58 protein-coding genes, 1 tRNA gene and 1 pseudogene (1 of these 60 running past the window's edge) are annotated in these 56,249 nt (G+C 53.1%); 53 read left to right on the forward strand and 7 right to left on the reverse strand.

Annotation, left to right across the window (positions count from 1 at the left end):
• Together ACN0IC_RS09910 and ACN0IC_RS09915 are read right to left on the reverse strand one after the other, a co-directional pair.
• Window positions 1-558: pseudogene (locus tag ACN0IC_RS09910) on the reverse strand (hypothetical protein); the annotation flags it as partial.
• Between the two features lie 14 nt (window positions 559-572).
• Window positions 573-1,241, reverse strand: coding sequence for a hypothetical protein (locus ACN0IC_RS09915; protein WP_416878622.1), 669 nt, complete (start codon window positions 1,239-1,241; stop codon window positions 573-575).
• A 309-nt stretch (window positions 1,242-1,550) separates the two neighbouring features.
• On the opposite strand from ACN0IC_RS09915, the gene ACN0IC_RS09920 reads away from it, so the two are divergent.
• Entirely contained in the window at window positions 1,551-4,757 is a 3,207-nt protein-coding gene (locus ACN0IC_RS09920) for a TonB-dependent receptor domain-containing protein (protein WP_416878623.1), read from the forward strand.
• Between the two features lie 643 nt (window positions 4,758-5,400).
• Here ACN0IC_RS09920 and sppA read toward each other — a convergent pair.
• Window positions 5,401-7,158, reverse strand: coding sequence for a signal peptide peptidase SppA (sppA, locus tag ACN0IC_RS09925; RefSeq protein ID WP_416878624.1), 1,758 nt, complete (start codon window positions 7,156-7,158; stop codon window positions 5,401-5,403).
• A gap of 216 nt (window positions 7,159-7,374) precedes the next feature.
• On the opposite strand from sppA, the gene ACN0IC_RS09930 reads away from it, so the two are divergent.
• The 9 genes from ACN0IC_RS09930 (at window position 7,375) to ACN0IC_RS09970 (ending at window position 14,665) form a co-directional block, all read left to right on the forward strand.
• Window positions 7,375-7,448: transfer RNA gene (locus ACN0IC_RS09930), tRNA-Gln, on the forward strand.
• A 284-nt stretch (window positions 7,449-7,732) separates the two neighbouring features.
• Window positions 7,733-8,572, forward strand: coding sequence for a DUF3450 family protein (locus tag ACN0IC_RS09935; protein ID WP_416878625.1), 840 nt, complete (start codon window positions 7,733-7,735; stop codon window positions 8,570-8,572).
• A 71-nt stretch (window positions 8,573-8,643) separates the two neighbouring features.
• Complete coding sequence (locus ACN0IC_RS09940; protein ID WP_416878626.1) at window positions 8,644-9,405, forward strand: DUF3450 domain-containing protein; 762 nt, start codon at window positions 8,644-8,646, stop codon at window positions 9,403-9,405.
• Window positions 9,406-9,435: 30 nt separating this feature from the next.
• On the forward strand, window positions 9,436-10,830 hold the full coding sequence (locus tag ACN0IC_RS09945) for a MotA/TolQ/ExbB proton channel family protein (protein ID WP_416878627.1): 1,395 nt from the start codon (window positions 9,436-9,438) through the stop codon (window positions 10,828-10,830).
• A gap of 78 nt (window positions 10,831-10,908) precedes the next feature.
• Window positions 10,909-11,427 carry a MotA/TolQ/ExbB proton channel family protein gene (locus ACN0IC_RS09950; protein WP_416878628.1) on the forward strand — a complete coding sequence of 173 codons (519 nt, stop codon included), beginning with the start codon at window positions 10,909-10,911 and terminating at the stop codon, window positions 11,425-11,427.
• A gap of 21 nt (window positions 11,428-11,448) precedes the next feature.
• Entirely contained in the window at window positions 11,449-11,871 is a 423-nt protein-coding gene (locus ACN0IC_RS09955) for an ExbD/TolR family protein (protein WP_416878629.1), read from the forward strand.
• Window positions 11,872-11,969: 98 nt separating this feature from the next.
• On the forward strand, window positions 11,970-12,365 hold the full coding sequence (locus ACN0IC_RS09960; RefSeq protein WP_416878630.1) for an ExbD/TolR family protein: 396 nt from the start codon (window positions 11,970-11,972) through the stop codon (window positions 12,363-12,365).
• 14 nt (window positions 12,366-12,379) lie between these two features.
• A complete protein-coding gene (locus tag ACN0IC_RS09965; protein ID WP_416878631.1) occupies window positions 12,380-13,009 on the forward strand; it encodes an energy transducer TonB in 630 nt (209 codons plus the stop codon).
• A 156-nt stretch (window positions 13,010-13,165) separates the two neighbouring features.
• Window positions 13,166-14,665 (forward strand): tetratricopeptide repeat protein, encoded by a 1,500-nt coding sequence (locus tag ACN0IC_RS09970; protein WP_416878632.1) that lies wholly within the window; start codon window positions 13,166-13,168, stop codon window positions 14,663-14,665.
• 69 nt (window positions 14,666-14,734) lie between these two features.
• Here ACN0IC_RS09970 and ACN0IC_RS09975 read toward each other — a convergent pair whose 3' ends face one another.
• The gene (locus ACN0IC_RS09975; RefSeq protein ID WP_416878633.1) at window positions 14,735-16,891 is read right to left on the reverse strand and encodes a S9 family peptidase; all 2,157 of its coding nucleotides are present in this window, start codon (window positions 16,889-16,891) and stop codon (window positions 14,735-14,737) included.
• A gap of 199 nt (window positions 16,892-17,090) precedes the next feature.
• On the opposite strand from ACN0IC_RS09975, the gene ACN0IC_RS09980 reads away from it, so the two are divergent.
• The 43 genes from ACN0IC_RS09980 (at window position 17,091) to ACN0IC_RS10190 (ending at window position 51,952) form a co-directional block, all read left to right on the forward strand.
• Entirely contained in the window at window positions 17,091-18,377 is a 1,287-nt protein-coding gene (locus ACN0IC_RS09980) for a DUF2336 domain-containing protein (protein ID WP_416878634.1), read from the forward strand.
• Between the two features lie 156 nt (window positions 18,378-18,533).
• Window positions 18,534-19,040 (forward strand): Na+/H+ antiporter subunit E, encoded by a 507-nt coding sequence (locus ACN0IC_RS09985; protein ID WP_416878635.1) that lies wholly within the window; start codon window positions 18,534-18,536, stop codon window positions 19,038-19,040.
• Window positions 19,037-19,348, forward strand: coding sequence for a monovalent cation/H+ antiporter complex subunit F (locus ACN0IC_RS09990; protein WP_416878636.1), 312 nt, complete (start codon window positions 19,037-19,039; stop codon window positions 19,346-19,348). The genes ACN0IC_RS09985 and ACN0IC_RS09990 overlap by 4 nt, the downstream gene beginning before the upstream one ends.
• A complete protein-coding gene (gene mnhG / locus ACN0IC_RS09995) occupies window positions 19,348-19,764 on the forward strand; it encodes a monovalent cation/H(+) antiporter subunit G (RefSeq protein WP_416878637.1) in 417 nt (138 codons plus the stop codon). Before ACN0IC_RS09990 ends, mnhG begins: the two co-directional genes overlap by 1 nt.
• Window positions 19,765-20,544: a DUF4040 domain-containing protein gene (locus ACN0IC_RS10000; RefSeq protein WP_416878638.1), complete on the forward strand. Its 780-nt coding sequence runs from the start codon at window positions 19,765-19,767 to the stop codon at window positions 20,542-20,544.
• Complete coding sequence (locus ACN0IC_RS10005; RefSeq protein ID WP_416878639.1) at window positions 20,545-21,027, forward strand: Na(+)/H(+) antiporter subunit B; 483 nt, start codon at window positions 20,545-20,547, stop codon at window positions 21,025-21,027.
• Window positions 21,027-21,467 carry a cation:proton antiporter subunit C gene (locus tag ACN0IC_RS10010; RefSeq protein WP_416878640.1) on the forward strand — a complete coding sequence of 147 codons (441 nt, stop codon included), beginning with the start codon at window positions 21,027-21,029 and terminating at the stop codon, window positions 21,465-21,467. Before ACN0IC_RS10005 ends, ACN0IC_RS10010 begins: the two co-directional genes overlap by 1 nt.
• Window positions 21,467-23,020: a monovalent cation/H+ antiporter subunit D family protein gene (locus ACN0IC_RS10015; protein ID WP_416878641.1), complete on the forward strand. Its 1,554-nt coding sequence runs from the start codon at window positions 21,467-21,469 to the stop codon at window positions 23,018-23,020. The genes ACN0IC_RS10010 and ACN0IC_RS10015 overlap by 1 nt, the downstream gene beginning before the upstream one ends.
• Before the next feature lie 4 nt (window positions 23,021-23,024).
• Window positions 23,025-24,509: a proton-conducting transporter membrane subunit gene (locus ACN0IC_RS10020; protein WP_416878642.1), complete on the forward strand. Its 1,485-nt coding sequence runs from the start codon at window positions 23,025-23,027 to the stop codon at window positions 24,507-24,509.
• Complete coding sequence (locus ACN0IC_RS10025) at window positions 24,506-24,895, forward strand: hypothetical protein (RefSeq protein ID WP_416878643.1); 390 nt, start codon at window positions 24,506-24,508, stop codon at window positions 24,893-24,895. Before ACN0IC_RS10020 ends, ACN0IC_RS10025 begins: the two co-directional genes overlap by 4 nt.
• A complete protein-coding gene (locus tag ACN0IC_RS10030; RefSeq protein WP_416878644.1) occupies window positions 24,892-26,640 on the forward strand; it encodes a Na(+)/H(+) antiporter subunit D in 1,749 nt (582 codons plus the stop codon). The genes ACN0IC_RS10025 and ACN0IC_RS10030 overlap by 4 nt, the downstream gene beginning before the upstream one ends.
• Entirely contained in the window at window positions 26,624-27,073 is a 450-nt protein-coding gene (locus tag ACN0IC_RS10035; RefSeq protein ID WP_416878645.1) for a MucR family transcriptional regulator, read from the forward strand. Before ACN0IC_RS10030 ends, ACN0IC_RS10035 begins: the two co-directional genes overlap by 17 nt.
• A 193-nt stretch (window positions 27,074-27,266) precedes the next feature.
• Complete coding sequence (locus ACN0IC_RS10040; RefSeq protein ID WP_416878646.1) at window positions 27,267-27,770, forward strand: PAS domain-containing protein; 504 nt, start codon at window positions 27,267-27,269, stop codon at window positions 27,768-27,770.
• Between the two features lie 133 nt (window positions 27,771-27,903).
• Window positions 27,904-28,257, forward strand: a complete 354-nt coding sequence (locus ACN0IC_RS10045; RefSeq protein WP_416878647.1) for a helix-turn-helix domain-containing protein — start codon at window positions 27,904-27,906, stop codon at window positions 28,255-28,257.
• Window positions 28,258-29,094, forward strand: a complete 837-nt coding sequence (locus ACN0IC_RS10050; RefSeq protein WP_416878648.1) for a DUF6456 domain-containing protein — start codon at window positions 28,258-28,260, stop codon at window positions 29,092-29,094. It abuts the gene before it with no gap.
• The gene (locus ACN0IC_RS10055; RefSeq protein ID WP_416878649.1) at window positions 29,060-29,464 is read left to right on the forward strand and encodes a hypothetical protein; all 405 of its coding nucleotides are present in this window, start codon (window positions 29,060-29,062) and stop codon (window positions 29,462-29,464) included. The genes ACN0IC_RS10050 and ACN0IC_RS10055 overlap by 35 nt, the downstream gene beginning before the upstream one ends.
• Entirely contained in the window at window positions 29,430-30,686 is a 1,257-nt protein-coding gene (locus tag ACN0IC_RS10060; RefSeq protein ID WP_416878702.1) for a DNA-packaging protein, read from the forward strand. The genes ACN0IC_RS10055 and ACN0IC_RS10060 overlap by 35 nt, the downstream gene beginning before the upstream one ends.
• A gap of 120 nt (window positions 30,687-30,806) precedes the next feature.
• Window positions 30,807-31,244, forward strand: a complete 438-nt coding sequence (locus ACN0IC_RS10065) for a hypothetical protein (RefSeq protein ID WP_416878650.1) — start codon at window positions 30,807-30,809, stop codon at window positions 31,242-31,244.
• A gap of 130 nt (window positions 31,245-31,374) precedes the next feature.
• The gene (locus tag ACN0IC_RS10070) at window positions 31,375-32,550 is read left to right on the forward strand and encodes a phage portal protein (protein WP_416878651.1); all 1,176 of its coding nucleotides are present in this window, start codon (window positions 31,375-31,377) and stop codon (window positions 32,548-32,550) included.
• On the forward strand, window positions 32,547-32,813 hold the full coding sequence (locus ACN0IC_RS10075; RefSeq protein WP_416878652.1) for a hypothetical protein: 267 nt from the start codon (window positions 32,547-32,549) through the stop codon (window positions 32,811-32,813). Before ACN0IC_RS10070 ends, ACN0IC_RS10075 begins: the two co-directional genes overlap by 4 nt.
• Complete coding sequence (locus ACN0IC_RS10080; RefSeq protein ID WP_416878653.1) at window positions 32,810-33,262, forward strand: HK97 family phage prohead protease; 453 nt, start codon at window positions 32,810-32,812, stop codon at window positions 33,260-33,262. The genes ACN0IC_RS10075 and ACN0IC_RS10080 overlap by 4 nt, the downstream gene beginning before the upstream one ends.
• Window positions 33,255-34,445, forward strand: a complete 1,191-nt coding sequence (locus ACN0IC_RS10085) for a phage major capsid protein (protein ID WP_416878654.1) — start codon at window positions 33,255-33,257, stop codon at window positions 34,443-34,445. The genes ACN0IC_RS10080 and ACN0IC_RS10085 overlap by 8 nt, the downstream gene beginning before the upstream one ends.
• Window positions 34,446-34,643: 198 nt before the next feature.
• Entirely contained in the window at window positions 34,644-35,207 is a 564-nt protein-coding gene (locus ACN0IC_RS10090) for a head-tail connector protein (protein ID WP_416878655.1), read from the forward strand.
• Window positions 35,204-35,521 carry a phage head closure protein gene (locus tag ACN0IC_RS10095; protein ID WP_416878656.1) on the forward strand — a complete coding sequence of 106 codons (318 nt, stop codon included), beginning with the start codon at window positions 35,204-35,206 and terminating at the stop codon, window positions 35,519-35,521. The genes ACN0IC_RS10090 and ACN0IC_RS10095 overlap by 4 nt, the downstream gene beginning before the upstream one ends.
• The gene (locus tag ACN0IC_RS10100; protein ID WP_416878657.1) at window positions 35,518-35,931 is read left to right on the forward strand and encodes a DUF3168 domain-containing protein; all 414 of its coding nucleotides are present in this window, start codon (window positions 35,518-35,520) and stop codon (window positions 35,929-35,931) included. The genes ACN0IC_RS10095 and ACN0IC_RS10100 overlap by 4 nt, the downstream gene beginning before the upstream one ends.
• A 21-nt stretch (window positions 35,932-35,952) precedes the next feature.
• Window positions 35,953-36,363, forward strand: coding sequence for a phage major tail protein, TP901-1 family (locus tag ACN0IC_RS10105; protein ID WP_416878658.1), 411 nt, complete (start codon window positions 35,953-35,955; stop codon window positions 36,361-36,363).
• Window positions 36,360-36,671, forward strand: a complete 312-nt coding sequence (locus ACN0IC_RS10110; RefSeq protein ID WP_416878659.1) for a hypothetical protein — start codon at window positions 36,360-36,362, stop codon at window positions 36,669-36,671. Before ACN0IC_RS10105 ends, ACN0IC_RS10110 begins: the two co-directional genes overlap by 4 nt.
• A complete protein-coding gene (locus ACN0IC_RS10115) occupies window positions 36,664-36,876 on the forward strand; it encodes a phage tail assembly chaperone (protein WP_416878660.1) in 213 nt (70 codons plus the stop codon). The genes ACN0IC_RS10110 and ACN0IC_RS10115 overlap by 8 nt, the downstream gene beginning before the upstream one ends.
• Window positions 36,860-37,270, forward strand: a complete 411-nt coding sequence (locus tag ACN0IC_RS10120) for a phage tail tape measure C-terminal domain-containing protein (RefSeq protein WP_416878661.1) — start codon at window positions 36,860-36,862, stop codon at window positions 37,268-37,270. The genes ACN0IC_RS10115 and ACN0IC_RS10120 overlap by 17 nt, the downstream gene beginning before the upstream one ends.
• 24 nt (window positions 37,271-37,294) lie before the next feature.
• Window positions 37,295-37,918 (forward strand): DUF2460 domain-containing protein, encoded by a 624-nt coding sequence (locus ACN0IC_RS10125; RefSeq protein WP_416878662.1) that lies wholly within the window; start codon window positions 37,295-37,297, stop codon window positions 37,916-37,918.
• Window positions 37,911-38,570 (forward strand): DUF2163 domain-containing protein, encoded by a 660-nt coding sequence (locus ACN0IC_RS10130; RefSeq protein WP_416878663.1) that lies wholly within the window; start codon window positions 37,911-37,913, stop codon window positions 38,568-38,570. Before ACN0IC_RS10125 ends, ACN0IC_RS10130 begins: the two co-directional genes overlap by 8 nt.
• Window positions 38,567-39,010, forward strand: coding sequence for an NlpC/P60 family protein (locus tag ACN0IC_RS10135; RefSeq protein ID WP_416878664.1), 444 nt, complete (start codon window positions 38,567-38,569; stop codon window positions 39,008-39,010). The genes ACN0IC_RS10130 and ACN0IC_RS10135 overlap by 4 nt, the downstream gene beginning before the upstream one ends.
• A gap of 126 nt (window positions 39,011-39,136) precedes the next feature.
• Window positions 39,137-39,400 (forward strand): DUF4258 domain-containing protein, encoded by a 264-nt coding sequence (locus ACN0IC_RS10140; RefSeq protein WP_416878665.1) that lies wholly within the window; start codon window positions 39,137-39,139, stop codon window positions 39,398-39,400.
• Window positions 39,397-39,891 (forward strand): helix-turn-helix domain-containing protein, encoded by a 495-nt coding sequence (locus tag ACN0IC_RS10145; protein WP_416878666.1) that lies wholly within the window; start codon window positions 39,397-39,399, stop codon window positions 39,889-39,891. The genes ACN0IC_RS10140 and ACN0IC_RS10145 overlap by 4 nt, the downstream gene beginning before the upstream one ends.
• A 71-nt stretch (window positions 39,892-39,962) precedes the next feature.
• Entirely contained in the window at window positions 39,963-43,628 is a 3,666-nt protein-coding gene (locus tag ACN0IC_RS10150) for a baseplate multidomain protein megatron (RefSeq protein WP_416878667.1), read from the forward strand.
• Window positions 43,629-43,666: 38 nt separating this feature from the next.
• Window positions 43,667-44,596, forward strand: a complete 930-nt coding sequence (locus tag ACN0IC_RS10155) for a DnaJ C-terminal domain-containing protein (RefSeq protein WP_416878668.1) — start codon at window positions 43,667-43,669, stop codon at window positions 44,594-44,596.
• 69 nt (window positions 44,597-44,665) lie between these two features.
• Window positions 44,666-44,995: a PepSY domain-containing protein gene (locus ACN0IC_RS10160; RefSeq protein ID WP_416878669.1), complete on the forward strand. Its 330-nt coding sequence runs from the start codon at window positions 44,666-44,668 to the stop codon at window positions 44,993-44,995.
• A gap of 50 nt (window positions 44,996-45,045) precedes the next feature.
• Entirely contained in the window at window positions 45,046-45,723 is a 678-nt protein-coding gene (locus ACN0IC_RS10165) for a response regulator transcription factor (RefSeq protein WP_416878670.1), read from the forward strand.
• Between the two features lie 104 nt (window positions 45,724-45,827).
• Window positions 45,828-47,234, forward strand: coding sequence for a sensor histidine kinase (locus tag ACN0IC_RS10170; RefSeq protein ID WP_416878671.1), 1,407 nt, complete (start codon window positions 45,828-45,830; stop codon window positions 47,232-47,234).
• Window positions 47,231-47,869, forward strand: coding sequence for a DUF938 domain-containing protein (locus tag ACN0IC_RS10175; protein WP_416878672.1), 639 nt, complete (start codon window positions 47,231-47,233; stop codon window positions 47,867-47,869). Before ACN0IC_RS10170 ends, ACN0IC_RS10175 begins: the two co-directional genes overlap by 4 nt.
• Window positions 47,870-47,978: 109 nt before the next feature.
• Complete coding sequence (locus ACN0IC_RS10180; protein WP_416878673.1) at window positions 47,979-49,577, forward strand: trypsin-like peptidase domain-containing protein; 1,599 nt, start codon at window positions 47,979-47,981, stop codon at window positions 49,575-49,577.
• A 69-nt stretch (window positions 49,578-49,646) separates the two neighbouring features.
• A complete protein-coding gene (locus ACN0IC_RS10185; RefSeq protein WP_416878674.1) occupies window positions 49,647-50,318 on the forward strand; it encodes a response regulator transcription factor in 672 nt (223 codons plus the stop codon).
• A gap of 41 nt (window positions 50,319-50,359) precedes the next feature.
• A complete protein-coding gene (locus ACN0IC_RS10190) occupies window positions 50,360-51,952 on the forward strand; it encodes an ATP-binding protein (protein WP_416878675.1) in 1,593 nt (530 codons plus the stop codon).
• On the opposite strand, the gene ACN0IC_RS10195 is transcribed toward ACN0IC_RS10190, so the two are convergent.
• The 3 genes from ACN0IC_RS10195 to pepN form a co-directional block, all read right to left on the reverse strand.
• Window positions 51,949-55,005, reverse strand: a complete 3,057-nt coding sequence (locus tag ACN0IC_RS10195) for an ATP-binding protein (RefSeq protein ID WP_416878676.1) — start codon at window positions 55,003-55,005, stop codon at window positions 51,949-51,951. The two genes, ACN0IC_RS10190 and ACN0IC_RS10195, sit on opposite strands and share 4 nt — an antisense overlap.
• 122 nt (window positions 55,006-55,127) lie before the next feature.
• On the reverse strand, window positions 55,128-55,877 hold the full coding sequence (locus tag ACN0IC_RS10200) for an EAL domain-containing protein (protein ID WP_416878677.1): 750 nt from the start codon (window positions 55,875-55,877) through the stop codon (window positions 55,128-55,130).
• A gap of 59 nt (window positions 55,878-55,936) precedes the next feature.
• A protein-coding gene (pepN, locus tag ACN0IC_RS10205; RefSeq protein WP_416878678.1) for an aminopeptidase N crosses the window boundary here: on the reverse strand, window positions 55,937-56,249 show its 3' portion. Its footprint extends 2,315 nt past the window's final position; the window shows 313 of its 2,628 coding nt (coding positions 2,316-2,628); its start codon lies beyond the right edge, outside the window — the gene reads right to left on this strand; its stop codon occupies window positions 55,937-55,939.

The following is a 56,249-nucleotide window of genomic DNA, read 5'->3' on the forward strand; positions in this document are numbered from 1 at the left end:
GTCCAGAACCGTGTCGTCAGGCGTTTCGGATTGTATGAGTTTCTGATAGACCCAGCCGTCTTTCGGCTCACAATTTTCACGGCTGATAAACCCGTCATGGCGTCCATTAATTTCGGACTTACAGACAAAAGGGGGAGGCGATGTGCGGGGATTAACGTCCAGCGAATAACCGAAAACGTCTTCAAACACGGAAGCGACCCTGCTCTTGCTGATATCGTTGCAATCGCGGTTCAGTCCGGCAGGCGCGTCTTCCTTCTTGTTCAGATAGGTTTGGTCCTGGAAGTAGACGTGCAGGTCTGCCGCCACTTCCGGCCCCATAACTTTGAGCCCCGCCTGACGCATCGCGCCCCAGAGGAGGTAATGTGGCTGCACCTTGCGAGGGTGGCAGGCGACGAGACGAATCGGGTTCCGAGAGGCAATCGGAGTTTTCTTCTCCGCTCGATAATAGGCCCGCCAAACCCGTAAGTCATCAAATAACGCCCTGTTGAAAGGTATGTAGGCCCCGGTTTCGCGAACTGTCACGCCGCGAAAGGACCATTTCAAATCTGACGGTTTCATGGGCGGTAATGAATTTAACGGACCCTGATAACGCTGACCGCGGCTCCGCTGTCGTTTATTTGTAATAGGAAGCTACCGAGGGAGGCTTTTCTAATATTTGCCACATTCGGGTCTGATTTGGACGCGCGTGGAATTCTAATCCGTTTTGTGCTCGTCTGCTCCCAGACTTGACCGTTTTCCAGGAAGAAGCGATTTTTCTTATACCCGAATTCCTGAACCTTACGAATGTTAACCGCAATTTCTTCTACCTTTGCAGGTTTAATATCGGCTTTCACACTCTGTGAGGCGGGCGCATCGGCCTGAGCGGATTGAACAGCCCCCTCTGAGACGGGTTTAGTTAGCGCGCTTTCCGACTTCTTGCCCCCGCCGCCGAAGAGTTCTCCCAGTTTAGGGAGGGAAGGAATGCTGAAACCAAAAGAGTCCCGCTCTACTTCTTCAATCTGTGACTTGGAGACCGTAATAAGTTCCCCGCTTTGCTGGGCTTGTTCAAATTGGCCGACCGCGGCATCATAACACGCAAGACGCTCCATTGGATCTGTTTCACTTTTACAGGCGAAAACCGCTGATAATTCATTTGCTTCTTTCAGATTTGAGTCCTGGGCGGCTGCACTTTGGGCGAGGCCTGCTGCACAAATGCCAAAGCAGAGCAAGCCGGAAAAGAAGTGACGTGAGGGTTGGGTCATCAGGATTATCCTAGGGTTTGAACAAACAATTGGCTGTTTTTACAACAGATTCGTCGGAGGTCATAGTCATCGGGCAGATTTATTTGATTTATGTAGGCTCAATAAAGACGTCGTTAATCTTCATTTAATGTATATTGAACAAAACGCGGTCAATAGGTGACAATTTTGCAACACTTAGGGAAAAAGACGAATATTTCTGTAGTTTTGTCCATGTTCTCTATTGAGTGTTCCTGATTAATCATTTTTAACGTCAAGTCATGTGCGGAGCCTACCGCAATATAAACAAAACCAGTTCGAAGGGGTTCATTAATGAACATTTTAGACAAAACACGTCTGTTACAGACCTCCATTCTCAGTACGCTCATCATGGGCGCTGCTGTTCCTGCATTCGCGCAGGTCGCGCCTCCAGCCGAGGCAGATGATGAAGCGCCAACAACAGCGGAACAGATTGAAACTCAAGATGTTGCTGACGAAGAAGAATTTGAAAGTGAAGGTGACGAGGTTGTTGTTACGGGTTCACGCCTTCGCCGTAACGAATTTACGTCTGCTTCGCCTTTACAGGTTATTGACGGTGAATTGTCTCGTGACCTCGGTCTTGTGGATGCAGCTGATTTGCTGGGTCAGACAACGGTTGTTCAAGGTCAGCAAATTACGACAAGCGTTTCAACGTCTGGCGGCCTTCTTTCTGACAGTGGTCCAGGGTCTGCGACAGCGTCCTTGCGAGGTCTTAACCCTGGTCGTACTTTGGTATTGGTTGACGGCCGTCGTCTTGCGCCAGCGGGTGTTCGCGGCGTTCCAAGTGCGCCAGACCTTAACCTGATCCCAGGTACATTGATCGAGCGCGTTGACGTTCTTCTCGATGGCGCCTCTTCCGTTTATGGTTCAGACGCCGTTGCCGGTGTTGTGAACTATCAACTTCGCCGTAACTTTGAAGGCCTTCAGCTTGATGCTTATGCAACAATGCCTGAACTGCCTGGTAATGCGGGTCACCAAGAGGTTTTCTCTGCGACTGCTGGTATAGCTGGTGATCGCGGCTTTATGAGCCTGGCTGTCGAGCATAGCCGGACAGATGGTTTTAACGAGCGCGCCCTAGCGGACTTCTATTCCCCTTACGGTGGTGGATGTTTGAGCCGTGTAACGCGTGGTGCTAGTGGCACAATCTATAATCCTGATTTGTGTTCTGGCGCCTTTGGTGCGGGTTCTATCAGTAGTTCTGGTTTTGGCTTTTTGTCATTCCAGGATGGTGCGAACGTTGATGGACTTCCGCCGAACTTTGTCCCTGTTCCAATTACGGCTGGTCTAATTCAGCCTGATAACGTTGCCGGTCAGGGCCTTCTCCTTTTCCCAGAAGAACTTGATGCAGCATTTACACCAGATTTCCAGCGGACGTCCATCTTTGCCTATGGTGAATATGAAACTGGTTTTTATGGCGACATGACAGCCTATTTTGAGGCTTCACACGCTATGCGTGAAACCGAAACCAATACTGCTGGACAGGGCGCTATCGAAATGCCGGCGGATTATTTGTTCAACTCATTCGGAAACGCGTCTACAGTTTTCTTCCAGTCCCGTTTTATCAATGATACAAACGTGGCTCAAACCCGTCTGATTGGTGGTTTGAAAGGTGAGCTTCCATTCATGGAAAAAGCTGGTCTGGATAACTGGAATTACGACACATATGTCAGCTATTCAAAGTCTAGCGGTCAGGATAGTGTCTCTGGTATTCCTTTCTTCCCTCGTCTGGAGCAGACTATCAGCAATACGCGTTTTGATGCGGATACAGGTGAAGCTGTTTGTGATGCGCGCTCCATTCCTGGTGAAGGACAGGTCGCAGAATGTCGTCCTCTGAACTTCCTCAGCCCGACATTCCTGTTCAATGGTCGCTTTGATGATCCTCTGGACACGGAGTACCTTTTCCCGAACCGTTTGACCGATACTGTAGTAGAACAAACTGTCTATTCCGGTTATGTCAGCGGTGATTTGTTCGAAATCCCATTTGGTGGTACTGTTCAAGTTGGTTTTGGTGGTGAACACCGTACAGACCGGATTGAAACAAGAACCTCTCTTGCAGGTGACTTCCTTGGCTTCTTCAACGATCCAGGTTCAAACGGTGAGCGTAAACTAAGAGAAGTTTTCGGCGAAATCGAAATTCCTTTGGTTGTTGACCAGCCTTTAGTGGATTCTTTGTCTCTAAACCTTGCAGGTCGTTACACAGAAGAGTCTAACTTTGGCTCTGCGGAAACTTACAGCATTAAAGGTGTTTATGCTCCGACAGACTGGTTGAGCTTCCGCGCCACTTACGGCACATCTTTCCGCGCACCTAACCTAGGTGAGCAGTTCGGCGGACGTGTCACTGGCTTTGCTAACCCGAATGATCCTTGCCGGACACCAGGTATTGCGGTTCCGTTTGGTGATTATGATAATGATCCAAACACACCTGAAACCCGGGAATATGTCGCTGCTTTGGATACACGTGATCCAGCCGTTATTCAGAACTGTCTGAATGGTGGTGGCCCCTTTGGTCTTGAACCAACGGATCCCTTCTCACTAGGTATTCGTGGTCTTGGAACGCAGAACCCTGTCTTCTTGGGTGCACCAACACGTATTGCAAGTGGTTCCAACCCGGATCTATTGCCTGAGACGTCAGATGCGATCTCCATTGGTGGTACATTTGACCAACGTTGGACTGACCTCTTTGATTTCCGTCTGGCGGTTAGCTATTTCGAAATCAAAATTGATGATGAAGTCGACTCTTTAACAGCGAACACAATTGTTAACCGTTGCTACAACTCACCGGGTTTGACTGACCAAACTTGTCAATTTGTTACACGCGACCCTCGCGTCGCAGGTGATCCGGGTTCAGGTGAAGTCAGCTTCGTTTCTGCATTGAACCAAAACCTTGGTCAGCAGGTCGTCGAAGGTATCGACTATAATGCTGAGTTTGGATTTGATTATAAGCCATCCTTCCTCGACTCCGCTTTGGATTACAGACTTATTGCTCGCGCAACTCAGTCTTTGACCCAGACAGAAGAGCAGTTTGTGGTTGATGGTATTCTTCTTGATAGAAACTTGGGTGAATATGGTAACCCAGAATGGCGTGTCACAGCGACTAACACTCTTCGTTACAAGGATTTCTCTTTCTTGTGGCAGACTCGTTACATCGATAGCCAAGTTGAGAATTTCCTGAATGAAGATGAACCTGCAACTGGCGGTGTAGCTGGTGACGTAGACGTTGATCCTGTGACAACATTCTTCAGTAACTGTACTCAAACTGAAGGCGCTCGTAATTCAGCTGGAGACTTCAATTGCTTCCAGTTTGACGGGTTGGATGATTACTTTGTCCATAGCGCGTCAGTTACCTACTCAAACGATACACTTGTTCTTCGTTTCGGTATCAACAACGTCTTTGATACGGCTCCGCCATTGACAGACAACAACAACCTCGCAAACCTCGGCGGTCTCGGTTACGATATCGGCGGACGGACATACTTCGCGAACATTTCGAAGAAGTTCTAGGTTGAAATATCACTCCCCTCGCGGGAGTGACCATTGCTTCTCTAAGCCGCGCCCTCCGGGTGCGGCTTTTTTCATGGTCTACAGCAAGGTGACAGAAGTCTGTTTGTGTGAAGGATGACTTCACGAGAGTATCTTCATCAAACAAAGAGTTACTCCCCTGATAGAAAATGATTGTCACCTGTTGATACGGTTTTGAGGGAGCAATTATTCTTCAATGCACTACAGCGATAAAATGCCGTAGCGTAGACGTGCCAGGCTGCAATTCTGCCTCAAAGTCATTCATTCAAACCATAATTTCTCTGATTGAGGAGCCTCTACGATCACAAGCCGACCGCGCTGAATAACACACACAGCTTCCACCTTATACTTGAGATGAAGGATTATAGCTCTCGACTTTGTCATCAGAGTGGAAGGGCCTGAGCGCATATTTAAAGCCTCAGGAGGGAGTTTCGGTGTCCGAGCGCCAAATAAACCTTACAAAGCTAAGTGTCATTTGGAGGGCTTATGATATCCTTCATTTCGCTCAAGCGGCAGGTCTTATTAAGGGGCTAAACTGTTTTGCATATCCAATAAAAAAGGGCGCCTAGACGCCCTTCTGTAAGATTATTTTTGAAACTTAAGTCTTAAAGCCTTGAGCCTTCTCTTACTTTATCTCCGGTAAATCCGCTTTCATTTCCTGTCCCACACGGCCTGCCTCGCGGGCGCGCAGGGCCGCTTGAACTTCGGGGAGGGCGGTAATTTTACGCAGAGCCGCAATGTCGCTCTGCATTTGCGCGGTTCCGGTGAAGAGTTTTTCGATTTGCTCGGCCGGGGTGAGGGCGCGCGGGAAGCGTTTCAAACGAATTTCCTCCTCTGGTTTAATCTCAGCAAGCTCCTTGGCCACTTCAATCGCTTTCATAAAGCCGCCAAGCTCATCAACTAGCCCTAGTTCCTTGGCCTGCTCACCTGTCCAGACACGCCCTTTGGCAATCTCCTCGATGCGGGAGAGGGGTAAATCGCGCCCCAAAGCAACGCGGCCTGTAAAGTCCTCGTAAATATCCTCGAGTTGACCGCGATAGGCTTCGCGCTGCATGTCTGTAAAAGGTGTATCCGAAGAAAAGGCGCCGGCGTAATCACCGCCCACGGTTATCCCTTCGACATTATATCCAACCTTGGCGAATGTATCTTCCAGAGCAATCTTGCCTCCGTACACACCGATGGAGCCGGTTATTGTAGTTGGCATGGCGACAATTTTATCTGCCGTTGCGCTGATATAATATCCGCCAGAGGCCGCATATTGTCCCATGGAAATCACAACAGGCTTGCCAGCTTCCTGCGCGCGTTCAGCCGCGGCCAGAATTTGATCTGACGCGGCCGGAGATCCGCCCGGAGAGCTGACTCTGAAAACAATGGCTTTGACATTCTTATCTTTGATCGCGTTATCAAAAGCTTCGGCCAGCGTGTCCCCGCCTATGGTGACAGAGCCGCCAAACGGACCGCCAGAGGAGGAAGGCCCCGGTAATATCGGGCCTTGCCCGCCGATATAGGCCAGGGTTGGTCCGGTTAGGGGTGAGTTAGCCTTATAACTTTGAATGGGGATCATCGCCGTGTCTTCGCCCCCGGCCTTGAGTTTAACGTAAGTTTTAACGGCTTCTATATGGCCGAGTTTGTCGACCATTCCCGCCGCCAAGGCGTCCTCGGCGCTATGCGGCGCAGTGTTCAAAACCGCTTTAACGGCGTCAGCATCCAGGTTTCTATCGTCTGCGATATGCCCAACCGCTGTATCATAAAGGCTCGTCAGATAGCTTGTCGTGGCATCACGGTGTGCCTCGGTAAATGTTTTTTGCGTGTAGGTATTGACCGCATTTTTATATTCGTAAAATTGTTCGAATTCTGGATTGGCACCGAATTTTTCCATCACGCCGCCGAAAAATTCTGTTTCCGAGTAAAGGCCGGAGACCGCAAAACCGGTTGTGTCTTGTATCCAGAGCTCATCAGCTCCGGCGACTGTCATATAGGGGAACAGAGTGGGTGATTCGAATCCTTGCGCGTGGGCAATGACAAATTTCCCGCTGGTTTTAAAATCTAAAATGGCCAAGCGCAGCTCCTCGGCACTGGCCGGCGCAAGGCCTGTGCTGTCGGCGCGGATGAATAATCCCTTGATTCGGTCATCCGTTTTGGCGCTGTCCAAGGCTCTGACAATGTCCACAACCCCGTTTGAGGGTCCGAACAAAGTATCGCCAAGCCCGTGATCCGGAATTCCGTCACGCATATCCAGGCTCAGAACCTGATCCGGCTTTGGCGCCATGGCCTGACCCGCCGCCCCAAGCAGGCCAAAGCCTACGAGTATGAGAATCAGTAATATGAAGAAGGCAATGAGCCCGACGACAACGCCGATAACGGTAATAAAAAACTGACGCATGGGGGAAATCTCGAATAAGTTAGAGTGTGTTTTCTAGACACTATAATAGTAGAGATTGAACAGTGACAAATTATTTGTTGTTATTCGATAAAATAATCACAGTTGGCGGCGAGTTTGACGCTTTGAGAGCCTTAGCTGAAGAAAGAGGCAAAATCCCGTTGCAAAATCGATTTCCTCCTCTTAGAAGGCGCACTTCTGGTCGGCAGGGTCTTTTTATGGGGCGTAGCCAAGCGGTAAGGCATCGGGTTTTGATCCCGTGATCGTTGGTTCGAATCCAGCCGCCCCAACCACCGACCGGCTTCCTTAAATTTCATAAAACTTTCTTGTTTCGGCTTGGAACTTAATTCCGTGACTGTGTGTTGCTCTTGTGGATTTTGTGCAACTGACATATTGTAATGTTATCACAAGAAAATTATGGTTAATATCAACAGGACGTTATTTTAAAAGTCGTAAAAAAAATCGATTTTGACCGTAATGTAACCATTGATTAAGGTCTGAGGCGCGTGTAAGCGAACAGTCCAAACCTGCGTTAGCCCCAAAAAGAGGGCGCGGAAATGAATATTGGAGGACATGCGTGGTGATTTCTAAGGCCGCTCGTAAATTGTTAATGGCTGGTGCCGCTCTGGGTCTCGTGACCGGCGGCTTGGCTGTGACGGCTACTGCCCAAGACAACTCACAAGATAACGCTGTTCAAGCCAGTGACCCTGCTGAAACCTATTCCAGATTATTACAGCATATTGCTGACTTGCAGGTCAGCACAGATCAGCGTCGGCTCTATCTCAATCAACAAGAGGAAGAGATAGCTGCGCTTGAGCAACAAATCGCAACACTTGACGCAACGAAAGCGTCCGTGCGGCCCCTTGTCGTCGAGATGGCGGCGGAAGCTGAAAAGGAAATGGTCAAGGACATTCCTTTCAAGATAGTGCAGCGCTTTGCGCGTCTGGATCGATTGAAGGAAGATTTGGCCGAGGAAGGGTCGCCTATTTCCAGCCTGTTCCGGCAAGCTATGAATTTATATGAATTGGAAGTGATTTCTGGGAACTCGATTGAGGCCTATGGCGGGGAGCACCCGACCAATCCCGGAACGCGTTTGGCGGCTTGCGATGAAGATTTAAACAGTAATGCCTGTGATTTACCGGATGAGATTCGCGAAGAACTTCCGCAGGATGCGACGCGTATCGAGCGCCCTGATCTCAGAGACAGCATTAATGACGGCGCATATGTGCATTTTGGTCGCCTTTCTCTAATTTATTTGCAGCATGACAGTTCCGAAGCCTGGCGTTGGGATCAGCCCACAGAGGCTTGGGTGGAAATGTCTGGCTCGGATGTATTGGACGCGCGTCGTGCCGTCAGAATTGCGCGAGGCGAAAGCGCGCCGGGGGTCATTCTCTCTCCGATCCGCATTAACGGATAAAATGAGATAATCAGAATTCAGCCGCTGTCAGTGGTAAGAATAAAAATGAAAAGCAGACTTGGAAGGACACCATGTTAAAAACTTTAATTGCCAAGCGTCTTATGCTTGCCAGCGCAGCGGGGCTCATGATGGCCGTGCCGGCGCAGGCTCAGCTAGAAAGCGCTCTCAATGCCGCAAAAGCTTCAACATCGGCAAGCGCCGCGTCGCAAAGACGTGTCGAAGAAGCGGATGATGCAGCTGATACTGCGGCCCGTGAATATCGCGCGGTTTTGCAGCAGAAAGATAATATCGCGCTATTTGTAGCGCAGCAGGATATCTATCTTCAGTCTCAGAAGTCAGAGATTGAATCGTTGCAGCGTCAGCTGGGAACCGTTGAGTCGATCAAGCAGGGTATGGCGCCCATGATGCTACGCATGACCGCGCAGCTGGAGGACGCCATTAGTGAAGACCTTCCCTTTAACCTCAATGAGCGTACCGCGCGTATCCAAGATGTGAAGCAGGTGTTGTCGGATCCGGATGTGTCCCCGGCGGAGCAATATCGCCGCGTTCTGAACGCTTATAAGATTGAGGTTTCTTACGGGCAGGGCATTGACAGTTATGAAGGGGCCCACCCAACACGCCCTGGCAATGTTGTAAACTTCATTCGCTTTGGCCGGACGTCTCTCGTCTATGTTTCAAAGGATGAAAGCGAAGTTGCAAAATATAATCTGGAAACGGGTGAGTGGGATGTATTGGCGGGCGCAGATGCTCTTGCCATGCGTCAAGCCATTCGTATCGCCAGAGGTGAAGCTGCTCCAGGCATCGTCTACGCCCCCGTAATCATTAGAAATTAAGCCGAGGACTTTAGAACAATGAATATGAATATGAAATTTTTCACAAAAGCCACGGCGGCCGTCATCGGCTCTGCTGTGATGCTGTCTGCCGTTCCGGCTACAGCTCAAATTGGCTCAGTTGATGAGCTATTGAATGACGTTCGTCAAAATGCTGCTCAAACGGAGCAGGAAAACCGTGAGCGTGAGGCTAGGTTTCGTGAACAACGCGATCAACAGCAAGCGTTATTGGCAGAAGCTCGCGGAGAGCTTCAAGCTCTTGAAAATCAAGCAGCCGCCGTTGAGCGGGCTTTCGCTGGCAACCAGGAAACTATTGACGGGTTGAAGGCTGACCTTCGCGCCGCCCAAGGTGATTTTGGTGAGGTTTTCGGACTGGCCCGCGGTAAAGCTGGTGAGTTCAAGGCTTTGCTTGATAGCTCCCTGATAACAGCGCAATATCCTCGCCGGACTGAAATTCTCGGAGAGGTTTCTGAATCAGAAGCGCTTCCAAGCAGCCAGGATTTGAATGCCATTTATGAGTTAATGCTTCAGGAAATGCGGGCGCAGCGTGAAGTTGCGACTTTCCAGGCTCCTGTTGCCAATGTGAATGATGGGGCTGAGCAGGCCGTAACCCGGGTGGGTCCTTTTGCTGTCTTTACAGCGGATGAAGGTAACTTCCTTGATTACAGCGCTCCGACCGAAGAAGGAAATGAAATTCTTCTGAGCAAATTGCCAAAACAGCCTGGAGGTCAGATTCAATCTGCTGCTGATGCTGTTACGAATGCTTCGGCTGGAGATTTGGTCTATGCACCGCTTGATCCAACTCGCGGTGAATTGCTGAAATCATTTGAGCGTGTGCCGGATGTTCGTGAGCGTATTTCATACGGCGGAACAATTGGTTACATCATTCTTATTCTTCTCGCGATTGGTGGTATTTTCGGTATTCTGAATATTATCCGTCTCTTCCTCGTGAAAATGGCTGTTTCCGGTCAGAAGCGTAAGGCGCAACCCTCCAAGTCCAATCCTTTGGGCCGCGTTATGATGGCGTATGACTCTTCCAAGACAAAAGATGCCGATACGGTTGAATTGAAATTGGACGAAGCCATTCTGAAAGAATCGCCCAAGTTTGAATTTGGTCTGAACCTTCTGAAACTCTTTGCCGGTATCGCACCGCTTCTGGGTCTCTTGGGTACCGTTACAGGTATGATCAAAACCTTCCAGGCCATGATGATTTACGGAACAGGCGATCCACAATTGATGGCTGGCGGTATTTCCGAAGCTCTTGTCACGACGATGTTGGGTCTGATTGCGGCTATCCCGCTTCTCATCCTCCACAGCTTCTGCTCCTCCCTTGCCCGCTCTATCCAGGGCACACTTGAAGAGCAAAGTGCAGGTATCGTGGCGCGCCACGTGGAAACCCGCACAGCCGGCGGAACTACCGCTGTCTAGCTAAGTCTTCCGGGGTCGCGGGAGTAATTTCCGCGACCCTCTAAGTTTTTAAGTTTTAAACATCTCAGGTGTTCTTTTATGTTTGCTAACGTCTTTAACGGTCTTCAGGAATTTCTTGCCGCTGGCGGACCCGTTTTATTCTGGATTATGCTGGCGACCCTGGCGATGTGGACCTTTATTGTAGAGCGTTTTGCCTATTACCTTTTCGCGCACAAACCGATGAAGGAGCGCCTTCGGGCAGAATGGGACGCACGGTCTGATAAAACATCCTGGAAGGCCCACGCCATCCGCGATGAGATGGTTAGTCAGATCAAAGAGCGCACAGATACAAATGTAGGCATCATCAAGACACTGGTTGCCCTGGCCCCGCTTTTAGGCCTTCTGGGAACTGTGACGGGCATGATCGAGGTTTTTGATACAATGGCATTGTCGGGGTCTTCAAATGCGCGTCTTATGGCCGGCGGCGTGTTCAAGGCGACTATTCCAACTATGGCCGGTATGACTGCCGCTCTCTCCGGACTTTATTTCTCGACCGTCTTGCCACGGATGAGTTCCCGGGAAACGGCCCGATTTGCTGACGACCTCCAGGTCGAATAGCCCAACTAATAAGAGGATTTTATGAGACGCGGACGTAAACATAATTCCGACGAAGCAGATGTCGATATGACCCCGATGCTGGACATCGTGTTCATCATGCTCATCTTCTTCATCGTGACCGCTACTTTCTTGGACGAAGACGGCATCGATTTGACGCAGCCTCCGCCCCCACCTGACGATATACCGCCTCCGCCGGATCAGCCGCGTGCGATTACAGTCTTTGTGGATGCACGGAATCAGTGCTCTGTGGATCAGCGCAGTACGAGTTGTGACCGCGTTACTCTCGCCGTTGAACGGCTTTTGGCGGACAAACCGGGCGCCAGTGTTATCCTGAGAATGGATGAACGCGCCAAGCATGAAATCTTGGTGGAGTTGAAAGACGGATTGGATGCGGGCGGACGTCCGACAAAAATCGAAATTATTGAAGCAAACGCCGGCGCTTAAATCTCCGGTGATTGTCAGGCACGATTGTAACATAGCCCTTTTTGCAAAATTGCAGGAACCTATTTGCATCTGCCCCGTAAATGTGATAAGGTAACATTATGTCAAGACGCAGTAGAGTATCAGTTCCAGAAGAAGATACAGAATTAAACATGACTCCTATGCTGGATGTTGTTTTTATTCTCCTCATCTTTTTTATTGTAACCTCTGTTTTTGTAAAAACGCCGGGCATTGATCCAACAGAACCTGTTGCGACAACTGATGTGGAGTGGAAACCAACTATTCTCATCGCCGTGAATGCGGCGAATGAAATCTGGATCGATAAACGGCCTTACGGCATTGAGGAAATCCGCCCTGTTGTAACGGCAATTCGCGATGAAAGTCCGAAAGCCCAAGCCATTATCAAGGCGGATCAGGACGCAGAAGTTGGGACTGTTATGGCCGTTCAAGAGCTCATGCAGGAACTGGAAATCAATACACGCGTCGGTACTGAGTAAGGAAGGACGTTATTATGGGTAATGCATTAAGATGGTTGATTGGGATTCCAGTTGCCGCAATCGTGACGGTTGGACTCTTCATTCTTATGACGGTTCTTATTTCGGCTGAATTTGAACCTGAAGAAAAGGTAGATACGGCGACTTTTGAAATTAATCCGAAAGTTGAAGATATCAAAGTTATCGAGCGCGAAACGCAAATCGACCAAGTCAAAAAAGTTGTGACGCCTCCGCCTCCGCCTCAGATTGAACGGGCACAGGCCGATAAGCCAACGGAACGCATTGCGTCCCTCGAAGGCGCTGTTCCTGAGTTTGAAACACCGAAAATTGATCGGGGCGACTTTAAGATCGCAGTTTCAGACCGTGACGCGCAACCCTTGGTTCGTATCCCGCCGATCATGCCGACCCGCGCGGAAAAGTCCGGCCACTGCAAAGTCCGATTTGATGTAAGCCCTGAAGGCCAGCCTTTTAACGTGAACGCGACCTATTGCACCTCCAGCGTATTTGAGCGCGCGTCTATCAAGTCCGTCGAAAAGTGGAAATATAATCCCAAGGTAGTCGATGGCCGCAATGTTGCCCGGAGTGGGGTGGAAAGCCAGATTACTTTCCGCCTGACTGATGAGCGCGGGAATATTATTCCTGAATAGACATATTGTCGGTCTAATTCTAAGGCCGGGTTCAGAAACTCGGCCACAAGTTATTGAGGTTAAATGATACCTCCTCACACGCCATCCGGATATTTTGACCGGTAGCGAATTATAGGTGAGATATTAAAAAACGAGCGTATGCTTAAGGAGTTTGCTATGAGCCTATCTTTGACAAAAATGATACGAAATGGCCTTAGTGCCAGTGTGTTTGCCTTGGCATCAGTCACAATGGTAGCCGCTGTTGCGCCCATGACAGCCCACGCTCAGGATAACGAGGAAAAACCCGAAGAAGGCCGTCAGTTCGGCGCGGAAGCCGGGGCCTTGGTCAGCGAAGCCAATGAACTAACGAACGCAAATCAATATCAACAGTCTATTGGTAAGTTAAATGAAGCTTTGGCTTTACCGGATTTGAACCCTTACGAGCGTTCCATCATTTATCAAATTCAAGGGACAAATTACTACGAACTCGAAAATTTCGGTCAGGCGATTCAGGCCTTCGAAAATGCCATCAGCGCAGGCGGTCTTTTGCCGAATGAAGCGTCAGGCCTACGGGTCAATATCGCACAGCTTTTGATCGGGAACGAGCAATTTGCCGAAGGCGCAACCATGCTGGAAAACTATCTGGCTCAGGGCGGCGAGGAAAAACCCAAATATGTTGAATATATTACTCAGGCGTGGGTGCAGGCCGAAAACTACCGGAAAGCTCTGCCTTGGGCTGAAAAGTGGTTCAATAACGCCAGCCCGAAAGAGCGTAAGCATTTTGATCTGTTGAACTTCCTTTATAATAATCTTGGAATGCCGGGCGAGCAGGCGGATATTGTCAAGCAGATGATCAATCGCTGGCCTCAGGAGAAAGAACTCTGGGAAGCCTGGGCGTCCATGTTGGCTAATGGCGGACGCGAGCAGGAAGCGTTTGAAGTTTCCAAAATGCTCTATCTGGGCGGCGCCTTAAATACAGAACAAGATCTCATGAAAGTTGTTCAGTATTACAGTTTTTATGAAATGCCCTTCCAGGCAGCCGAAATTCTCGAACGCGAAATGGAAGCGGGACGTATTGCGAGAGACCCAGATAAACTTGTTCAGCTTTCCAATCTGTTCCGTCAGGCGAGAGAATATAAGCGCGCTATTCCAATTCTTGAACAGGCCGCGGCGTCCTCCGGAACAGCGAAGCTTTACGCTGACCTCGGCGAGGCCCTTTATAATGAAGGCCAATGCCAAAAAGCGGAAACGGCCTTTAAAGAGGCGATCAACCGCGGGTATGACTCCGGTAAATCCTGGATGCTGATTGCAACCTGCCGCTATGAAACCACACAAACACAAGAACGCCTGACATGTGCCATGTCTCCTGAAGAGATGAACAATGCGCCGATTACCCGGAGCCGTGCTTCTGCCATTGACGCTTTTTCAAATGTGCCGGCCTCTTCTCGTGAAAACCGGAATGCCAAAAAATGGATTACTTTCATTCGGGCCGAGCGGGACGCGCTTGAGCGCCGCTGTGAATTTGAAGCCAACATTGAAAAAGAGTTGTGCTTCCAGAAAATCAAAGGCGCTTACGACAATGAGATCTTTGCGGGCGAATTTATTCTCGAAGATCAAAACTGTATGAAGTTCAAGCCGGAATATGATGCCAAATATATCGTCAAAACGACTGGCTAACCTTCTACACATTTCAACTCAATAAACCCGGCCTCAGAGCCGGGTTTTTTTTATTTGATCAAGTGAGAGTCAATCTTTTGCAGCTAATCCCACACAGGCCAGAGCGAAAGCATATTCCAAGGCCGTTTCTTTCAGAGAGTCATATCGCCCGCTTTCGCCCTGATGACCGGCGTCCATATTGGTTTTAAGCAAAATCGGGGCGTCTCCATTTTGATATTCCCGCAATTTAGCCGCCCATTTCGCCGGCTCCCAATAAGTAACACGGGGGTCCGTGAGCCCCGCCGTGATAAGCGCGGGCGGATAGGCCTTATTTTCTATCTGATCGTAAGGAGAGTAATCTGCGATGAGATCATAAGCTTGCGCGTCAAGAAGCGGATTTCCCCATTCCGGCCATTCCGGAGGCGTGAGAGGAAGGGTTTCATCCGACATCGTATTGAGGACATCCACAAACGGCACTGCGGCAATAACGCCGGCAAACAGATCCGGCGATTGATTGAGGGCCGCGCCGACCAACATGCCGCCGGCCGAGCCGCCATGGGCTACGAGCTGTCCTTCAGATGAATATCCTTGGCTGCACAATCCTCGGCCTACATCGACAAAATCATTAAAGGTATTCATTTTCTTTTCGAGCTTTCCGTTGAGATACCACTGATAGCCTTTCGACATGCCGCCCCGAATATGGGCAATGGCATAGATAAAACCTCGGTCGACGAGCGAAAGGATGGTTGTCCGGAACGCGGCCGGAATCGTGATGCCGTAAGATCCATATCCATAAAGAAGCAGAGGCGCGGTGCCGTCCATGGGCGTATCGGCGCGGCTTAAAAGTGTGACAGGTATCTGCTCGCCGTCTCTCGCCGTAATATTGACTCGCTCTGTTTTATAGTCAGACGGCTCATGTCCGCTCGGCACGATTTGGGTTTTGACCAGAACGCGCTTCCGCGTTTCCATATTATAGGTGAAGACCTGTGACGGTGTCGTGGGGGAGGCATAAGAAAAATAAAGCCGGTCCGTGGCATATTCATAGCCGGACATGAGGCCGAGGGAGTAGGCAGGCTCCTCCATCATGATGGCATGTTCTTCTCCGCTGCGCATGTCCCGAATAACGAGACGGGGCAGAGCGTTTTCCCGCTCAAGCCGGACAAGAAAATGTTCAAAGGCTTCTAGTCCGAGAATGAGTGTGCCGGGCTTGTGCGGGATAAACTCGGCCCAGCTCTCGGACGGACCTCTTTCTTCGACCACCATTACCTGAAAATCGACGGCGTCATCGGCATTGGTCAAAATATAAGTTCGCTCGCCCTGATCGTGAAGGCTATATTCGAGGCCCTCTACACGTTCGGCGAAACAGAGAGGCGGCGCCTCAGGATTATTGGCCGGAACGCGCCAAATTTCAGACGTGGTATGATTGTGCGCGCTGATTTCAATATTCGCCATGTCATCGGACGTGCCGACGCTGACAAAAAAGCCGGGGTCGCTTTCTTTGTAGATAAGCTCGGGTTTTACCTCTTTGTTGAAAATATCCTGACGAAAAACCGCATAGGGGCGCTGATTTTCATCGCGCTCGACCCAGTAAAGGGTTTGAGAGTCCTCCGCCCAGACCAGCGCGCCGGCGGCCTGATCAATTGAAGTGACAAATGCCTCTTCCTCTAATTTTTCCTTACTTCCTAGCCTACGTAGGAAAACTTTGTAATTTTCGGACCCTTTGCCGTCCACGCCATAGGCGAGCCAATTGTGGTCCGGACTGTGGGATACGGAGCCAAGATCGAAATAGCCGGGGTAGTTTTTCGAAAGAGCTTCCGCGTCCAGCACCACTTCCGATTTCTTTAAAATGGCATCTGTTAAAACGACTGGGACTTTGGGGTTTTCCTGCCAGACCCGGGCGTAAATACCGTGCTCGTCTCCGGTGCGGTAATGATGAAAATAGGCCCAATTTCCGTCGGGCAATGGGGTGCTGGCCGCTTCCGGCTCCAGACGGGCTTTCAATTCCTCGAATATGCTGTCTTTCAACTTTTCATAAGGGGCTAAAAGCGCTTCGGTATAACTGTTTTCGGCCTCAAGATGCGCTCTGATGCCAGCATCAAGTTTCGACGGGTCGCGCATGACCGTTTGCCAGTTCTCATCCTTCATCCAGGCGTAATCATCAATGCGGCTCCGTCCGAGCTGATCAATGGTTAGTGGACGTTTCTCGGCCTTGGGCGGAGTTGCAGAAGATTTGAAGATTTGAGGCATATAATCTGTCCGTTTTTTTTCTTTCCGCCTAGCCAATGGCATGAATGGCATCAACTGCGAAGCATGTTCTGAAGGCAGATTTGGCAGTGATATCCGCAGAGAAAAAAAGTCACGCTTGGTTAACGGGTTTTGACTAGTCTGCCGGGCAGAGCGTCCTGCGGCAAGGAGTCTGTGCCAGGACGCAGGAGAGTTTTCGTTTATGGTATCCATGCCGGCACAGTCACGCAAAATGCGCTCAGACCTGCCCCCGCTCAAGGATTCGGGGAGCCTGTCCGGTGAGGGCCCGACCCTGCAAGAAGTTGTCTCAAAGCCGGATGAAGGAAATACGCGCCGCCAGCTTGCCAAACGCTTGGCAGACGTGATTTGCATTCCCGCCAGTCAATTGACTCCGCAAGAACGGCATATGGCCGGAGATGTTCTGGTAGAGCTTTTGCGCGATGCGGATATTGATGTCCGCGAAAGTGTTGCCAAGCGGCTGGTTATGCTGAACGAAGCGCCGCGCACCATTCTGGTTATACTGGCAAAAGACGATATTCGTGTTGCCAAGCATATTCTCGAAAACAGCCTGTCCCTGACAGATAGTGACTTGATCCAGGTCGCCCAGAAAGTGTCTGCCGTGCACCGCAAGGTTATCGCGCAGAGACGCAAGCTTTCGGACTCCGTAGTTGATGCGCTTGTTCAGTTTTTGGAAGAAGACGTTGTTGAAACCCTTTTGAAAAATACGGGCGCCGAATTTAGCGAAACCGCCTTGCAGCGAATTTTGACCATATCGCGGAGCCATAATCCTTACGTCAATTTGCTCAACCGCCGCGAAGAGCTTCGGCCAAGTCATGGGCTGACCATGTTCTGGTGGGCAGACCGGGCGACCCGTCGCCGTATTCTCCACCGGTTTGCGGTCACGCGATCTGTTTTGCAGGAGAGCTGCAATGACTTATTCCCCGAGGCCGCCAAAGAAGGCTGGCAGGATGCGGGCGTCAGAAAAGCTCTGCAATTCGTGGAGCGTCGTCAACGCAATCGCGCCGCCATTGCCCGAAGTGATTTTGACAGTCTGGAAAGCGCAATAGATATTGCCGCTCAAAGTGGTTTGACGAAAACACTGATTGAAGAAATTTCCTATATGTCCGGTATTAAACCGGCGACAGGCGCGCAAATTTTGACCGATATGGGAGGCGAAGCGCTTGCCGTGTTATGCAAATCCACTGGATTGAAACGCGACATGCTCGAGAAACTCTGGCGCGCCGTCTATCGTCCGCCAGAGGATGAAATGGAACAGCAACATCCGCATCTGACCCGCGTTATCGAAGCCTATGATGTGATCTCAACGGATAAGGCGCAGACAGTTTTACGCTATTGGAACTGGTCACTTACCTCGTCCTTGAATGAAGATGTTCTGCGATATATCAAAAACGGCGTGATTCCCCGCGAGGAAGAACACGGCGCCGCCGCGATCACAGCCGCGCTGGTTTTTGGGCATCGTAAAGGCTGACCCAGACCTAATTCCTGCGCCTTTGTGATTAATCCACAAAACATTTACATAACCAAGCCCTGTTTGTCCTTTAAATGAGGAATGTGGCCCTTTAAGACCGTGTCTGAGTGTAGATGGTGACATCCGAAACATTTGGGCGAGGGAGCGCTATACGGCGTGATAAAACATAGTCTCATATTAATAGCTGCCTTATCCGTCACATGGCTGACGCTGTCAGGCTATTTCAAGCCCATGCTGCTGACTTTGGGCGTTATCTCGATTCTCTTCGTGATTGGTCTCACATTGCGTATGAGTATCCCTGACCGGGAAACGGCCCCCTATCTTTCTGTCCCGAGAACGCTTGCTTATTTTATCTGGCTTTTCAAAGAGATTATCAAAGCAAATGTTCAGGTTGTACGCGCCGTGCTTAATCCGGATATGCTTGTCTCCCCGACCCTGACAAAAATTCCGCTCTCGCAAGAAAATGACCTCAGCAAAGTGATGTTCGCCAATTCGATAACGCTCACACCGGGAACGGTCAGCGTGATGATGCAGGAAGACCATATTCTGGTTCATGCCTTGCTGAATGAAATGAGCGCACCGGAAGATTTTCGCGAAATGGGGGTACGGTCTGCCAAGTCGGTTGGAGAAAATATAAATCAGAGCGAGCAGGCGGGTTCATGAGCGTTGCACTGGGGTATATCTTCCTGAGCGCGGCATTTCTGATTGTCGTTTCCATGGTCATGATGCTCGCACGTCTTATCGGCGGGCCAACGCTTTATGACCGCCTCCTGGCGCTGAATTCTTTCGGAACCAAAACCGTTCTTTTTCTCTGCGTATTCTGTTTCATTATCGACCGTCCCGACGGGGTGGATATCGCCTTGCTTTATGCCTTGATGAATTTCATCGCGACGATCGCGGTTCTCAAATTTTTCAATTACAAGGCTCTAAATGTCCGCTTGCTGGCCGATCCGGAAGGGGAGGGCGAATAATGAGTCTTTTCTTGATGATTCTAGCCGCCGCCCCCGCCGTGGCCGAAACAGCCGGACAGTCAGGCCCGCATATTGACTGGCTGTTTTTTCTGAGGTTCCTTTTAACGACAGCCTCTTTGGCAGCAGGGATATTTTTTGTTTTGGCTGGCACATTTGGCGTGCTGCGCCTCCCGGATTTTTACACCCGTTTACATGCGGCAGGCATGACGGATACGCTTGGGGCAGAACTCATTCTTTTGGGATTGATAATCCAATCCGGCGTCTCCCAAATGTCGCTCAAACTGATGCTGGTAGGTTTCCTTCTTTTGGTGACCAGCCCGACGGCGACACATGCGGTTGCGCACGCGGCTTATAAAGCCGGTTTGAAGCCTGTTTTGGGGCGTTATCAGGCTCCGTCTCTGGACGAGGACAGCTAGATGTTCGCCGCCGCCACTTTCACGCCTCCAACGCTGTTATTGGACATCAGCCTGATGGCCATTCTGGTCATTGTGGCCGTGTCTATCGTGAGGATGCGGAGCCTGTTTGGTATCGTTATGCTGCAGGGCGTTTACTCACTCGTAAGCGCCGCCTGGTTTGTCAGCCTCGATGCGGTTGATGTGGCCTTTACGGAGGCGGCAGTGGGCGCAGGTGTTTCAACCGTGCTCATGCTTGCGGCCATGCTGCTGGCGGACCGCAAATCCGCGCCTGTTCCATTGTCAAAACAATGGGGCCCCTTGCTCATAGTCGTATTTGTCGGTCTGGCGATGTTCTATGCGATTGGCGATATGCCCGCTTATGGCGATGCAAATTCTCCGGCGAATAGCTATGTCGGGATGGACTATATGGAGCGAACCGCCGAAGAAATTCACATTCCGAATGTCGTTACGGCGGTGCTCGCCAGCTATCGGGGCTATGATACGTTCGGCGAGGCGGTTGTTATTTTTTCGGCCGGGTTGGGCGTTTTGCTTCTCTTGGGCCTGAATGGAAATGCGGGCCGCTGGAGAGCGGAATGTCAGGGGACGCGCGTCTCTACGCCTTCCGCGCCTTCTGCCAGCACAAGCCGGACATCTCCTGCGGAAGCGCCGAAGGGAGAGGCTGCCACAGCCAAAAGTCCGCCGAAAAAAACGACCGCCAAAAAAGCGCCTCCAAAGAAAGCGTCTCCAAAGAAAGCGTCTGGGGCAAAAAAGACACCGAAAACGTCAGGGAAGGGCAAGTAAATGGCTGATCCCAAGACTGATATGAAAACTGAAAATCTGGAACCCCGTGATCCGCATGTCGTTCTGCGCGTCATTGCCAAATTCCTCATTCCCTTGATTGCGCTCTTTGCTCTTTATGTTCAATTCCACGGCGATTACGGGCCAGGCGGCGGATTTCAGGCTGGCGTTATCATGGCGTCTTCCGTTATTCTTTATGCTTTGATTTTCGGGCTGGATGCGGCCAAGCAAGCCTTTCCGCCAAGCTGGATCCGCATCGGAATGTCACTCGGCGTTCTGATTTACGGCGGGACAGGTGTGCTGGCCTGGCTACTCGGCGGTGAGTTTCTGAATTATTCCGTCCTCGCCCATGATGCCAGCCATGGTCAGCATTACGGCATTCTGGCTGTTGAACTCGGTATTTTAATAACCGTGACAACCGTCATGATTGCGATTTTTTACGCTTTTGGCTCTCGCCAACCTGAAACGTCCGAGGAAGATTGGTAATGATAGCCGATATTTTCGAACAATATAATTATGCGATCGTTATCATCCTGATGATGACGGGGCTGTATGTTGTGTTTTCTTCCCGCAACCTTATCAAGAAACTGGTCGGTCTTTCGATATTTCAGACATCGGTTTTCCTCCTCTATATCAGCATCGCCAAAGTGGCAGGCGGTCAGCCGCCGATACTGGTCGGCGATCATGGAGGCCATGGCGGAGCTGAAACAGAGGTTCTATACTCCAACCCGCTTCCGCATGTGTTGATCCTGACCGCTATTGTGGTTGGTGTTGCGACATTGGCTATTGGACTGTCGCTCGTCGTGCGGGTTCGCGAAGTCTATAAAACCATAGAAGAAGACGAGATAGACGCTTTGGATTATGCCTATAATCTTGAAGGCACGGGGGAAACCTCTCCGGCTCCGGAAACAGGAGCGAAACCATAATGGATCTGAGTCTTTACATGCCGGAATGGCTGCTGACCCATGGCGCGGCCTTTCTTATCGCCCTGCCGCTTTTAATGGCCGCGATTACGGCCATTTTGCCGAGCCGAAAGTTTGTGTGGTGGACGACGAGTTTTATTACCTTGATTTTGGCTGTGACAGCCCTGGCTTTGGCTCAATTCGAAGTCGCCAATGGGGTGAGTATTTATGAGATGGGCGGGTGGGCCCCGCCTCACGGAATTTCGCTCAAGATTGACGCGCTTTCAGCGCCGCTGCTCGTCCTTATTTCTGTCATGGCCCTGGTCACTATGTTTTACGCCATGCCCGCCACGCTGGCAGAGATAGAGCCCAAGAAACGCGCGCCTTATTATGCGGCTTTCCTGCTTTGTATCGCCGGCCTGCTGGGCATGGTCGTGACAGAAGATGCGTTTAATGTTTTCGTCTTTCTCGAAGTCAGTTCGATTTCCACCTATGTTCTGGTGGCTTTAGGCGCGAGCCGCGACAGACGGGCCTTGGTAGCGGCCTATAATTATCTCATTCTCGGCTCTATAGGGGCCACGTTTTTCGTCATTGGGGTCGGGTTTCTGTATATGGAAACCGGCACGCTCAACATGGCGGACATGGCCCGTATCCTGACGGAGCTGGACGGGGGCTCTCGTGTCTCCATGGTCGCTTTTGGATTTATTATTGTCGGCCTGGGGCTCAAGCTTGCCATGTTCCCGCTGCATACCTGGCTGCCGGGGGCCTATGCTTATGCGCCCACGCAGGTCACGTCTTTCCTCGCGTCAACAGCAACCAAAGCCGCGCTTTACCTCTTGCTGCGTTTTACATTCTTCGTTTTCAATCCGGATTTCGCTTATGTCGATGCGGTTCTGATCTTCCTGATTTTTGGACTTGGTATAGTCGGAATGATCTTTGCCTCACTGCAGGCCATTTTCCAAACCGATGCGCGCCGTATGCTAGCCTATTCATCGGTCGGCCAGGTCGGCTATATGTTGCTCGGGATCGGTATCGCCACAACTGCCAGCCTCAGCGCCGCCTATCTTCACCTTATCAATCATGCCGTTATCAAAGGCGGATTATTCCTGGCGCTCGGCGCCATGTGGTACCGCTTCGGTATTACGCGCGTTGACGATTTCAGAGGACTGTCCCGGACTATGCCCTGGACGATGGGCGCGTTTACGCTTTGCGGCTTCTCGCTCATCGGCGTTCCATTTACCGCCGGCTTCGTCTCCAAAGTCGCTTTGGCGCAGTCCGCCGCCGCCGGAGGCTATTGGTGGGCCGTCGGCTTCATCATGATTAGCTCTATTTTGGCGGTTATCTATATTGGACGAATTCTGATGATTGCCTATTTCCGCGCCCCACCGGAAATTGACGGAAAACCTTGCGTTCGAAATGAAGCGCCGATGATGATGCTTCTGCCTATGTGGGCGATGGCTGTTCTGTCGATTGCCATTGGGATGAATATTTTCGGCGCGTCAGATATACTTGTCGGGGCGTCGGAACGAGCCGCAGAATTGCTGACTGGAACACCTCTTACTGGAATAGGGGGGTAAGGTCATGGTTCTGACTCCTGAATTCGCTCTACTTCTATTGCTCCTTATTCCGCTTGCTGCTGCGGTGCTCATTCCCCTCGCCGGGAAAGCGCCCAATATTCGCGAAGCAATTACCTTTGTGGCGGGCTTTGCTCTGCTCGGCGTTGTTATCTATCTCTGCCGCGAGGTGGCCTCCGGCGGACGCCCCGAGCTTTATCTGGGACGTTTTGCGGGGGCCTTTGAAGTCAAATTCGTTCTGGAACCTCTTGGCGCGACCTTTGCCGCGATTGCCAGCTCGCTCTGGATCGTCAACTCCGTCTTCACCCTGGGCTATATGCGCGGCAATAACGAGAAAAATCAGACCCGCTTTTTCATGTTTGTGGCCATCGCCATTGCCTCGGCCATGGGCATTGCCGCGTCGGGCAACCTCATTACGCTGTTCATTTTCTACGAAGCCCTGACCATTTCAACTTTCCCGCTCGTTTCGCATAAAGGCGATGCCAAGGCCCGGAAAGGCCTGACGATCTATGCGCTCATTTTGATGGGCACGTCTCTGGCGCTCTTGCTGCCGGCCATTATCGGCACGCAAGTTATTGCCGGCACGACCGATTTCCAACTGGGCGGCGTCTTCCCGCCGGGAACCTCCTTGCTCGCAACCTCTATCTTGCTTTTCCTCTTTGCGTTCGGGATTGCCAAGGCCGCGCTTATGCCTGTCCATCCCTGGCTGCCCAATGCCATGGTCGCGCCGACACCTGTTTCCGCGCTTCTCCATGCCGTGGCCGTCGTAAAGGCCGGCGTGTTCACCATGCTCAAAGTTGTCGTGTTTACATTCGGACCGTCTCTGGCGGCTGACACACCGGCGTCCACAACCCTGTCCTGGGTGGCCGCGATATCCATTGTTTTGGCTTCTGTCATTGCCTTGCGTCAGGACAATCTCAAAGCGCGTCTGGCGTATTCGACGGTTTCGCAGCTCTCCTACATCACGCTCGGCGCGATGCTGGCCACGCCGCTGGCGATTTTGGGCGGCGGCTTGCAAATCGTCATGCATGCCTGGGGCAAGATTACGCTATTTATGTGTGCGGGTGCGATTTACACCATTTCTCACAGAACAAAAATTTCGCAATTGGACGGTCTAGGCCGGACTATGCCCTGGGTGTTCGGCGCGTTTCTGGTAGGCGCCGTCTCCATCATCGGCATTCCGCCTGCGGGCGGCTCCTGGCCGAAATTTTTTCTAATGGCGGGGGCGCTGGATAGCGGCAAGGGCATCCTCATTGCGGCATTGATAGCCTCGTCCATTTTGAACATTATATACTTGGTTCCGATTGCGGTTCGCGGATTTATGAAACCCCCGGCCGATATCGCCGCAGACGCGATTATTGCAGAGGAGCAGAAGAAACATCTCTGGGTGATTGTGCCGCCTGTCTTCACGGCCTTGGGCAGTGTGATCCTGTTCTTCTTCGCCGGAGATATGGTTGATTTCCTCACGCCTATTCTGGGAGGCCTGTCATGAGTAAGGACTCCGCAAATCCGAATGTTCAAAAACATGCAGCGGATGATATTCATCCGGCGGCCAAACCATTTCTGTTTTTGGTGGACGACAAGTTTAAGCGCAATTTTCTTTGGCTGCCGCTGGCCGGGATTGTTATCACGACAATATTGGGCGTCATGCACCCTCTGAAACACCCTGCGCCGTGGGATATCATTCCCGGGTCCTGGGCTGTGTTCGGATTTCTGGCCTATTCCTTTATTGTCTTTATGGCGCGTCCGCTCTTCAAGCTGCTGAGCCGGGATGAGGGATATTATGGGGAAGGCGGTTTGCCCGATCCTTTTGTCAGCGCGGAAGGCCATGACGAGACGAGCCACGCCGAGACGAACAAGGCGGGGGACAAGTCATGATTGATCTGATGAATATCAATCCGGGTCTCTGGATTATCCTCGCCGGACTTGTCTGCGCCTTGTTTCCAAAAACGGACGCAACCCACTATATCCGGAAATTCTTTTTAATCGCCGCGCCGGTTTTTGCCGGTTGGCTGATATTCCAGATGCATTCTCTGGAGCCTGAATATATTCGCGGCGTTCTGACATTTGGCGGTATAGAACTTACCACGCTGCGGATTGACGGCCTGTCCCTGGTCTGGGGTTATCTCTTCTGTCTCGCTGGATTGATTAACGGAATTTATGGCCTGCACGAAAAATGCCGTATTACGGACAGCTCGGCCCTGATTTACACAGGCGCCGCTGTGGCCGGCGTTCTGGCCGGCGATATGATAACCCTGTTTGTTTTCTGGGAATTGACAGCCATTTCTTCTGTCTTCCTCGTTTGGAAAGGCGGAGAGGCAGCTTATGCCGCTGGACTTCGTTATCTGGCGATCCATGTCTTTTCCGGCGTCCTGCTTCTGGCCGGGGCGGTCATGGTGGCGCAAAGCCGCGGCGGGGATTTCACCTTTGACTTCATCGGATTGAACACCCCCGGCGGATGGCTGATGATGATTGCCATGGGCATTAAATGCGGCTTCCCGCTGCTCCACAACTGGATGCAGGATGCCTATCCCAAAGCCTCAATTACGGGAACGGTTATCCTGGCGTCCTTCACGACGAAATTTGCAATTTACGCTTTGGCACGCGGATTTGAAGGCACGGATATTCTGATATGGGTCGGCGTTATCATGACCTGTTTCCCGGTTTTCTTTGCGGTGGTCGAAAACGATCTTCGCCGGGTTCTGGCCTATTCGCTGAATAACCAGCTTGGCTTTATGGTCGCCGGTATCGGTATTGGCGGCGCGCTCGCCATGAACGGCGTTGTCGGACAGGTTTTCGTTCATGTTATCTTTAAAGCCTTGCTATTTATGTCCATCGGAGCGGTCATGTACCGGACCGGCACAGCCAAAGCGTCCGAGCTTGGCGGTCTATTCCGTTCCATGCCGTTTACGGCGGTGCTCTGCCTCATCGGGGCGGGCTCCATCGCGGCCTTCCCGCTTCTTGCGGCCTTTGTCACGAAAGCCATGATCCTCGCCGCCGCGCTGGAAGAACATCTCTGGGTGCCATTCGCCATGATGCTCTTTGCCTCCGCCGGTGTGATGGAACATTCCGGCATCAAGGTGCCGCACTTTACCTTCTTCGCCCATGACAGCGGACGCCGCGTTAAGGAAGCGCCTTGGAATATGCTCGTCGCGATGAGCCTCGCCGGGATACTCTGTATCGTTCTGGCCTGGCCGTGGGGAGGTTACCAGCTGCTCTACTCCATGATGCCGTTCCCGATGGAAGAGGCCTATAAGCCTTATACCTGGGATCATGTCGTCTTTCAGCTACAGCTCCTCTTTGCCGCGATTTTCGCCTTTACCCTGCTCAAGCGCTACGGCGTTTATCCGGCAGAGCGACGGGCCGAGATTATCGACTCCGATTGGGTTTATCGCCGTATGGGGCTGAATGTAGCCCTCTGGAGTTCGGCCATGTGGGATCGATTGAATTTTCAGATTAACAGGTTGCATAAGCGCACGATCGGCCATGTCGGGCAAAAGCTCTATCAAATGTTCAGTCCTGCGGGCGCCATGAGCGAGGCGGCGCCGTCCGGCCTCCCGGCGGTCATAGTGGGAGGCATATTATTCGTGACCCTGATCGTTATCTATGTCCTCGGCACCTAAACCTCCAAAACCGGAAAAACCTTCAGGGGACGACCTGTCTCCTGAATTTCTTTTGACACAAACCACTAAAATTGCGGCCGCTTATCTGTCGAATAATTCGGTAGAGGCTGAGGCCATCCCAGACTTGCTCGGCTCAATTTATGAAGGGTTGGTCGGAGCCGCGAGAGCCGGGGAAGACGGGCAGGAGGCAAAAGCGCTTGTTCCGGCGGTGCCGATTGAGGAATCGCTCAAGGATGATGTGATTATCTGCCTGGAAGACGGGAAACCCTATCAGTCTCTCAAACGCCATCTCCGGGTTAAGTACGGCATGAACCCCGAGGAATACCGCGAAAAATGGGGCCTCCCCGCGGATTACCCCATGGTCGCGCCGGCCTATGCCAAACGCCGCTCCGAACTCGCCAAACGGACGGGATTGGGGAAAAGCCGCCCTTGAGATGACACCCTAATCTTCTACGAAGATTCCTGAAATTTCACTTCCACCCAAAGTCGAATCGGAAGCGATTCAAAAAACGGGGCCTTTTTGGGTCAATTCCTGAAAATATGGTTAACAAATGGTTGCCGCCGGGACTCGCTTTTTCGATAAAGACTCCAGGATCGGAATAAGGGCCGGTTCGGGGGAGAGTTGAGTGATAAAGGGTAACGCATTACGCCATCAAATGGTGCTTCCACAGCAACAGAAGATTTATGACTATTGGCGCTCCAAATGCGTCGGCGGTCAGCTCCCGGCTCGGCACGACATTGAACCGCATGTGATCGGAAAACAGCTTCCCACAACGACTATTACCGAAGTGTGCGAGGGCGCGCAGCGTTTTCGCATTCGTCTGGCGGGGACGGGGTTCTGGAATCTGTTCGACAGCGAAATTCAGGGACGACATATTGATGAATTGCCGCTTGGGTGCCGCAAGGATTACTGGCAGCGCGTTCTTCGGAATGTGGTTGAGAATAAACGGGCATATGCCGGAGTAACCCGGCCCGGCACGCCGAACGGATCGCATCTGGCGCAATTCTGGATTCGGATGCCCCTGTCCGAAAACGGCGCCGACGTAAACATGATCCTCGGTTATGACCATTTTGTCAAAATGCAGCGCTCGTCCCAGTCAGAGTCCGATCAGGATAAAATTTTTGCCTAAATTCAATCTCTTAGGAGATTTCCCACGGCCTTTCCAATGACCGGATGTTGACATTTTGTTCTTTTATATAGGAATATAATCCTCACTTATGATTTTTGGGCTATACTGCCTTCAGTCATGACCGGAGGATTGAATGAGACGCCCACCCCATCCCAAAATTATAGCCCGTCAAACCCATCAGGCGGGACTGGCCATTGCGGCTGTTGCGCTTGAGTTTGGCATAGCGGAGCCGGATTTGATCGATCCGCCCTGCGCGAGTCCGCATTTGCGGTTTACGCGTCAGCTCGCCATGTATCTGACCCATATAGTCTATGAGCTGAACCCCACCCATATCGCCCGGATATTCCTGAAAGACCGATCCACTGTCGCCCATGCTTTGAAAGTTATCGAAGACTGCCGGGAGGACGCCGTACTGGACATGAAGATTATTCGTCTTGAAAATTTCCTGCGCCAATCTCCGAAAGCCGTCGAGACGGAGGCCGCTTAAATGCTGAGCCCCCATCAAATACAAATCCTGCGGCGCCTCCTGCATCATAAGGCCATTATTTCTCTAAATACGGGCTGTGACGCCATGCCGGCCCGGCCCTTGGGCGATAAACGTAAACGTCCGGTTTTCTGGGTGCCCGTCAAGGACGTGCAGGCCTTAGAATCCTACGGCGCGCTGGAACTACATAAGGACGGATATTGCGTGGCCAAAACGGCGGAGCGCAGGTTGAAACATGGACGCGACGGGACGGCGACGCAGCAGCATTACGATCTGGAAGAACGCGAGGTCTATGTCCAAGGGGGCGTCAAACGAAAAGCGGCCGTCAATGCGCGCCTGACGGTCCTGGACCGCCTGGCGCGGCGGACGGATTATGACGGCCGCCCGCTGCTCGACGCGCCTCTGGTAGAGGCGGGCAGACATTTTACGCGGGACTATCATGCCTCGGGTCACGGCCTGACGGCCACGCAGCGTTATGACACAGCCGGGGTAGAAGAAGGCGGAAACTGCAATCGCGCGGAAGATCAGTTCATTCGCGCCGCCGATGCCAAAGCCCGGGTGCAGGACGCCAGAGACGTGATGGGAGCGGGACTGGATGTGGCCGTCGTTGCGGTGTGCTGTCTGGATCGGTCGCTGGAATCTGTCGAACGCGCCGAATCTTGGGCCAGTGGCAGCGGTCTCACAATTTTGAAGCTCGGTTTGAAAAAACTCTCGGCTCATTACGGTACGGTCGCGGGAATAAAACGCGGCTCATCATCGCCCAAGTCCAAATCTAATCCGCCTCCTTCTGGAAAGACAATTTCCTATGCCCCCTCCAAAACATACGCCGATAGAAAGTGATGCTCTGCTTTTCGAGGCCGCCGCGCCGCAAATGGCCATATGGCGATTGCTGGAGGAGATGACTCTGGCGGCGGAGCAAATACGAGAGGAGGGCAAAGACCCTGCGGCGGCGCGCCAGACAGCCGAGACCCTCGACAAAATTGCCCGTTCCATGAGCAGCACATTGAAATGCCTGTCTGATTTACAGGCGCAAAATGACCGCATTCGGAATGCGGATGCAGAGAAGAAGTTCACGCGTTATGAAGACCTTCCCCCGCCTGACCCCGAAGACCGAAGACGCTTTCTGGAACGGCTCGATCATCTCGTCGCTCAAATCGAACCTCTCTCCGACGAAGATGCTGCTGCTCGTCTGGAGTCTTTCCAGAAATGACCCTTACCAGTTTTTTAAAAACTGGGAAATCTGGCAACGCGGCGATCAACGGAACGAAACAGACTGGCTGATTTGGCTCCTGCTGGGGGGACGCGGCTGTGGCAAAACCCGCACTGGGGCCGAATGGGTGCGTTGGAAAGTGTTTGAAACGGGGCGCATCGCTCTGGTCGCGCCAACTCTGGCCGATGCCCGCGAGGTCATGCTGAGCGGGGAAAGCGGATTGTTCAATATCGGATATCCGAAAGAACGTCCCACATACTCGCCGTCCCGTCGCCGCCTGGACTGGCCGAATGGCGCGGTGGGGTATCTGTTTTCCGCCGAGGATCCGGATAGTCTGCGCGGCCCGCAATTCGGCGCGGCCTGGGCAGACGAATTTTGCGCTTGGAGCTACCCTGAAGAGACACTTTCCAATTTACGGTTCGGACTGCGCGTTGGGGAAAGGCCGCAACTTGTCATCACGACAACCCCGAAACCTATCCCGGCGCTTAAATCCCTGATGTCCGTCGGCGGGCTCGCGGTCAGCCGGGCGCACACGAGTTCCAATGCGGCAAATCTGTCTCCGGCCTTTCTGGCGGCGATGAAGGAAACCTATGGCGGCACGCGGTTAGGACGACAGGAACTGAAGGGCGAAATCCTGTTTGATCGCGAGGGCGCGCTCTGGTCGCAAACCATATTCGAGACCTGCCGTTATGAAGGCGCTCTTCCTCCGCTGGAGCGGATAATTGTCGCCATTGACCCGCCCGTGACGTCGGGGGCGCGCTCGGATCAATGCGGCCTCATCGTCGCCGGCGTGCAGGGGCGGGGGAATACGGCGCGGGCCTATATTCTACATGACGGCACAGTGCAGGGCTTGTCCCCGACGGATTGGGCCAAGACCGCCATCTCGCTATATAAGGGATGGGACGCCGACTTCCTCCTTGCCGAAGTCAACCAGGGCGGGGACCTGGTCAAAACTATTCTTCACACGGTCAATCCCTATGTTCCGGTCAAAACGGTGTTCGCCAAAAAGAGCAAGACTGGCCGCGCAGAACCAGTGGCTCTACTCTATGAACAAGGGCGCGTTTTGCATGCGGGCCGCTTCGACGCGCTGGAAGCCGAATTGCGTTTAATGGGCACGGCAGCGACCGGAGCAAAGAGTCCGGATCGCGCCGATGCGCTCGTCTGGGCGGTGACGCATTTATTAATCGAGGGCAAATCGGAACCGGGAATTCGCCGAATATGACCCTGAAAACCTCAAGGTTTACTAGAAAAACCCGACAACTCTTAAATCCTCCTTAACTCTAATCCTTCATAATTAGGCCCAAATTGATTGACGATTTTCGAAGGCTGTGGGGAGACGAAAATGAATTTGAAAGCCAAACGCGACCTGAAAAACGAATTGCAGGCAAAGCTGGATCGGACGACATCCCAGTTAGGGGAGCTTAACCGCGAATTGGCGGAGCAGATGATTACGCTCGCGGCTCAGACGAATGATACAGCCCCGCTAATTCAAGCGGTTGAAGCGCTCAACAAAGCCAAAACCTATTATAAAATTGACTCCGCTCCGAAAGAAGCGCTGATTATCCAATGCGCTCTGGCGGATACGCTGTTGAAGCTTGGCCAGAAAAACCGCGACCGAGCGGCGCTGGAAAGCTCTATCGAAGCTTATCGCCGGGCAATTACTCTGGCGTCACTCGTCGGCGATGAAACCCGCCGGCAAGACCTGAAGGTCAATTATAAACTCGCACAGACCCTGACCGGACGACACAAAAAAATTCCATCCCTGTTTAAGGTTGCGTAAAACCGAAGTTTTTCAGGAGTTTGCAAGAATTATGAAGAGAATGATCCGCCCTTAGCGGTTCTGGGGTATAAACAACTTATCGCCGGAATTGCGCGTTAAACAAAACGCGCCGCCCGAAAGGATAAGCCCCATGTTTAGTTTTCTCAAACCCGCTGCGGGTCGCAGCGGTTTTTTTTCTGCGCCGCAAGCACAGCCGTCCGACACAAAAGCCGCGCAGCCTCTTATCGCTCTGCAGCTTTGCTCGGAGGCGCATTGGACGCCGCGTAATTTCTCTGCCCTGTGCCGAGAAGGCTTTGCGCGCAATCCCATCGTCTATCGCTGCGTCCGCCTGATTGCCGAAGCGGCGGCGAGCGTGCCTTTAAAACTGGAAGGAGACATATCGGCCTCAGAGTTTTTGACGCGCTCGCCGATAATGTCCAGCTCGACCGAAACGCTCGAAGCTTTTTACGGTTATTTGCAACTCTCCGGAGAGGCCTATCTGGAGGCGCGAATGGTGGGCGGGGCGCCCGTTTTTCTTTCCGCCCTAAACCCCGGCGCCGTGACGGCGCTCCAAACCCGGACGGGCGCGGCAGCGGCCTGGGAGGTCGAAACGGCGGAAGGCGGAAAACGCCGCTTACGTCTTGATCCGGCCTCGGGCCGGTCTCCGCTCCTTTTCATGTGCCTGTTCAGCCCGCAGGACTCTGTCTCGCCCTTGCAGGCGGCGGCGCAGGCTGTCGACCTACATAATGAAGGCGGGCGATGGGCGAAGGCGCTGTTGGAAAATTCCGCTCGTCCCAGCGGCGCGCTCATTTACAAAGGCGTGAGCGGATCGGAGCATCTCACCGAAGATCAATTTGAACGCCTGAAATCCGAATTGGACTCAGGTCATGCCGGGGCGCGTCATGCGGGTCGACCTCTAGTGCTGGAGGGCGGCCTTGATTGGAAATCCATGAGCCTGTCGCCAACCGATATGGATTTCATTCAGGCCCGCCGCGAAGCTGCCCGCGAAATCGCGCTCGCTTTTGGCGTGCCGCCCATGCTGCTCGGCCTGCCGGGCGACAATACTTACGCCAATTACCGCGAAGCCAATCAGGCCTTCTGGCGGCAGACGATTATCCCGCTCGTCCGCAAAACATCGGATGGCCTCCAAAGCTGGCTCCGTCCCTGGTTTGACGACGCTCTCATAATTTCACCTGATCTGGAGAAAGTGCCCGCTCTGTCCGAAGACAGGAATACGCTCTGGCAAAGGCTGACAGCGGCTGACTTTCTTTCCAACAGCGAAAAGCGCGCCCTTGCCGGACTTTCGCCGAAGGGAGACACCGCATGAACCAGAACAAAGCCTATTCTTTCAATCGCACGGTCACGCTCGGCATGTTGATAACCCTGTCCATTCAAACGGCGAGCGGTCTGATCTGGGCGGGCGGGGCCAATGCGCGGCTTGAAGCCGTGGAGACACAACTCGTGCTGCGTCAACCCTCTCTGGAGCGTGTTGCTCTGCTCGAAGGGCAGATGGATATGATACGGGAAAGTCTTGGACGGATTGAGCGGCAAGTCACTCTCAACGCCATTGAAGCGGAGCGCCCGAAATGAGCGCCTCCCTTCGTATCAGCGGCTATGCCAGCCTGTTTAATCAGACGGACTTATCCGGCGACGTCGTGAGCCAAGGCGCGTTTGCCGCTTCGATACTTGCGCTGCCTGATGGACGTTTGCCGATGCTGTTCGGGCACGAAACGAGCGCGCCCATTGGAGTCTGGGACCGGGTGGTGGAAGATAGAACCGGACTCTTCGTCTCGGGACAATTAATCGGCGGTTCGGGAGAGGCGGGTCGAATAGCCACCCTCATCCGCCAAGGCGCGGTGTCGGGCCTGTCCATCGGGTACCGCGTTCGACGCTCCAGCCGTAATCAAACCGGGCGCCTCCTGACAGAACTGGATTTGTGGGAGGTCTCGGTCGTGGCTTTCCCCATGCTCCGCAGCGCGCGGATTACCCAAATTGACGATCTTTCACTCTCACAAAAAGGAAACATGGCTTATGCCTGATTTAGAAACGAAGCATTTAAAAGCTGATTTCGCCAAAACATTTGAGGCGTTCAAATCCGCCAATGACGAAAGACTGGCGGCGCTGGAATCCAAATCCTCGGATGGGGTTCTCGACGAGAAAGTGTCCCGCCTCAATGCCGCGCTGGACGCGCAATCCAAACAAATAGACAATCTGTCGATGAGCCTGTCCACCCCGTTGCAAGGCGGACGAAACAACAATGAGGCCAAGTCCGCTTGGTCCTCCTTCATCCGGACAGGCGACGCGCAGGCCCTTGCCTCGCTTGAAGGCAAATCTCTCTCCAGCACGGATGGGGAGGGCGGCTATATCGCTCCGCCGGAAACAGAGAGCCGGATTGACCGGGCGCTGACGGAAAGCTCGCCTTTCCGCTCTATCGCCTCCGTTCGGCGTATTGGGGCCGGATTATTTAAAAAGCCGGTCTCTTCCTCCGGCGCCGCGTCGGGCTGGGCCGGAGAAACCGACGCCCGGATCGAAACGCAGGCCCCGCAGCTCGAACTGCTCGATTTCCCTGCGGGCGAGCTCTACGCCATGCCTGCTGCGACGCAGGCGCTATTGGATGACGGCGTGGCCGATGTCGATCAGTGGCTTGCCGATGAGGTGAGGGACGTCTTTGGGGCGCAGGAAACCGCCGCCTTTGTTAGCGGAGACGGGGTCAATAAACCGCGCGGCCTGCTCGACTACGTTCAAGCCCCGAATGGCACGCAGAGCTTCGGCGAACTCGGCACTGTCAGCACGGGCACGGCCGGAGCGTTTGAGGCAGGCTCTCCTGTCGATGCGCTGCTTGATCTTATCTATGCGGGAAAGAGCCGGTACCGGGCCGGGTCGAGTTTTGTCATGAACCGCCGGACCGTAAATGAGATACGGAAATTCAAGGATGCCGATGGCAATTATATCTGGCAGCCCGCTGCGGAAGCCGGGCAGCCTTCAACTCTGCTCGGCTACCCGCTGGTCGAGGCGGAAGACATGCCGGATATATCCAGCGGAAACGCCGCCATTGCCTTTGGCGATTTCCGCCGCGGCTATCTGATCGTGGACCGTCAGGGCGTGCGCGTCCTGCGCGATCCCTATTCCGCCAAGCCTTACGTTTTATTCTACACGACAAAACGCGTCGGCGGCGGGGTGCAGGATTTCGACGCGATTAAGCTGCTCAAAGCCGCGGCGTAAGTCACGCTAGCTATACCCTGTCATTCCGCACGCCGCAGCGTAGCGGAGATGCAAGAGGTCGAGAGATTTAGAGCTTAATCAAAGGCAGCATCCAGTCTCTCGGTCTTCCGCGTCAAGCGCGGAGTGACAGATACTTTCAATTTTTCACAAGGTCGCCTTTCGGGCGGCCTTTTTTATTTCCATCATCAGGAGGACATTTTGATAACCGATATAACGCCCCCGCCCATAGAGCCGATCACGATTGAGGCGGCGAAGCTTTTTCTGCGTCTTGACCACAACGAAGAAGACGCGCTGATTAACGAGCTCATTCAGAGCGCGCGCGAGCAGGTCGAAACGCTTTGCCGCCAAAGCCTGATTAAACGTCCGCAGCGCGTCACCTTTGCCCCGCCGTTTAGCCGTAGTCTCTATCTGAACATTGCGCCGGTTCAATCCGTAACGGCGATGACGCTCCACTTGGAGAATGGAGAGGATGAAACCGTGCCCTTGGATGATCTCAAGATCAATCTGCGTGCCACGCCTGCCAATATTCAGAAACAGACCTTAGGACTTTGGAGTTGGCATCACCGCCCCGAAATCAAAGCAATCACCGTAGATGTGGTCGCGGGGTACGGCGAAAGCATTGACGATATTCCCATGCCGTTGCGTCAGGCCATGCTCCTGCTCATCGGGCAGGGTTATGAACACCGCGCGGGCAAAGACATGCCGGGCATTCCGATGATGGTCGATGCCCTTGTCATGCCTTATCGGAGCCTGAAGCTATGATCGGGCAATTACGTACGCGGCTGGGCCTCTACGCGCCGTTTGTCGTCGCGGACGATCTCGGCGGAACCATCACCACCTGGAGCTTTCAGCACGCGCTCTGGGCGGCAATTAAGCCAAAGACTCTCTCGGAAACGCGCGAGAATGGACGGCTGAGTATTACGCAAAGTTACCTCGTCATCATCCGCTACCGCCGCGATTTCCCGGAACGTGCGCGGCTCATTTGGGGCGACCGGATATTGCGCGTCATTGCCGCCTCCGATCCTGATACGAGAGGCGAACGGCTTCACCTTATTTGCGAGGAGGAACGGCAATGAGTCAGGAAGCAATAGCCAAAGCGGTGCATTCGGCGTTGTCGCAAAGTACCGCCATTCAGGACGCTCTTGGCACGCCGCCCCGTCTCTATGACAGCGCCCCCGAAGATCCCGTTTTTCCCTATCTCAGCTACGGCGCGATGCGCCGCGAAGATGTCGGCGGGGACGAAACGCAGCTTCATTTACATCAGATGACTCTGCATCTCTGGTCGCGATATGCGGGGCGGGCGGAAGTTCTGGCTTTGCTGGCTCAGCTTGAGGCGGTGGTCACGGATTTGGACGGCCTCGCCGGGCATTTACTGACAGGCAGCCTCGTCAGCGCAACCCCGCTTTATTCCGACATCTTGCGCGCGCCGGATGGCCGAACCCATCACGGCTTGCTGCGCCTGTCTTACCTTGTTCAAGCCCCCTAATTTTATCGAAAGGAGCCTTCCATGAGCGCTCAACGCGGACGGGATATGCTCGTCAAACTCAAACAGGAGGATGAGAGTTATGTCACCCTTGCCGGCTTGCGGACGAAAACGCTCCGCCTGAATGCGCGGGTCGTCGATGTGACGGACAGCGACTCGGCGCAAGGGTGGAAAGAACTCCTGCCCAATGCCGGGGTGAAATCTGCCGAAGTCTCAGGGCAGGGAATATTTCGTGACGCGGCGTCTGCCGCGCAGGTGAGACAAGCCTTTTTTGAGCAAGACAGTTTGGAGTTACGGTTCCTTTTGCCGGGCTTTGGCCAGATTGACGGCGCGTTTCTGATTTCGACCCTGACCTATTCCGGCAGTTACCAAGGCGAGGCCGGGTTTGATATTACCCTGATGAGCGCCGGTGCGCCCGTGTTCAGCGCGCTATGAGTCCGCATTCCCGAACCGTCCAATTGGGCAGAAAATCTTATTCTCTTCGTTTCACTCTGGCGGCGCTTCTTGTCCTCTCTCGCCGCTTGGAGTGTCCGGGGCCAAAGGCATTGTCCCGCTGCCTGCAAAGCCCCGATCGATCCGTGCGACTTACCACCGCGCGGGTCATGCTGGCCTGTCTGCTTTCCCCGGAAGATCTGACTCCGGGGAAGGCAGACAGAGTCGCATTCAAGGCCAGCGAAACAGAATTGGCAGAGGTGATGAAGGTGATGGCGGACATGATTGAGGAGGCGTTCGAGAATGTCTGAAACAACGAAGTGGCCGTTTGAGACCTGGCTCCGATTGGCAGTTTTACAGATGGGCCAAACGCCTGAAAGCTTCTGGTCAATGGATGTCGCGGACTGGCTGACGCTCTGTAAAAGAGAGAGCGGCAAGGCGATGTCATCCGTTGATTTTGACGCCTTACAGAAACAATTTCCTGACGCGGAGGTCACAGATGACGGAGACAGATAGAGCGGCTCGGGCCGTCTCTGATTTCGATATTGAAGGGGCGGCTGATGCCGCAAACGACATGGCGCAGGCCTTCGAGAAAGCGGGGGATCGCATTTCAAATGCTCTGGAACGCGCCGCCCGAAAGGGGGAGTTTTCTTTCTCGAATTTAGCCGAATCCATTACGCGGGATCTGGCCAGATTGGCCGTGACAGAACTGATTTCAGACCCGCTTCAATCCGTGTTCAACTCTGCCATTCAATCTATTTCAGGGCAGGGCAGTTCCGCGAAACCTTCTCCCATAAATGTCACGATGAATGTGTCTGGCGTTAGCTCCCCGTCGGAGTTCAAGAAGTCGGAAACACAGCTCGCGGCAGGTCTGTCGCGGGCGTTAAATCAGGGGCGAAAGCTCCTTTAAAATTTTCCATTCAATGAGATAATTATGACGGAATTTCACAATGTCCGCTTTCCGATGTCGCTTGCCTTTGGGGCGAGTGGAGGGCCGGAATTTACCACACAGATTTCGCAGCTCTCTAGCGGGCAGGAATATCGTAACGCCCCACATGCTCTGCCGCGCCGGAAATTCGACGCAATCGCAGGGGTTAAGTCAAAGGAACAGCTTGCTGAATTAATACAGTTTTTTATATACCGAAAAGGACGGTTGCACAGTTTTCGCTTTTCCGACCCCTTTGACAATTGCTCCTGTTCTATAGAGAGAACGCCGTCAAACCTCGATCAGACCCTCGGGCAAGGCGATGGAATGACAACCAAGTTTCAACTTGTCAAAGACTATGGTGGTCTCGCGCGTCCTATCACAAAGCCTCTGGAAAATTCGGTTTTGATTGGCGTTGATGGGCAGTCGGTTTCACCGCCCGATATTGCCATAGATTACCTGACGGGGATCATAACTTTCGTCTCGCCGCCGACCCCCGGAGCCGTTCTTACAGCCGGCTTTTCTTTTGATACGGTCGTGCGGTTTGATACCGATTTTCTTGATATGACCTTGGAGGATTTCGGCGCCGGGCAGATGCGCAGCCTGCCTATGGTGGAGCTGCCTTATGCGTGACCTTTCTCCGGACTTAATTAATTCCCTTTCTCAGTCCGTTACGACTTTTTGCATGGCTTGGAAACTGGAGCTGAAAGACGGACGCGTCTTTGGATTTTCAGAGCATGACCGCGACCTCGTCATTGACGGCGTGACCTATTCTGCCGGGTCGAGCCTAACAGAATCTGAAGCTGAACATCGTCTTGGCTTTGCCTCTGACAATGGCGCGATTGAAGGCGTATTGGACGCGGCCTCAATTTCAGAAAGCGATATCACGGACGGTATTTTGCAAGAGGCCAAACTGTCCCGCCTGAAAGTCAACTGGCAGGACCCGACGCAATTTATTGTCATCTCCGTTGGCGACTTGGGACAGGTCACGACTCGCCGGGATCATTATGAAATTGAGTGGCTCGGCCTGTCCCATAAGCTCGGCCGGTCGACGGGCCGCGTATTTTCAAAAAAGTGTGACGCCAGCTTTGGCGACGCGCGTTGCGGGGTGGACGCGTCGCAATTTCCGGACGGAACAGTTTGTCCGAAAACCCTTGAGGCCTGCCGCCATCAATTCGGCAATGTCATTAATTTTCGCGGTTTTCCCTTTTTGCTCGGTGATGACGGCCTTTATTCCGGCCCCAAGGAAGGCGCGCCCAAGGATGGCGGCTCACGTTATAAATGAACGACATTCAAAGGCGCGTCCTTACAGAGGCCAAGCGCTGGCTCGACACGCCCTATCAGCATCAGGCGAGTGAATGCGGGGCGGGATGCGATTGTCTGGGCCTTGTTCGCGGGATTTATCGCCGCCTCTATGGCGGGGAGCCTGTCGCCCCGCCGCCCTATACACCCTATTGGGCCGAACAATGCGGCGAAGAGACGTTGCGAAAGGCCGCGCGAGACTGGTTGATAGAAATCCCGAACGCCCAGGCCCGCCCCGGCGATGCCCTGTTATTCCGCATGAGCTTGGACGCACCTTGTAAACATATCGCCATTCTCTCTGCGCCGAACATTATCACTCATGCCTATTGGGGCCGCGCCGTGGTGGAGAGTTTTTTCGTTCCCTATTGGCAACGCCGTTGGGCCCACAGTTTCCGTTTTCCTGAGAAAGGTAACTATGAGTGACAGCGTTTTGGTCTTGCAAATATGGATTTTACCTTTAAATATATCATCATGATACATTTAGTTTAGGCATTTAATATTATGTGGGACCCGGCTACAGCGACAAGCGAACTTAATAAATTAGGGAATATGCTTAATCTTGATTTGGTTTTAACTGATCATGCAAAGGAACGACTCGATGAAAGAAACATTACTACAGGTGACATTCTACATATAATCAGAACAGGATTTGTGTATGACGCTCCGCAGCCTGCCTCACGCGATTATTACAAGTACGCAATAGAAGGTAGATCGCCGAACAGTAACGGGCGGACGATAAAATTAATTATAATCCCTGATGTCAAAGCTTGCGGTGTCAAGTTGATAACAATCATGTGGAAAGATAAAACATGACAAAAATGAGCAAAGTGAAAGATTATAAATACACCGAATGCGGTCTTGATAATGTGATCTTAAAAGATATGCCTTATCAAGAGGATGATGATGGCAACATTATTTTCCGGATACCTGCGGTTAACCTACTTCACGCAGTCATCGCTTTCGGCATTGTAATGTCGGAAAGTGGAATGCTGCCTGATGAATTAAAGTTCATTCGAACAGAATTAGGCTTAACACAGTCTGAACTCGGCGAGAGAGTACAGAAAGATGGTCAAACTGTTGGCCGGTGGGAGCGTGGAGATAATCCAATTGACCAAACAGCAGAGGTGGTCATTCGAATGATGATAATAGAACACCTAGAAGGTATCGGGTTTTTCAATCTCATCGATGTGGATGAAAGCGAAATGCGTGTTGAGAATTTAAGCAGAAAGTGTATTCCATCTACGCGAAACGATCCAATTAAAATTAGTCCAGATGGAAACAAAGGGTATCGCTTAGTAGCCTGACTTAATCACTAATAAATCCGTATAATTATTGGGCCCGCCTTTGGCGGGTTTTTTTTTTGGGAAATTATAATATGACCACACTTGCTGTGACCGCCGCCAATATTGCGGCCAATACCGCCGCTCAGGCAGCCACCGCCTTTGCGCTTTCCACGGCCAACCGCGCCATATCCCATATTTTCGATAACCGCGTCTTGGAGGGCCCAAGACTGGAAAGTCTGCATGTGCAGACGTCCCGGGACGGCGCGCCCATGTCGCGTGTCTATGGACGGGTGAGACTGGCGGGACAGGTCATCTGGGCCTCGCGCCTTCGCGAAATACGGACGGAAGAAGAAGTGCAGAGCGGGAAGGGCGGCGGGCCAAGCCGGACAAATTATAGCTATACGATGAGTTTTGCGGTGGGTCTCTGCGAAGGCGAAATTCTGGGCGTGGATCGCCTCTGGGCTAATGGCGAACCTCTGGAGAGCGCTGGACTAACAATGCGCGTTTACAAAGGCACGTCCGATCAAATGCCGGATCCGATTATCAGCGCGATAGAAGGCGAAGGCATTCCGGCCTTTAGAAATACGGCCTATGTCGTGTTTGAAGACTTTCCTCTGGACGGGTTCGGGGCGCGGCTGCCGCAAATAAACGCCGAAGTTCTGCGGGTTCCCCCGATGCAGGCGGGGCAAAAAATGGAAACTCTGGTCAAATCGGTGAGCCTGCTCCCCGGGTCGGGCGAGTTCGCCTATGCGGCTCAGATTATCGAGGAAACACCAGAGCCAGGCATCACCCGTCCGATAAATATGAACAATCTGTCCGGAAAAGCAGATATTCTGCTCGCTCTGGATCAGCTCGAAGATCAGCTGCCCAATTGCCGCCATGTGTCGATCATTACCTCCTGGTTCGGAACGGATTTGCGCTGCGGGGAATGTGAAATTCGGCCCGGTGTGGAAAGCCGAACCCGCATAACTCCGGAGGCGCAATGGCAGGTCGGGATGAACGCGAGAGGCCAAGCCTATCTGGTTTCGTCTGATGAAGAGGGCCGCCCGAATTACGGCGGCACGCCGTCTGATGAGTCTATTTTACAGGCTATCCAGACGCTCAAACAGCGCGGTTTCAAAGTCACGCTTTATCCGTTCATTCTGATGGACATACCGGACGGGCCAAGCCCGTTTCCCTGGCGGGGACGAATTAGCTCGAGCGACGGGACAGACGGCCATGCCGGAATAGCGGAACAGGTGGCGCAATTTTTTGATGGGCCAAATGGCTTTCGCAATTTCGTTCTGCATTATGCAAAGCTGGCGCAGGAAGCCGGAGGCGTGGACGGGTTTGTGCTCGGCTCTGAAATGCGGGGCCTGACGACTTTGCGTGGAGAGCGGGCGGGCGGTAAATCAACTTACCCGGCTGTTACGCATCTCGTGAGCTTGGCGTCGGAGGTGCACGCGATAATTGGGTCTGACGCCATGCTGACCTACGCCGCCGATTGGAGCGAGTATTTCGGACATCACCCTCGGGATGGGAGCGGCGATGTCAGCTTCCACCTCGACCCGCTCTGGGCCAGCCCCGATATCTCGGCTGTGGGAATAGACGCCTATTTCCCGCTCTCGGATTGGCGGGAGGGCGCGCACCTGGATCAGAATTTGGCGCGTTATATTTATGATTTGGAGTATCTTCAAAGTCAGATTGAAGGCGGGGAAGGCTATGATTATTTCTATGGCTCTGATGCTGACCGGGACGCGCAAATTCGCTCTTCGATTACCGATGGCGGGGCAGGAAAGCCCTGGGTGTTTCGGTATAAGGATATTCGAAACTGGTGGTCGCAGCCGCATTTCGACCGCATCGGCGGCGTCGAGGTTGCGCAGCCCACGGCATGGCAACCGCAATCCAAACCCGTAATCTTTACGGAAATTGGCTGTCCTGCCGTCCATTTCGGCGCAAACCAACCCAATGTCTTCTATGATCCCAAAAGCAGTGAGAGCCGTCTGCCCTATTTTTCCAATGGGGAGCGCGACGATTTCATTCAAAGGCGCTATCTCGAAGCCTTCATTTCCTATTGGGACAACCCGGCCCATAACCCCATCTCCCCGAACTATCCGGGCCGGATGATTGACACGGACCGGACAAGTGTCTGGACATGGGACGCGCGTCCTTTTCCTGATTTTTCGGCCCGTGACGACGTCTGGTCGGACGGAGAAAACTGGGAAAAGGGTCACTGGATTACGGGCCGGGTAGGACTTGTCACTCTGGCAGATATTGTCCGCGATATCGCCGCTCAAAGCGGTTTGGTGGATATAGACACTCAGGGACTGAACGGGCTAGTTCAAGGCTATCATCTTGATCGGCCCATGAGCGCCCGCGCCGCGATTTCCGCTTTGAGCGAACTATACGGATTCAGCCTGGCCCAGCGGGCGGGGACGGTTGCTTTCTTCTCCCTTGGCGAGGGCGAAGTACAGATACTCACACCCCACGACTTGATGGACAATACCGACGGCCCGGTCACGCGGAGCCATGCCGATCCGGCTGAGAGCTTACGAGATGTGAGATTGCATTTTATCGACGCTGGAACGGAGTATCAGCTTGGCCTTGCCTCCGCGCGTGACCGGCTATCCGAGACAGAACGAATTTTGGATATAAATGCGCCCGTCGTCATGGACCGGAGCTTTGCCAATTACCTCTGCGATAATTTGATAAAGCGGATAGAGACGCAGAGCGAAAGCCTGCGCTTTTCTTTGTCGCCGCAAAACATGACATTAGAAGCGGGCGATCGCGTGAGGCTCTCGGAAATAGGCGATGTCTGGCGGATTGAAACACTTGATGGCCAAAATGTGCAGGCAAAGCGCGATACGGGTGAGGCCGTTCTGGCCAATTCCGGCGGAACCCCTGATGTGAACACGCCCATTACCTATCCCGGCCGGCCCATTCCCATTGCGCTTGACTTGCCAGCTCCCTTCACCGGGCTCGCCGTCGGAGCTCTGCTCTCGCCGTTTAGCGATACGGTGATAGAGGTGACAGGCGAAAGCGTGGATCTTCGGGCGCCTCTGCGCCTCGGCGCTTTGCTGACTGATATCCCGCCGGGTCCGACCGCTTATTTTGACCGGGCTGCGGAATTTGAAATTCTCATGGCGGGCGGCGGGCTGAGCAGTAAATCTGAAGAGGCGGTGCTGGCTGGCGCAAACCGTTTTGCGGTGGAGACGCCCCGCGGCTGGGATATATTGCAAATGGCCAATATCACGCTCATCGGGCCGAACCGCTATCGCTGCGGCGCAGTTCTGCGCGGCGTCGGGAGCGAAGGTTATAGCCGAGAAGGGGTGTCTGCAGGCGCGCGAATTGTCTGGCTGAATGCGGGGATAGAGACTTTGAGCCTCAATCCGGAGTATATCGGGGAGACCGTGTCTTTGACCGCGACGGCCGCTGGACAACAAAGCAATCCGGTGGAACTCAGCTATGCCGCAAGTCATATCAAACCCCTCAGCCCCGCGCATCTCAGTGTCCAGAAAGAAAACGGACTCCTTAACCTTAGCTGGATACGCCGGAGCCGCGTGGACGCGGATAGCTGGCTCGGCGAGGTGCCCCTAGGCGAAGGAAGAGAAAGATATCGCGTCAGATTGTGGAGCGGTGACTCCCTGGCGGAGGCGGCAGAAGTCACAACGCCCAGCTATCAATCCGCCGCTACAAACATCACTCATATAGATGTCGCCCAGGGTTCGGATTTGGCGGGCTGGGGCGCATCAGCAAAACTTCTGATTTCCCCCATCTAAGCCATTGAAAACGCCGTCGTCCCGCTTACATTCCTAACATGGCAAAAAACCCTTATACTTTATTGGGGGTGAAGAAAGACGCGAGCAAGGCCGATATCAAAAAAGCCTATCGGCAACTGGCGAAAAAACTTCATCCTGACACGAATAATAACGACCCCAAGGTTGCGGAGCGCTTCAAGGAAGTGACGGCGGCCTATTCCCTGCTGTCCAATGACGATATGCGCAAGCAATATGACACGGGTCAGGTCGATGCATCCGGACAGCAGCAAAATCCCTTTGCAGGCGGCGGAAACCCGTTTGGCGGGGGCGGGCCGCAAACCGGCTTTGGCGGTTTCGGCGGCTTCAACCAGAGATCTCGCCGCGCCGGCGGCCAGGACGATATGGCGGATCTGTTCTCCTCCCTCTTTGGAATGAATATGGGCGGCATGCAGGGCGGAATGGATCGTCCGCCCATGCGCCCCCAGAAAGGCGCGGATGTTCGCTATAAAATGCAATTGCCGCTCCTGACGGCGCTGGAAGGCGGGACGAAGTCCCTTCAGGGCGGGCTGAAAGTGAAATTGCCTGCCGGGGTGAAAGACGGTCAGGTCCTGCGCCTGCGTGGTAAAGGACGCCCGGGTGTCAATGGCGGACCGGCTGGCGACGCCAAAATCGAGATCAATATCAAGCCGCATAAAAACCTGCGGCGCGAAGGCGATGATCTTCATCTGGACTTGCCCATCACCCTGTCAGAGGCGGCCAAAGGCGCGAAAGTGGACATTCCCATGCCGCAAGGCACGGTCAAGCTGACTATACCGCCCGGAACCAATACAGGGAAACGCTTCCGCCTTTCCGGAAAAGGCGCGGCCAAAGGCGATCTTTATGTGACAACGCTTATCAAATTGACCGACGCCGAAATTTCCGCCTTGCCGACCATGGCCAAAGACTGGCCGGATATGGGCGGGGCTGACATTCGTAGCGGATTGCTCTAAGCAATAAACGCTCGCCTGAATCACATATTCAGATGTTATTCAGGCTTATATTGTTAAACAGGGCGCATGATGACGTTACGGTCCATAATGATTGCTGCGACAGCGCTTTTCTTGAGCGCAGCGACAGCTATGGCGGCGCCGCAAGCGCCGGCCCATAAGGCCCTCCAGGCGTCCCAACCCTATTCGCAAAGCGTTTCTGCGGACGCGCCGTCTTATGTTCTATACGCGCAAAACCGGATTTCAGCGTCCAAGGCGAAATCTATTGCCCTCAAACGGGTGGATGGCGGCGAATATGTTGATCTGCGGCTCGTGGGGAACACATATATTGTCCGGGTCAGAGCGCCAGGCGGTCGAATTATTGATATTCGTATTGACGCCACGACTGGCCGGGTGAAATGATATTTTCGGCTATAGCCCAGATTTAGCGTTCTTTTTTCGATAGGTTTTTCATGCGTATTTTAATTGTAGAAGACGACCCCGATTTGTCCCGCCAGCTCCGCACGGCCTTAAAGGATACCGGCTATGCGGTGGACGTGGCGGATAATGGCGAAGATGGTCATTTTCTGGGGGATACAGAACCTTATGACGCCGTCGTTCTGGATCTGGGCTTGCCGCAAATAGACGGCGTTTCCGTGTTGCAGAAATGGCGTGCAGACGGCAAGAAATTCCCGGTCATGATTTTGACGGCGCGGGATCAGTGGAGCGAAAAAGTCGCCGGGTTTGATGCGGGCGCGGATGATTATCTGACCAAGCCTTTTCACACCGAAGAGCTCTTGGCGCGCTTGCGGGCCTTATTGCGCCGCGCTTCGGGTCATACAACAGATACGATTGAGATTGGCGAATTGTCCATCGACAACCGCTCGGCGCGGGCCTTCGTCAAAGGCATGGCGATTAAATTGACCAGTCACGAATTCCGCCTCCTCGCCTATATGGCGGCCCATCGGGGGCGCGTTATCTCCCGAACGGAGCTGGTCGAGCATATCTATGAACAGGATTATGACCGCGACTCCAACACCATCGAAGTTTTTGTCGGACGGCTGAGACGCAAAATCGGCACTGACCGGATAGAGACAGTCAGAGGACTGGGATACCGTTTGGTTGATCCGGCTTCTGAAAAGGCTGAATAAATTCAAGTCCATACTCTATTCGAACCTAACGCCTGCGCCTCAGGATTAAAGGGCGAAGGTTTAGATAGTTTGTTGCGGCATTTTTTTCGCCTTAGACTTTTTTCATGACCGAATCCCGCCAGCCCCGTTCCCTCGTTACCGGACTTGTCCGGGGCGCGGCAATGTGGGCCATTCCTATCCTTATCCTCTCGGCCGTGGTGCTGACCTGGCTCTACCGCACAACCACATACCGCATTTTTGATGACCCGCTCGACAGCGCCGTGACGTCTTTGATCGCCTCGGTGGATGTCAATGATAACGGCGTGGTCGCCTTGTCCCGTGAGCCGCTGGATCCCCGCTATCAACGCGCTCTGTCCGGGCGTTACTGGCTAATAGGCCGGGTAGGAGAAAAGGTTCGCGCACCTTTGCTGCCTTTGGCCGCGTCACGCTCTCTTTACGGCGAAAGCCTGACCCTGGATCCGCCCGTGCTGCGGGAGCTCAAATCCAATATGGGCGAAGCCGTTCGGGCCTCAACTCAGGGGGTGGATACGGGGGAGACTCTGCGCATCGTGGCGCGGCAGGTCATTCTGCCCGGAACGGACCAGCCGGTTATAGTCCTGGCCGGGGCGGATAAACGGGCCGCCACACGCGATATTCAACGCTTTGCTTTGACGGCCATTGGGCTCATGACAGCGCTCTGTCTGGCACTAATTTTTGCCGTCTTTACTCAGGTTCGAGTCGGCCTTAGCCCGCTTTTTACGCTGCGAAACAAAGTTGCAGATATACGGGAAGGTAAAGCGGCCCAGGTTGAAGGCATTTACCCGCCTGAAATCGCGCCTCTTGCTGAAGAGCTAAACAGTCTGATTATTCATAATAAAAATATTGTCGAGCGGGCCCGCACCCATGTCGGCAATCTGGCCCATGCGTTGAAGACCCCTTTGGCTGTGCTGCAGAATGAAGCGCAGGGCGGAAAATCGACGCCCTCCAAACTGGTGACCAAGCAAACCGAAATTATGCGTCAACAGGTGGACCATCACCTTCGCCGCGCCCGCGCGGCGGCCAGAGGGCAGGCAATCGGTGTCACCACGCCGCTGGAAGAGGTCATCGAGCCGCTGACGCGCACTCTACCGCGTATTTACCGTGATAAAGACCTCTTGATCGATGTTGAATCCGAACCCTCCCTTGTCTTTCGGGGGGCCAAGAGGGATTTGGAGGATATGGTGGGAAACCTTATGGATAACGCGGCAAAATGGACGAAAAGCGATATCAGGCTGCGGGCGAAAACCGATGAAGAGCGCCCGGATATGATACGCATTACGATAGAAGATAACGGCGCAGGTCTGGACCCCAGAGAATATGAAGAGGCACTCAAACGCGGGGCGCGGCTGGACGAAGCCACGCCCGGCAGCGGATTGGGACTGGCCATCGTCGACGACCTTGCCCGCGCCTATAAGGGGCTGATTCATCTTTCCCGGTCTGATATGGGGGGCTTGCAGGCAGACCTCATTCTTCCCAAAGTGGGTACGTCATGACGAAACCCCCTATCGCCCTCGAAGACAGAGAACAGCACGGCGCGCGTCGTTTCTCTCCGAGCTCCGGACGCAATAAAGACGTGATCGCGGAGCATCTCAAAACCCTTTTACCGGCTGAAGCCCATGTCTTGGAAATAGCGTCCGGAACAGGAGAGCATGGCCATACGGCCTGCGCGGTTCGCGAGGACATTTCCTGGCAATATTCCGACCCTGACGCTGACTCCCGCGCGAGCGAGGATGACTGGCGGCGGGACTATCCCATGCAGCTCCGTCCCGCGCTTCCGCTGGATATGACGGCGCCCGAATGGTGGGGTGGTTTGCCCAATTATGACGCGGTATTTTGTGCAAATATGATCCACATTGCGCCGCCCGCGGCGTGTGAAGGCCTGGCGATAGGCGCGGCCCATATTCTCAAGTCACAGGGCCTTATTTGTCTCTATGGGCCGTTTCTGAACGAAGCAGAGTCTGCGCCGTCCAATCTTGAATTCGATAAGAATTTAAAGGCCCGCCATCCTGATTGGGGCGTCCGCGAACAAGCCTTTGTTAAGCATATCTTTGCAAAGGCCGGGTTTAATAAAAGCCGCTTGATCGAGATGCCAAAGAACAACCATATTTTTGTCTTTTCTCGCCATTGAGCAGGATGAAAGGCGCTTTCCTCAGTTCATGACTTTCTTGTCATGTTTTGGACATGTTCCTGAAAGTCAAGAGCTCCTACGGTGGGAGCCAAGTTGGAGGAATCGTTGAGTGTCTTTACAGACCCTTTTTACATCACGGAAATTGGTTTTAAGTCTGACAAGTGCGCTCGCTCTTGTCTCGGCTTCGGCATGGGCGCAAGACAGCTCTTCTGATCAGCTGAAGAGCACTCCGGCCATAAGCGGTCAATTCCCCAAAGCGGATCAGAAACCGGACGAAACTTTTACCCCGCTTCGGGATCAAGCTACCTCCAAGGAGGCGGACGCGCTTCCGCGTTTATCCTCCGAGGGCGTTATCCCCGCCGCGCCCGATGCGCGTGCGCCCAGCCTTTCCACATCTCGAAATCGGATGGACATGCCGGTCTCCTCTCTGCCGTCCATTGCGGATTTAGTGGAAAATGTAAGCCAGTCTGTCGTCAATGTTATTGTCAGAACCGAAAGCGGCGAAACGACGTCAGAAGGCCAGGGCTCCGGTTTTATCATTTCCGATAAAAACGAAGTCGTTACAAATTACCACGTGATTGAAGGCGGGGACTCCATCAATATCGAATTCAATGACGGCCAGATTTATCCGGCGCGCATCCTTGGAACCGATGAGGAAACAGACCTCGCTCTGCTTCAGATTAAAACCCAAAAAGAGATTCCGCATCTGTCATTTAAAAAAGAGGGTGACGTAAGAATTGGTGATTGGGTTGTGGCCATTGGTAATCCTTTTGGGATTGGTCAATCCACCAGTCTCGGCGTCATCTCGGCAATTGGGCGGGAACGCGTCGATAGCGGCAATTATGTCGATTATATTCAGACCGATGCAACCATTAACCGGGGGAATTCCGGCGGCCCGCTGTTTAATCTGGACGGGGAAGTTGTTGGCGTGAACTCGGCGATTTATTCTCCGACCGGGGCCAGTGTCGGCATTGCTTTCGTTATTCCGCATACAACCGCCGAAGAGATCGTCAACTCACTTAGAGCGGACGGGCGGGTCAGGCGCGGTTATCTCGGCGCGGCCCTGCGCGATGCGGAGTTTGAAATTGAAGGCAGACCCGGCATTTTCAAAGCGGGCGCTCTGGTCAATGACATTGTGCCCGGCAGTCCGGCCCAGCAATATGGACTACAAGTCGATGATATTCTGTTGCGAATAAACGATAAGCCCGTTCGAAATTCGGTCGAAGCGACCCGCGTTATCGGGGACATGCATCCCGGAGACGTTGGCCGGTTTATCTATGAACGGGACGAAAAAACCTACGCGCTCAATATTTCTATCGTCGAAAGACCTGATAAGCACGAAGTTGAAACGGCCAAAGCGGTCACACAAGGATTGCCGCCGCCCCCGCCAAAAGAGCCGGCACGCGGCACAATCAATATCGATACAGGTCTGCAAGTCCTTGATATCTCTTCCGAATTTCGAAATGCGATCCAGATGCGGTCGGATCAGGTGGGGATTTATGTTGAATCCGTTACGCCCGGCAGTCAGGCTGAGGCCGCCGGTTTCGAGATGGGTATGGTGCTGTTAGAGGCCGAAAATGAACCTTTGGCCGAGACAGACGTTCTGCGCACAGTGGTTCTAAATGCCAAATTGGATGAAAAACAAAGTATCACCTTACAGGTCCGTCTGAAAAACGGACGAGAAACTTATATGGTTTTGCCATTTTAAAACCATATTTACCGCAAAGAAACTGCCATAATTTTACGTGAAAGTCTGGGGGACCAAGTGGAGAAAGAAATGAGAATACTCGTTGTCGAAGATGATGAAGTGGCCGCTGAATATGTCCGCAAGGGACTGATGGAAGCCGGTCATGTTGTTGACCTCGCCCCTGACGGGGATTTAGGTCTCGAAATGGCCAAGGCGGCTGATTATGACGCCCTGATACTTGACCGTATGCTGCCTAAGCGGGACGGGCTGGAACTGCTCGGCGATCTACGCGAAGACGGGGATGCGACCCCGGTTCTGATCCTCTCAGCGCTTGGCGAAGTAGACCACAAGGTTGAAGGCCTGCGGGCAGGCGGTGATGACTATCTCGCCAAACCCTATTCCTTTACGGAACTCCTCGCCCGCGTCGAAGCGATAGGCCGGCGATCCGATCCGAATGCGGCCGTGACAAAACTCAAGGTCGGCGATCTGGAAATGGACCTCCTCGCCCGCACGGTTCGCCGCGCCGGACAGAAAATTCTGCTCCAGCCCCGCGAATTTCGCCTGCTGGAATGTTTGATGAGAAATGCCGGCCGGGTTGTGACCCGGACCATGTTGCTCGAAAAAGTCTGGGATTATCACTTCGACCCCCAGACCAATGTGATCGACGTCCATATCTCCCGCCTGCGCGGTAAAATTGACAAAGAGTTTGATGAGCCTTTGCTTCACACTGTTCGCGGCGCGGGATATCGCTTGCAGGTCTAAGGGCCGATCTTTAAGCGTCACCCAAAGTTAGAGGTATTGACTTGATTGACGCCGTTCAGAAATTATTGCGGAACACATTGTTCCGCCTTTCCCTTTTGGGCGCGACGCTGACGATGGTCAGCGTCGCCGCCGCATTGGGGCTTGTCTATTATTCCATGATCGAGTCCGAGCTCCGGAGAGTGGAGCAGGCCAATATTGACGAGATTGCAGAGCTCCAAAACCTTTATGATGAAGGCGGAGCCGCCCGTGTCAAAGCTGCCAAGGCCGCAGGCATAGTACCTCAAAACCTCTCTCCTGAAACAAGCGAGTATAAACAATTATACGACCGCGGCGGAATCACGGCTGTGGAACGCGCAGTCACGGTGCGCGGGGCAAGTTATGAGGCTCTTTATTTTCTACAGGCCCGCCGTCAGTCCCAAGTTCTCATTCGGGGTAATATTCTCGGTCAAGGCGACCTTCTGGCCAGCGAAGCCATTGCTCAGGATGATGTGAACAGTCGCGGTTATTCTAAAATTCAATTTCTTTACTCTGATCCGAATTCCGACTCAGAAGATTTTATTGATCGCCGGGCGCGGGGAATTGTCGGAAATTTGAAATTGGGAGACGATAATGTAGCGGCCATCATCGTGGGACGTGATGTCGAAGCCATCTCGCGTACCGGTGACAGAATCCGCTCAACCCTTGTCCCCGCTCTTTTACTGGCGGCAATTCTGGGGTTGATCTCTTCCTGGTTTGTCTCGCGTAGTTTTGCTGCCCGGGTGGAAGCCTTTAACCGTCTGGCGACGGATGTTCGGGCGGGACATTTGGATCGACGCGCGCCGCGAAATTACTCTGAAGACGAGATGGACCTTCTGGCCGAACATTTGAATTCCATGCTCGACCACATTGACCGCCTGATGCAGGCCATGCGTTATGCTGGGGATTCGATTGCGCATGACCTTCGCTCCCCGCTCACGCGGTTAAGGACCCGGTTGGAAAGTGCTGCCGTGGAACTGGGCGATACACCCGAAGCGGATATTCTGTTTTCAGCTGCCGAGGATGCGAGCGAGCTTTTGACGACATTCGATGGTGTATTGCGGATTGCCCGGTTGGAAGCCGGGGAACGTCGGGAGCTGTTGCAGCCGACGGACCCTAAACCCTTACTGGATGATTTGGCCGAACTTTATGAACCGGCTTGCGAAGATGCAGACCTCATATTTTCCGCTGATATAGCGAAAGGTACTGATATTTTGGCGGATAGAGGGCTTTTATCTCAGGCTGTTTCCAATCTGGTTGAGAACGCCATTAAATATACGCCCAAAGGCGGACGGATTCATCTTGACCTTCACAAGACGCGAAATGGCCGCGTCTCCATTTCCGTTACAGATGATGGTCCAGGTATCCCGGCGGTGGATCGGGAGCGAGTGAAAGAACGCTTTGTGCGTCTCGATAAGAGCCGCACATTACCAGGGAGCGGTCTGGGTATGGCGCTTGTCGATGCCGTGGCCGATCTGCACAGAGCGGAATTTATTCTCGAAGACGGGTTTAAGGACCGCGGAACCACTGGACTGAAAGCGAGCCTCATTCTCCCGCGGCGCCGTCCGGGATTGGACAAAGAGGGCGGGAAATCCAAACCCGCTGAGCCGGCCGCCTAAGCAGCAGAATCCGTATAAGGATTAGACAGTCGAGAAGTTTCTGATTGAGGGCTTTTTTGACCGTTCTGCGGCGGAGGCGGGGCTTTGCGTATGGGCGGCGCCGCCGGATTGGGCTGAGCCTGCTGGGGCGGCGCAGTTTGGGCTTGAGATTGCGGCTGGGCTTGAGATTGCGGCCGGCTCTGTTGCGAAGAGGGGTTTTGTTGACCCTCTCCTGTTTTGGATTTCGACGCTTCCACCGTGGCCTGACCGGCAGAGAGAACATCCGCAATGTCATTTGCAAGCTTTGTGATCTCGCTACCGACTTCGGTCGTCTCGACTTTTTCTTCCACGACCGGAGGCTTGATTGGAAGAGTGAAGGTAACCGTAGTGCCCTGACCCACCTTGCTTTCAATATTGAAGTTACCGCCATGTAGCTCGACCAGCGACTTGGAGAGAGCCAGCCCCAGACCGGTGCCTTCATGTTGACGGGAATGCTGACTGTCGATTTGCTCAAAGGGCTGGGCAAGCCGTTCAATATCTTCCTTGGATATTCCGATGCCCGTATCTGTAATCCGGATAATTAACCCGGCGGATTTAGGCTCAACCGCAATCGTTACGACACCGCCCTCTGGTGTGAACTTAATCGCATTGGTCATAAGGTTCAGGAGGACCTGCTTCACAGCGCGCGGATCCGCTTCGACTTCTTTGGCTGGTTTTTCATCAAAGACCAGTTTCAGCTTGTTTTCGTCTGCCCGGCCCCGAACAATGCGGACGACCTGTTCTATCATGTCATTGATTTGAAGTTCTTCGGTATTGAGCGTCATCTTACCGGCCTCAATCTTGGACATATCCAGAATGTCATTGATAAGGCTTAGAAGGTGCTGCCCTGAGAACAGAATGTCGTTGACATATTCCTTGTAGCGGGGGTCTCCGAGGGGACCGAATAATTCTTTCTGCATGATATCCGAAAAGCCGTTAATCGCGTTTAGAGGCGTACGAAGTTCATGACTCATATTCGCGAGGAATTCGGATTTGGACTGGCTGGCTTCTTCGGCGCGGATTTTTTCCTGCTCATAATTTTCAGCAAGTTCAACAATGCGGATTTGTGATTCCCGCAGAACGCTAATGGTCTTTTCTAGCGCGTCCTGGTTGACCTGAAGTTCTCTTTCCCGTGTCCGAATAGCGGTGACTTCCGTCCCGATACTCACCCGCCCCCCATCGGCCGTTCGGGTCTCGGAATAACGGATCCAACGTCCGTCCTGTAATTCCATCTCATTACCTTCAGGGCGCTCCGTAACGCTGAGAACGGTTTGCATGCCGTGATACTCAACCGTGGCGTGGTCACTCCCGACCTGCAGCTGTCCGGGGCGGAATCCGAAAAAGTCCTCGAAACGCTCGTTCCAAACCAAGAGACGGTCCATCTGGTCCCAGATAACAAAACTGTCCGTCATGGATTTCAGCGCGTCAAAAAGTCGGGTTTCCGCGGCCTGGAGTCTGGCTTGAGCGCCGCGCATTTCCGTAATGTCGAGCGCCATGCCGATAATGATCTTGGCTTGATCAGAGCCTCTTACAGAAGGCCGTCCGCGGCACGCCATGTAAATAGGCAAATGCGCAAGTCCCAGTTCGATATCGAAATCGCCGTTGATATGGCTCCGCCGAATGGCGGCGAATAAACGCTCCCGATCTGACGCCATAAATAGACCCAGAAACTGCGACATTGAAATCGTTGTGTGGATTTCCGGCATATTGAAAACCTTGGCCAGAGACGGGCTGAGATAGGCCGTATTTTTCGCCAGGTCGATCTCCCAGACCCCGCCTTTGGAGTTATCGACGGCGGCTTGATATCTTTGCGTTGAGACTTCGTCTGAATTTTGTCTTTCGCGAAGAATATCCATTTGGCGCAGGAGCTGGCTCGCCATCATCCAGATGAGCCAGCCCATGCCCAGAAGGAGCAGGCCAAAGAGGATAAGGTTTTCTTTAATGCCGGAATCAATGCCGCGGGGCTGAATGTCGATGACAGACAGAAAGGATTTGGGAACTCTTGCCGTTCCCAACCAGACATTTTGATTTCCAATTTCAAATGGAATGAGAAAGCTGGTCTCGGAGCTTTTCGTCAGGCCCGCCAGACGTTGGGCGTTGATATTATAAACACTCAGCGCATCTGCCGACCCAATATTATCGCCGCCGTCAATGACGCGCCCGCCATCCATAATCAGAGCTGCATTCGGAGACAGGTCTCCAATAAAGGTCTTGGGACTGAAAGCCGTCAGTAGAAACACATCATTTCGCCGGCGAATAATAACGGGCAGAGCGGATCCATTCTTGTTTACTAGTGAGAGAAGCTGAACGTCGCCTTTCGGATAACTCCGGGAGTCTATGGTGGCGAGGATATCGCCCTTACTTCCGGTTTTTGCCATAACGGTTCCTGACGCATCAACCAAGGCAACGCCGTCGATGGCTTCTCGCTGACCAATAAACTCGACAATCTGTTTGGCCGTGCCTTCGGTAAATAAAGCCTGATCAATCCAGGCTATTTGCGTATCAATACGGCGCGAGACATCTGTCGCCTGATTGCTCATAGACTGAGAAAATGTCTGTTTGGTCTGGGCGGTGAACCGTTTGTTATCAAAATAGAATTTTGTCAGGGCGAGTATTGTGAGCAGAATGAAAAAGGCGCCTACCGCAAAAAGAAGCCTTTTCAAGGATTGAGCGCCGCCCACACGGTGAGAAATTCTGTCAAAATGGTCTGTAAGCACAGTGCTTTTCGGGGAATCGGAGCGCTGAGAGGGTTCCGTGTCAGCCGATCGCGGCGCATAGGGTGTCTGCACCGGAGGCGGGGATTGGTTTTGTTGGGGCGACGACCCGCCCTGCTGCTGATAGACGCCGGGTCTTTGACCGCTAAATGACGATTGATTAGATTTAGGAGGCTGTTCAGGCTTATATTCCGTCCACTGACGAGGAGAGCCCTGAGGCGTTTGTCCCGATGCGGGCCGCCCAGCCGAATTTTGCCCGAATGCCGGGGTCTCGACAAAGGGTTGAATAGGTTGCGGCTGTTTTTGAGGACCTTCTTGCACTCATTTCCCCCGAATCACCCTTAAAACGCTAAAGATTCTCACCTTATAAGTCGAACAAAACGTAGTTAATTTTTCATTTACTTTGATGAAAGAAGACTAAAAAATGGAGCGAAAACTGTATTTTATGGTTTTATACGGGTTTCGCGTTCGGGTCTTCCGATAGCGTAGCCTTGAGCCGCGTCAAATCCCATACTTTTGACGAAGTCACTAATCTCCGGCGTTTCGACACCTTCCGCGATGAATTTTACGTCCAAAGCGTCACGAAGCGATAATAAAGCCTCCAAAATGGCGCGGTCACGCATCGAAACGAGACTGTCTGCAATAAAGCCGCCATCGATCTTTAGCCAATTTGCCGGCAGCGCCCGCAGATAACGAATTGAGGCCGCTCCCGCGCCAACATCATCAAGGCAAACGGGGTGGCCGCGAGATTTCAAATCTGTCAGTAGGGACTGGGCAAGGTCGAGATTGTCCATGTCCCAGCTTTCCGTGAGTTCAATAATCAGCTTCTCAGGGGAGGCTTCGAGGGCCGTCAAACAGGCCATGACCGAGCCCTGGAAATTTTTCTTGTCCACCGAGGCGCCGGAGAGATTAATCGCAATCCCCGTGTCATCAGGATACTCATTCAAAACAAGTATAGCCTGGGCCAGCATGGAAAGATCCAGGTCGCGAATAACGCCGCTAATTTCGGATGCGCGGATAACGCCCTGGACATGTTTGTCATGGTCAAAACGGACCAGCCATTCGTGATGATGGATGCGGCCATCTTTCAAATCTACAATAGGTTGTCGAAGCACCGTGAAGCGTTGCTCCGAGACATGCTCGCGGAAACCCTGCACTGTGCGGATTTCGGATATATTGGATGGTTCGTTCACCCCGCATGGGTAAACCAAACCTCCTAAGAGAGCCTTACCAAGGGCAAATAAATCCGTGTTTAATTGCCAAGGGTTTTGGTCGCGATCTCGAGCACATTTTTGGAGGGGTTAGAGGCAATGACCGTCTTCAGCTGATCTTTGATTTGCGTCTGTCTGCGGTCATCCAATTTTCGCCAAATTTCATACGCCCCAAGCAAGCGCGCCGCGACCTGAGGGTTTCGTCTATCCATGTCCAGCACCTGATCCGTGAAAAAATCATATCCGCTTCCATCCGGAGCGTGGAAGAGGTTCGGATTCGCCATGGCGAAACTTCCGATAAGCGCGCGGACGCGGTTCGGATTGCGCGCATCGTAAACTTCGTGCTCGGTCAGC

The sequence above is a fragment of the Litorimonas sp. genome (assembly GCA_029936425.1).
GTDB lineage: Bacteria > Pseudomonadota > Alphaproteobacteria > Caulobacterales > Maricaulaceae > Litorimonas.

What these genes read in the sequence shown, in the direction of transcription:
- ACN0IC_RS09915 (WP_416878622.1), bottom strand. Translation starts at nt 1,241, where the DNA reads ATGACCCAACCCTCACGTCACTTCTTTTCCGGCTTGCTCTGCTTTGGC.
- ACN0IC_RS09920 (WP_416878623.1), top strand. Translation starts at nt 1,551, where the DNA reads ATGAACATTTTAGACAAAACACGTCTGTTACAGACCTCCATTCTCAGT.
- sppA (WP_416878624.1), bottom strand. Translation starts at nt 7,158, where the DNA reads ATGCGTCAGTTTTTTATTACCGTTATCGGCGTTGTCGTCGGGCTCATT.
- ACN0IC_RS09940 (WP_416878626.1), top strand. Translation starts at nt 8,644, where the DNA reads ATGTTAAAAACTTTAATTGCCAAGCGTCTTATGCTTGCCAGCGCAGCG.
- ACN0IC_RS09945 (WP_416878627.1), top strand. Translation starts at nt 9,436, where the DNA reads ATGAAATTTTTCACAAAAGCCACGGCGGCCGTCATCGGCTCTGCTGTG.
- ACN0IC_RS09950 (WP_416878628.1), top strand. Translation starts at nt 10,909, where the DNA reads ATGTTTGCTAACGTCTTTAACGGTCTTCAGGAATTTCTTGCCGCTGGC.
- ACN0IC_RS09955 (WP_416878629.1), top strand. Translation starts at nt 11,449, where the DNA reads ATGAGACGCGGACGTAAACATAATTCCGACGAAGCAGATGTCGATATG.
- ACN0IC_RS09960 (WP_416878630.1), top strand. Translation starts at nt 11,970, where the DNA reads ATGTCAAGACGCAGTAGAGTATCAGTTCCAGAAGAAGATACAGAATTA.
- ACN0IC_RS09965 (WP_416878631.1), top strand. Translation starts at nt 12,380, where the DNA reads ATGGGTAATGCATTAAGATGGTTGATTGGGATTCCAGTTGCCGCAATC.
- ACN0IC_RS09970 (WP_416878632.1), top strand. Translation starts at nt 13,166, where the DNA reads ATGAGCCTATCTTTGACAAAAATGATACGAAATGGCCTTAGTGCCAGT.
- ACN0IC_RS09975 (WP_416878633.1), bottom strand. Translation starts at nt 16,891, where the DNA reads ATGCCTCAAATCTTCAAATCTTCTGCAACTCCGCCCAAGGCCGAGAAA.
- ACN0IC_RS09980 (WP_416878634.1), top strand. Translation starts at nt 17,091, where the DNA reads ATGGTATCCATGCCGGCACAGTCACGCAAAATGCGCTCAGACCTGCCC.
- ACN0IC_RS09990 (WP_416878636.1), top strand. Translation starts at nt 19,037, where the DNA reads ATGAGCGTTGCACTGGGGTATATCTTCCTGAGCGCGGCATTTCTGATT.
- mnhG (WP_416878637.1), top strand. Translation starts at nt 19,348, where the DNA reads ATGAGTCTTTTCTTGATGATTCTAGCCGCCGCCCCCGCCGTGGCCGAA.
- ACN0IC_RS10000 (WP_416878638.1), top strand. Translation starts at nt 19,765, where the DNA reads ATGTTCGCCGCCGCCACTTTCACGCCTCCAACGCTGTTATTGGACATC.
- ACN0IC_RS10005 (WP_416878639.1), top strand. Translation starts at nt 20,545, where the DNA reads ATGGCTGATCCCAAGACTGATATGAAAACTGAAAATCTGGAACCCCGT.
- ACN0IC_RS10010 (WP_416878640.1), top strand. Translation starts at nt 21,027, where the DNA reads ATGATAGCCGATATTTTCGAACAATATAATTATGCGATCGTTATCATC.
- ACN0IC_RS10015 (WP_416878641.1), top strand. Translation starts at nt 21,467, where the DNA reads ATGGATCTGAGTCTTTACATGCCGGAATGGCTGCTGACCCATGGCGCG.
- ACN0IC_RS10020 (WP_416878642.1), top strand. Translation starts at nt 23,025, where the DNA reads ATGGTTCTGACTCCTGAATTCGCTCTACTTCTATTGCTCCTTATTCCG.
- ACN0IC_RS10025 (WP_416878643.1), top strand. Translation starts at nt 24,506, where the DNA reads ATGAGTAAGGACTCCGCAAATCCGAATGTTCAAAAACATGCAGCGGAT.
- ACN0IC_RS10030 (WP_416878644.1), top strand. Translation starts at nt 24,892, where the DNA reads ATGATTGATCTGATGAATATCAATCCGGGTCTCTGGATTATCCTCGCC.
- ACN0IC_RS10035 (WP_416878645.1), top strand. Translation starts at nt 26,624, where the DNA reads ATGTCCTCGGCACCTAAACCTCCAAAACCGGAAAAACCTTCAGGGGAC.
- ACN0IC_RS10045 (WP_416878647.1), top strand. Translation starts at nt 27,904, where the DNA reads ATGAGACGCCCACCCCATCCCAAAATTATAGCCCGTCAAACCCATCAG.
- ACN0IC_RS10050 (WP_416878648.1), top strand. Translation starts at nt 28,258, where the DNA reads ATGCTGAGCCCCCATCAAATACAAATCCTGCGGCGCCTCCTGCATCAT.
- ACN0IC_RS10055 (WP_416878649.1), top strand. Translation starts at nt 29,060, where the DNA reads ATGCCCCCTCCAAAACATACGCCGATAGAAAGTGATGCTCTGCTTTTC.
- ACN0IC_RS10060 (WP_416878702.1), top strand. Translation starts at nt 29,430, where the DNA reads ATGCTGCTGCTCGTCTGGAGTCTTTCCAGAAATGACCCTTACCAGTTT.
- ACN0IC_RS10065 (WP_416878650.1), top strand. Translation starts at nt 30,807, where the DNA reads ATGAATTTGAAAGCCAAACGCGACCTGAAAAACGAATTGCAGGCAAAG.
- ACN0IC_RS10070 (WP_416878651.1), top strand. Translation starts at nt 31,375, where the DNA reads ATGTTTAGTTTTCTCAAACCCGCTGCGGGTCGCAGCGGTTTTTTTTCT.
- ACN0IC_RS10075 (WP_416878652.1), top strand. Translation starts at nt 32,547, where the DNA reads ATGAACCAGAACAAAGCCTATTCTTTCAATCGCACGGTCACGCTCGGC.
- ACN0IC_RS10080 (WP_416878653.1), top strand. Translation starts at nt 32,810, where the DNA reads ATGAGCGCCTCCCTTCGTATCAGCGGCTATGCCAGCCTGTTTAATCAG.
- ACN0IC_RS10085 (WP_416878654.1), top strand. Translation starts at nt 33,255, where the DNA reads ATGCCTGATTTAGAAACGAAGCATTTAAAAGCTGATTTCGCCAAAACA.
- ACN0IC_RS10095 (WP_416878656.1), top strand. Translation starts at nt 35,204, where the DNA reads ATGATCGGGCAATTACGTACGCGGCTGGGCCTCTACGCGCCGTTTGTC.
- ACN0IC_RS10100 (WP_416878657.1), top strand. Translation starts at nt 35,518, where the DNA reads ATGAGTCAGGAAGCAATAGCCAAAGCGGTGCATTCGGCGTTGTCGCAA.
- ACN0IC_RS10105 (WP_416878658.1), top strand. Translation starts at nt 35,953, where the DNA reads ATGAGCGCTCAACGCGGACGGGATATGCTCGTCAAACTCAAACAGGAG.
- ACN0IC_RS10110 (WP_416878659.1), top strand. Translation starts at nt 36,360, where the DNA reads ATGAGTCCGCATTCCCGAACCGTCCAATTGGGCAGAAAATCTTATTCT.
- ACN0IC_RS10115 (WP_416878660.1), top strand. Translation starts at nt 36,664, where the DNA reads ATGTCTGAAACAACGAAGTGGCCGTTTGAGACCTGGCTCCGATTGGCA.
- ACN0IC_RS10120 (WP_416878661.1), top strand. Translation starts at nt 36,860, where the DNA reads ATGACGGAGACAGATAGAGCGGCTCGGGCCGTCTCTGATTTCGATATT.
- ACN0IC_RS10125 (WP_416878662.1), top strand. Translation starts at nt 37,295, where the DNA reads ATGACGGAATTTCACAATGTCCGCTTTCCGATGTCGCTTGCCTTTGGG.
- ACN0IC_RS10130 (WP_416878663.1), top strand. Translation starts at nt 37,911, where the DNA reads ATGCGTGACCTTTCTCCGGACTTAATTAATTCCCTTTCTCAGTCCGTT.
- ACN0IC_RS10135 (WP_416878664.1), top strand. Translation starts at nt 38,567, where the DNA reads ATGAACGACATTCAAAGGCGCGTCCTTACAGAGGCCAAGCGCTGGCTC.
- ACN0IC_RS10140 (WP_416878665.1), top strand. Translation starts at nt 39,137, where the DNA reads ATGCTTAATCTTGATTTGGTTTTAACTGATCATGCAAAGGAACGACTC.
- ACN0IC_RS10145 (WP_416878666.1), top strand. Translation starts at nt 39,397, where the DNA reads ATGACAAAAATGAGCAAAGTGAAAGATTATAAATACACCGAATGCGGT.
- ACN0IC_RS10150 (WP_416878667.1), top strand. Translation starts at nt 39,963, where the DNA reads ATGACCACACTTGCTGTGACCGCCGCCAATATTGCGGCCAATACCGCC.
- ACN0IC_RS10155 (WP_416878668.1), top strand. Translation starts at nt 43,667, where the DNA reads ATGGCAAAAAACCCTTATACTTTATTGGGGGTGAAGAAAGACGCGAGC.
- ACN0IC_RS10160 (WP_416878669.1), top strand. Translation starts at nt 44,666, where the DNA reads ATGACGTTACGGTCCATAATGATTGCTGCGACAGCGCTTTTCTTGAGC.
- ACN0IC_RS10165 (WP_416878670.1), top strand. Translation starts at nt 45,046, where the DNA reads ATGCGTATTTTAATTGTAGAAGACGACCCCGATTTGTCCCGCCAGCTC.
- ACN0IC_RS10170 (WP_416878671.1), top strand. Translation starts at nt 45,828, where the DNA reads ATGACCGAATCCCGCCAGCCCCGTTCCCTCGTTACCGGACTTGTCCGG.
- ACN0IC_RS10175 (WP_416878672.1), top strand. Translation starts at nt 47,231, where the DNA reads ATGACGAAACCCCCTATCGCCCTCGAAGACAGAGAACAGCACGGCGCG.
- ACN0IC_RS10185 (WP_416878674.1), top strand. Translation starts at nt 49,647, where the DNA reads ATGAGAATACTCGTTGTCGAAGATGATGAAGTGGCCGCTGAATATGTC.